The sequence below is a fragment of the Agarivorans sp. Alg241-V36 genome, from assembly GCF_900537085.1.
Classification (GTDB): Bacteria; Pseudomonadota; Gammaproteobacteria; order Enterobacterales; family Celerinatantimonadaceae; genus Agarivorans.
Genome location: NZ_UNRE01000004.1, coordinates 403,700 through 461,370, shown reverse-complemented (window position 1 = coordinate 461,370; position 57,671 = coordinate 403,700). Strand labels below are relative to the sequence as shown.

Below are 57,671 nucleotides of genomic sequence, written 5' to 3'. Positions count from 1 at the left end.
AATAAAAGCAACGGCTTGTTCGATTTTATCTGCTTCTTTGTACGACTTGATTAGTAAGTTAGCAGTTTGAGTACTAGGGTAAGCTTTATATAATTTGTTGAAAGTATCGGTAGCTGCTGGCCAGTTTTCTTGAACTAAATATATGTAACCCTGCTGTTGTAAAACTGCAGGTGTATTCATTTGATTAGCATCAAGGCTGTTTAGCGCATCTTGGCTAGCGGCTGCATCGCCAGCCTTAAGTTGCAATACTGAATGAACAAACAATAGGCGCTGGTTATTTTTATAAAGTTTTACTGCTCTATTACTTAGCGCTACTGCTTCTTTCAGTTGTCCGCTTGATTCTAGAACATTAATGTTTTTCACATATGCTGGCAGCGAAAGTGGAGAGTTTTCCAGCCAAGCTTGGTAACTTAAAATCGCTTTTTCTTGGTTGCCCGTTTCTAGGTATAAATCACCAATTAACTGCCATACTCTGTCTTCTCGGGTGAGTGGATCAATTTGCTCAAACGCCTCGATAGCTTTTGGAAATTCTCGAGTAAATAAGTAATAACGACCTAACTGCTCTTTTAGAAGTGAGGATTCAGGAGCCTCTGCAACTTGTTTATCTAATAGCGTTTTTACTTCTTGGGTTTTGTCAATCTGCGAGGCGTGACTCATTAAAAACTCATAAACACGTAGGTTTTCAGCTTGCTCTTCTTTAACCTTATAAGTTATTTCATAGGCTTTATCTACTTCGCCTTTTTGTACATAAACTGATGAGCTAAATAGCTTGGCAGCAAGGTCGTCGGGTTGTGCTTGCAGTATTGACTGGTAAGCCGCGAGAGCTTCGTCGTAGCGCTCTTGTTGTTCAAGAATAGCGCCTTTAAACAGTTTGACACTTTGATCCTCTGGGTGAGTTTCAATCCAACTATCCAGAGACTTCAGTACTTCTTCAGCTTTGCCCTGGCGGAAGTAATGGGTTTGTAAGCCTAAAAATGCCTGAGCATGATTTGGGTCTTCGGCTAGCACCTCTTCTAAAATGCCAATTCCGTCTAAATCATTTTGCTTAAGTTTAAGTAAACCCAGTTTGGCTTTTTCTGATAAGCCACCCGAGCTTGCTGCTTTCTCGGCGATTTGTACTGCTTCTTCGGTGCGGCCTAAGCGATTAAGCTGCATACTCACAGTGCTTAAAAAGTCGCTGTCTTGACCTTCCGCCACAGAAGCTTGGTTTAGCTGATTAAAGGCGTTATCTAATTGGCCAATTCTAAATTGCGTGGTCACGTATAAACGCTGTGCTAAGGCATTTTGCGGATCTTTAGTAATCACACGTTCTAGCTGAGTTAGAGCTTGTTCGTACTTTTGTAGTTTGTAAGCAGAAATACCAGCCACAATTTGGGTCGCAGTGTTATGAGAACCGCTCTGCAAAGCTTTAGTTGATAGAGAAAAGGCCTTTTCAAAGTCTTCATCTTGAAAACGTATATAAGCTTTAAGCTGATTGCTAAGCATGTGGTTTGGGGCAATTTTCAAAATACTGTCTAGATATTTTTCTGCTTCGCTAAATTGCTTATTTTTCACCAATGCTTGTGCTAAATAGAGGGTGAACTGTGCGGCATCAGGAGCTAATTCTACAGCTTTACTGTATGACTCAACGGCTACTTCAGTATCATTAGACATAGATGCAAGGTGGCCTTTTAGCAGCCATACATCGGTATTGTCTGGCACTTCTTGGCTTAACTGTTCCAGTGTTTCATTGGCAGCTCCAAACTGTTGGTCTGCTGCAGAAATACTCGCTTTAACCATACGCGAGTAAGTGCCTTCAAAACCAAGTTCTTGAGCTTGATTTAAGGTGGTTTTAGCCGGATCAAATTGACCATTTCTAAATAACGATAAGGCGTGAATTGCCAGTAATTCAGTTTCTAGCTCTGCCTCAAAGGGTCTATTTTGAGTAATTAAATCGCCTATTTTTTCAGGCTCATTTTGATTTAAATAGGTTCTCGCCAATAGGGGAATGAGTTGCTGTTTTTCAGCATTTAAGTCTAAGGCTCTTAGTAGCTCTTTTTCTGCAGCAGGATAGTTACCACGTTCGAGGTAGATTTCACCTAAATTTAAGCGTGCCTGCGCCAGTGAAGCATCTTTTTTGATGGCATTTTTTAGTTCGATGATCGCTGCGTTCTGATCATTTTTTGCTAGGTACTCGGTGGCCTTAGATAAATGCTGTTCTGCGGTGTCCCCACCACAGGCAGTTAATGCGATGGTTAAGGCACTCACTGCCAGAATATTCTTCATTCCAAACCTATGATTACTCATATTATTCCCTGTTTGTTGGATTGATAAATCACATTAAAATAATACAGCTTAATTACCGCTATGTCTTACTTTGTAGTGTGTTTTGTTTTTATGTGGATTTTGACCCTTACTTTCTGTTCCAATATGCGGTTTAATTAGCATTAGAAAACTGTTTTTAAATTTAAATGGATGTATACATGGACGTGAATATTGCCGTAATTGGTTTAGGTTATGTTGGCCTGCCATTGGCTGTAGAGTTTGCTAAAAAACGCAGTGTTGTTGGTTTTGATATTAATCAAGGTCGTGTGACCGAGCTTCAACAAGGTGAAGACCTGACCCAAGAGGTTAGCAACCAAGAGCTACAAGAAGTTGCTGGCAATATGTCTTACAGCTGTAACATTGAAGACTTGGCAAAATGTAACGTGTTTATTGTGACCGTTCCTACTCCAATTACTGAGCATAAACAGCCTGATCTAACGCCTTTGGTACGCGCCAGCGAAACAGTTGCCAAGGTACTTAAACCTAATGACATCGTTATTTACGAATCAACTGTTTATCCAGGCGCTACCGAAGAACAGTGTGTTCCGGTACTAGAGAAGAATTCAGGCCTTACTTTTAATAGCGATTTCTACGTTGGTTACAGCCCAGAGCGTATCAATCCGGGCGATAAGACTCACCGTGTTTCTACAATTAAAAAAATCACTTCTGGCTCAACCCCTGAAATAGCTACGATTGTTGATGATCTTTACGCTGAAATTGTGGTGGTGGGTACCCACAAAGCCAGCAGCATTAAAGTGGCCGAAGCCGCTAAGGTGATTGAGAATACTCAGCGTGATGTAAATATTGCACTTATCAATGAATTGGCGCTTATCTTTAATCGCCTAGATATTGATACTGAAGCCGTATTGGAAGCCGCTGGTACTAAGTGGAACTTTTTACCATTCCGTCCGGGCTTAGTAGGTGGTCACTGTATTGGTGTAGACCCTTATTACCTAACCCATAAAGCAGAGTCTATTGGTTACCGTCCAGAAGTGATTCTTGCAGGCCGAAGAATTAACGACAACATGGGGCGTTATGTTGTTTCCCAGTGCATTAAGTCAATGGTGAAACGTAATATCTCGGTTGTTGAAAGTAAGATTTTGATTTTAGGTTTAACTTTTAAAGAAAACTGTCCTGATATTCGAAATACCAAAGTTATCGATATTGTTCATGAATTTGCTGATTACGGTGTTCAAGTAGACACGTACGACCCTTGGGCAGACAAAGAAGAGTGTCATGAAGAGTACGGCATTGATTTAGTTGAAAGCCCGCAAGCTGGCAACTACGACGCAATTATATTGGCGGTTGCCCATCAGCAGTTTAAAGACATGTCGGTAGAGCAAATTCGCGCCTTTGGTAAAACAGACCATGTACTTTACGATCTTAAATATCTATTGCCGGTTGGCGCTAGCGATCTTCGTTTGTAATGGGGACTGATACCGTGCAGCGTTTTCAACAAGTTTGCGAACAACTAAAAGCCGAACCTAAAGTTTGGGCAATTACCGGTGTAGCTGGTTTTATTGGCTCTAACTTATTAGAAGCCTTACTAAAGCTAAACCAGAAGGTAGTAGGCCTAGATAACTTTGCCACAGGGCACCAGTACAATTTAGACGAAGTAAAAGGCTTAGTAAGCGAGCAACAATGGCAGCAATTTCGTTTTGTAGAAGGCGATATTCGTGATCAAGCAACTTGCCAAGAGTTTCTATCGGGCGCTGATTTTGTGTTGCACCAAGCCGCCCTAGGCTCGGTGCCTCGCTCGATAAATGACCCCATCACTACCAATGAAGTGAATATCTCTGGCTACTTGAACATGTTGCAAGCAGCTAAAGAGCAACAGGTCTCAGCCTTTGTTTATGCGGCGTCTAGTTCAACCTACGGTGACCATCCAGATCTACCAAAAATAGAAGATAAAATTGGCAATCCGTTATCGCCTTATGCGGTAACTAAGTATGTTAACGAGCTTTACAGCTCGGTGTTTCAACGTACTTATAATTTTCCGTCTATTGGTTTGCGTTACTTTAACGTATTTGGCCCGCGCCAAGACCCAAATGGTGCGTACGCAGCGGTTATTCCTAAGTGGACCGCAGCACTGATTGATGAAGAGCAAGTGTTCATTAATGGTGATGGTGAAACTAGCCGGGATTTTTGCTTTATTGACAACGTAGTGCAGATGAACATTTTAGCTGCAACTGCAGGTTTAGAAAGCAGCGAAGTATTCAATGTAGCCCTTAATGATCAAACCAGCTTAACTGAACTCTACGACCTGCTTTGCGACAACTTGTCTAAGCATGGTGTTGTGCGCTCTGCTAAGCCAGAGTATCGAGATTTTCGTGCCGGTGATGTGCGCCATTCGCGCGCTGACATTAGTAAGGCTGAGCAGCTGTTGGGCTATGCTCCCGCGTATACTATTGGCCAAGGTTTAGCTATCGCCATGCCTTGGTACATAGAGCAATCTACAGCGGATTAAAGCTTTAGATTGGCAGCGCCGAAGATCTTTTTAAGGAAGAAAAGATTAAGCTTTGGAAACCAGCAGTAATTTGTCTGCTGGTTTTCCTTATTTTGAGTGGTTTACTGGGATTGTTTAGCATATCCAAATGAGCAGTGATGAAGCTTTAGATTGGCAAGAAATTCGCTCATTAGAGCAACTTTTCGCTTTAGAAGAGCAATGGCGAGTGCTGAGCAAAACATGCCAAGCAGCATTGTTTAATTGCCCCAATTGGCTAGCTCTCTGGAGAGAGCAGTTTTGGGACAAGCATTGTGAGCTTTATTGCATGGCGGGTTTTGCCAATGGAAAGCTAGTGGTGTTAGCCCCTTTTTATACGCGAAGTAGCGTTAAACTTTTTGGGATAACCCAGCTGTTTTTACTTGGCCAAGGTGAGCCAGAGTGCGCAGAGCTCGCCTCTGAATATCCAGATATTTTAGTCAATATTGATTATTTGGATGAGGCGTCTAAGGTCTTAGCTGAGTGGCTAACCACACTTAAGTTTGATGTGTTTGCTGCCCGTGCTGTGATCCAGCAGAGTATGCTACATCGGCTAATTAAGCACTTGCCAGATGTTCAGCCAGTTCATGCTTGCCGCTATTCTTTACAGCCTGGCCAGTGGTCGATACAGCAGCTTAGTCGCAATGCTCGCTCACAGTGGCGAAGAGCCGAGAAAGCTTTAGCGGAACAAGGCGCCGAGTTTAAATGGTTAACTCAATCTGAAATTGAGCAGTATTGGCCAACAATGGCGGAGTTTCATCAGTCTCGCTGGAAAAGCAAAGGTAAGTTAGGCGCTTTTGCTGATCAACGTTTTATGCAGTTTCATCAGCAATTCCGCCAGCAGCATCCTGGCTCAGTTGCGATGAGTGGCGTATTTATTGGCCAGCAGCCTTTAGCTTTAAATTTCTATTTGTTAGAAGGGCAGCAGCTGCACTTTTATCAATCAGGTTGGGATGACAAACACTACTCCCAATGTTCGCCTGGGTTTGCGCTTCATGTATGGAGTATTTTGAACTGCAAAGACATGCTTTATGACTTTATGATGGGTGCTACCGCACAAAGCTATAAAGCAAAGTTTTCATGTGAAGAAACCAAGTTGGTTAATCTGTCGCTTATTAATTCCCCTTGGAGGATAAGACTATTCAAGCTCGTCGACAAAATCCTTTAGCGGCAGACGTAACGCCGTTAGGTAGAAGGCCATTACCGATTAAGGAAAAGAACGCGCCTCTGGCTTTCTTTTTCCTTTGCCTATATAGCATTGCCGTGTTGATTCGGCCGCATGAATTTTCGCTATCAACAGCCAACTTTATCGTCATTAAGGTATTTGCGATTCTTTCCTTCGGCTTTACCTTGATTACCTTAAGGCCGATAAAACTGCAGCCTCAACATTACTTGTTATTGGGTTTAGCGCCATTAATTATGGTTTCGGCTTTTCTTAATGGCTGGGGCACAGGAGGAATCTTCCAAGCGCAGCGTTTATTTGTCAGCTCTATTATTCCATTTTTCCTTTATAGCGCCTTAATTGCGGCACCGAGCAGACAGCGCTTGCTGATGTACATATGTATCGCTGCGGCATTGGTGATGGTTTACAACGGACACATACAACAAGCTTCGTTTAACGGAAAATACGGTATTGGCATTGGCGACAGTATTACCGTTGGTCGTGATGAGATGCGAATTACCTATCTTGGGTTCTTTAGTGACCCTAATGATTTAGGCATGTTCTTGGTAATGAATATGCCCTTTGTGGCTTATTTTTTTGGCCGAGGTGGCGCCGTTGTAAAAATAGTCATGCTGGCTATTTTTGTAGCCTTTGGCTACGGCGTATATATGACAGGCTCTAGAGGCACACTATTGGGCTCGGTGGCTGTCATTGGTTTGTATTTCCTCATTAGTAATGCAGGTGCAAGGCTCATTTTATTTGCCTGTTTAAGTGCGCCTATTGCTGCGACCTTACTGGCATCATTTGGTGGTTTGTCTTCCACAGAGTCCTCTGCCGCTGGGCGCTTAGATGCTTGGTACGACGGTATTCAAATGCTTATCCATAATCCAGTGTTTGGGGTAGGGATGGGCAACTTTATGGATCACCACGGCAAGGTTGCGCATAACTCTTATGTGCATGTAGCTGCGGAGCTAGGTGTGCCCGGTTATAGCCTGTGGGGCGGTGCGTTAATTCTTAATATGCTGGTGGGCTATGCGATCTTGAAGCGATTTAATCGTTACCCTAATGATGAAGATCCAAAAGATTTAGAAGTAAGCGAAGAGAAATCAGAACAGTACAAAGAAGAAGCTAGCCTGAACAAAGCGCTATTTTATTCGATGATAGGTTTTATGGTGACTGCGTTCTTCTTAAGCCGCCAGTTCACTCTATTGATGTTTATTTTTATGGGGATGCAGACCGCGAGTCATTTACGCTTGATGAAGTTGCGCCCAGATTTAGAAGAAATGTTTTCAGCCAAAATGGTTTGGCGATGTATGGGTTATAGCTGGGCAGTAATTGTTGCTGTTTACATGACTTTAAAGGTTGGTTTATAACCACCACAAATTGAATAACTCGGCTGAATATAGCCGATGGCAAAGGATTAACTAGGTTTAAGAATGGAATTATTTTACTACAAGGATGAAGTGGGCAATTTTGGTGATGACCTTAACCCATGGCTGTGGCCTAAGTTGCTTCCCGATTTTTTTAATGACGATTCATCAGAGTTGCTGGTGGGCATTGGTACCTTGTTAAACCACCGTCTACCTAGTGACAAAACCTTACACATTGTTGGCTCTGGCGTGGGCTATGGTCAACTTCCAACGGTTACCGAGAAATGGAAAGTTCACGCTGTGCGTGGCCCCTATAGCGCCAAAGCCTTAAATCTTGACCCTAGTACCGTTGTAACGGATTCAGCCTTATTGCTGCGCAATGTGATGGAACCGACTCATAAAGAAAACGGTGACATAGGATTTATGCCACATTACCTAAGTTGCCGTAGTGCCGATTGGGAGAATATTGCTGAAGCTTGTGGCTTTAGGTTTATTTCTCCAGAGTGGTCAGTAGACAAAGTGTTTGCTGAGATGGCGCAATGCCGTTTGATGCTTACAGAAGCGATGCATGGCGCCATTGTGGCTGATGCGCTGCGTTTACCTTGGAAGGCGGTTATCTTAGGTGATCATGTTAATCAAGTTAAGTGGCAAGATTGGCTATCAACGGTGGAAATGCAATATCAACCCGACAGTGTGTCTAACTACTTTTATAGTGCTGATACAAGCCCTGTTAACGCCATTAAAGATGAGGTGAAGCGCCAGCTGCAAAACGCAGGCTTTGGCAAAAATTGGTATAAACCCAAGCCGCGTAACTCTAGCGCTAAAGTGCGCTCAGAAGTTTGTTCTCAACTTAATGCTATTGCTAATAGTGCCCAAGGGGAGTTAAGTGGTGAGACTATTCAAAACCAATTAATCCTTAGGCTTAATCAAAGCTTAGACGCTTTACAGGCTTAGATAACCAGAAGGGTATACGCAATGACAGTTGCAGTCAGCATTATCATGCCCGCCTATAACTCGGCGGCTTTTATCGATAAAGCCATCGAGTCTATCTTGGCGCAAAGCTTTGATGATTATGAAATCATAGTCGTGGATGATGGTTCTAAAGACGATACCGTCGCAAGCCTGCAAAGATATGAGGCGAAGATCCAGCTAATAAGTCAGCAAAATGGCGGGGCGTCTAAGGCGAGAAATACCGGTATTAAGGCCGCAAAGGGTGAATTTGTTGCCTTTCTCGATTCTGATGACTTATGGCGTCCGCAAAAGTTGATGGATCAAGTTGAGGCCATGCGCGCTCAGCCTGATTGGGTGGCATGTTATACCGAAACATCCTACAAGGCCGAAGAAGAAACTCTTAAGCAACAGAGCGATCACGCGCCTGGGCTAGTCTCTAAGGACCTACAGCAAGTCTTTTTGCATCCTTATTTGGTGACTTCTTCATTTATGGTGCGCCGTGAGGTGCTTAGTAAAGTGGGCTTGTTTGATGAAAGCTTGAAAACTGCCGAAGATATTGACCTTTACCTGCGTATTGCGGAGCAAGGCCTAATTGGCCTATTGCAAAAAAGCTTAGTATGGAAAGCAGATATAGAAGGAAGCTTAGGTAGTTTGCTATCGTCTTACCAAGACAACCTTGACGTAGTCGATGCGTTTTTAGCCCGGCAAGCTAGCGAGAGCGCTAGTTGGGGGACGTTGGTAGATAAAGTAAAGGCGAAGATCTACTTAGATTGGGGTAAAGACTTGTTATGGAATGAGCAATGCCTTGCCGCCTTCAAAGCCTTGTCACAGTCTTTAAGTTTGAAGTTCTCTCGCGCTACCGTTTGGCTAATGCTCAAAGCGCTTATTAAAGCTGCTTTGAGCCCACTTAGGGGCTCAAAGTAATACTTAAAGTGCTTACTTGCTGCGCTTTAGCATGCTAAGCACTTCTTTAATTGAGGCTCTGTCTAATAGCATCATCAAGCCTAGATAGGTGATTCCGCCTAGGGTGATTTGCAGCAGCAGAGCTATTGCGATGTCTGCTTCAACGAATGTTTTAGCGCCATAAACCACCGCAAACATTGCTGCACCCGATAGCATTGGAGCCAGCAGTAATTTAACAAACTGACTGAATTGGGTGTTTAAGGTTTGGCTGTTTCGCCAAGCTACGATTAAGTAAGCAATCGGAAAACCACACAACCACGCCAAGGCTAGGCCAGTGGCACCGTAGCGAGCCGCTACCACAATGCTGATAAACATGATTACAACCATAAAGCATAAGTTCACCAGCATGTGGTTCACTTTCTTCAAGCTTTTCAGCGCGGGATTAAACAACTCTTCACTAAAGCGAAGCGGCATAATCATTAACATGATTGTGGTGGGAATTACCGCGCCTAACCATTTCTCGCCCAGTAGTAGAGGAATCACCAGGTCTGTTACCGACGCTAAACCCCAAAAAATGGGCAAGGTTAAGCTGATGCATAAACGTTGTGCCTTCAGTACATAGTTGGCGATGAGCTTTGGTTGATCTTGTATTTGAGAAAATGCCGGGAAGGCCACTTGTCTAAGTAAGGGCATAATCTTTTTCTGCGGCATTAACGCTACCTGCAAGCCAATGGCATATAGGCCCACCTCGGTGGGCGTCATTATCCTACCGGCAATTGCCACGTCCATATGCATGAATACGTAAAATAATACCGATTGAATAGACAACATACCGCCGAACTTAAGCATCGCGGTTATATCGTTTATCTTAAAGCTGGGCAGGAAGTTAATCGGCTTAGCTGCAAAGGTAAGCACCGCACGTAAGCTTATAAAAATGATTTCACCAATGACCAAGGACCAAAATCCATAGCCTAGATAAGCCATCACTAAGGTTGAAACGGCCGCTACGATGTTAGAGATAGCAGCAATAATAGAGACTCGCTTAAACTCCATATTTTTTGCCAGTAAGGCGGCTGGAATCACTTCCAAGGCGAGGATGATAAAGCACCAAGCATTCACCTTTAGAATTTGGCTAACTATGTCTGATTGGTAATAACTGCCGGCTAAATCAGCCAGCGAGTATTGCAGTGCAAAAAAGCCAATGTGGCTAAGAATAATGGCGCCAAATAACTGCTTTAAACTTTGCTTGGTTAGGTTCTTCTCTTGAATAATTGATGAGGCAAATAACGAGCCTAGCAATAAGTTAAGAAAACCAAACAGTACGTCTGACATAGCAACAAGGCCATAATCATCAGGACTTAATAAGCGAATGACCCAAAAGGTCATGGCCCAGCGCAGTATTTGGGTAACAATTTTCCCCATGGCTACCCATTTTAAAGAAGATAGAACTTGGTTTTTTAGCTTAGAATCTTTGGTCATGTTAAGGCTTTTGGCTCGCGTAGAACGTATTAGTGATATTGCTTGGGATGATATAAACCTAAGCTAGACAACAGTTTTTTCAGCTGATTTTTAAGCAGTAAAAAGACTTTGGCGGGTAAACGTTTGAGACACAACATACTGGCCGATAGGTAGTGATGAGCAGCAAAGTGATACCCTCGCTGTTTGGCCCAAACGACTATTTCTTTTAACAGTGGATCGTCGCTAATCAGAACTTCATTTATGAATGTTTGCTTGTGCTGCTGGTATACCTCGAAATCAAAGCTGTCTTTATAGAACTCAAGTTTACCGGCCAAATCTAAGGTTAATAAGGTGCGCAAGCACTTATCGCAGTGTGAGCAATTGCCGGCTCTATCGCCTTTAACACATACATCCAACACCTTGTAGGAATCTGAGTTGTTGCTAATGCGCAGGGTTTTCTCAACGCGTGTGTGCTCACTTCCCACAGAGTGGCATTGCAAGCTTTCGCTCGCCAACAGCGGCATGCTAAAAGCATCGCTATAGGCCATGTCGTAGCTCTCGCCAACAAACAAATCTTGGTAGCTGTAGGCTGATGAATATAAAAAGTGACCAATGAATTGTTGGAACAACATTGGGATTGCAGCATTTCGCAGTGTGTGAGTAAGTTGAAAATCTAAACTACGGCCGTAGAAATCGTTCATGTTGGAGTTAACGGTAATGAACGGGAGCTGCCAAATATCGGCAGTCTCTTTTAATTGTTGATAGCGCTCTTTAAACAAACGCTCTTTGCCCGGGCCGTGAGAACCCACATTATTATATAGAAGGTGAGTAATTTTTAGCGCTTTAGGCGTGCTGTCAGAAAAGTAGTCAGTAATGGTACAAAACGAATCGACACCCGCAGAAAAGCCAGTGATAACGCCCTTAGCTGCTGAGCTTTCAGTATTGCTGAGCTCGGCGCTAATGCTTACTCGCCGCAAATAAGGAATGGTTTGGCATAAAATGGTTTGGTAGGCGCCATTTAAACTAAATAGCAAACGTTCAGACACGCTGCCTTTTATATGAATGTTCTCATTGGCTAACATTGCGGGGAGCAATAAAGCAAGCAAGGCAGTATCGCTACTATTAGACAGCTCGTGTTGGGCTAAATTATCTACTTCAAACCAAAGTTGTTGATGGCTTCCTTTGAGGTCGAAATCAACTTGATAAACAAGCGCACTACCTTTCGCCACAATAGTCACTGGACCGATGTCCATATCGCGTTTTCCTTAACACTGCACCACCAAGCTCAATGCTGATTAGGCTAACGTATAAAACAACAAATTAGTAGTAATCTTGGCGTTTAAATTCACGCCTGTTTAGCGTTACTATAGAGCCTAAGTAAAAGGAATTGCTTGATTAATGAAGCCTTGTGCTAGCCCTGTAGTAGATGTTTGTTGTTTACTTAAATGTTAGGGTAAGCAGCAAAGGTGTTTCATTAAACAGAGTAAATAACAGCGCTTGAGAAAGCGAGCAAGCAACTTGTCTGTTCAATACGCAGAGCCTTACACACATTAGTTATCATACGGATATGGAAGTCAACGATGGCCATTTACCCATCTTTTTTACGAAGCTGCTTAATGCCCGCTTACGAGGCGATTAAAGGCAAAGACTTGTTAAAGCATTTAGGTGCTTACGAGCAGCGCCTTTCTTGGACTAAAGAGCAGTTGTTAGCTCATCAATGGCAAGAATTACAAAAGCTTTTGCAGCATGCCTATCAAAATACTCAGTACTATCCTCGAGTTTGGGCCGAGGCTGGCATTAAAGATCCGCGTGATATTACCAACATGAGTGACTTTGAGGCTTTACCGATAGTCACCAAAAACGATATTAAGCAGTACTATGCGGAGTTTGTTTCGAGCAAGCATCCCAACAACATTCGTAAGTCTACCGGTGGCTCTACCGGACAGCCGTTTCACTTTGAGCTAGACCTTAACAGTAATACTCGCCGAGAAGCAGTGATGTGGCGAGGTTATGGTTGGTTAGGCGCTGGATTAGGCCAAAAGACCTTGTACTTATGGGGAGCAGACTTAGGACAGCCATCGCGCTTTAAAACCATTAAAAATGCGCTTTACCACGGCTTTTATAATCGAAAAATGCTCAACTCCTTTGCAATGACTCAAGATAACAAACAAGAGTATGTTGATGACATTAATGCTTACAAACCAGCAGCCATGGTGTCTTATGTAAATCCTCTTTATGAGCTGGCTCGTTATATTAATGACAAGGGAATAAAAGTGTGGCGCCCCAGTACTATTTTAACCGGGGCTGAGCCTTTGCATGATTTTCAGCGAGAAGAAATAGAAAAAGCCTTCAACACCCCGGTGTATAACACTTTTGGTTGCCGAGAATTCATGTTGATGGCTGCAGACTGCCAAGAGCAGCGCAACCTGCATATGAACATCGACCATCTGGTCATTGAAACCATTGATAGCCAAGGTCAAGTGGTAACAGAAACCAGCGGCGACCTCTTAGTCACCGATCTTTACAATTACGGTATGCCCTTGATTCGTTATGTAAACGGCGACCAAGCAACCATTAACTTGCAGGCCTGTAGCTGTGGCAACCCACTGCCAATTATGTCGAGTATTGATGGACGTAAGTTAGACATTATTAAAACACCTTCGGGCGGCAGCATTCCTGGCGAGTTGTTCCCCCATCTATTTAAAGAGTTTGTCGGCATTTCGCGCTTTCAGGTAGTTCAACAGCAGATCGAGCAAGTCACCCTAAAAATAGTGGCCAACGAGCAATTTAGCGATGCGGATAAAGCTGCCATCAGTGATGAGATAAACAAGTACAGTAATGGCGAACTTAGGCTTAACTTTGAGCTGGTGGATGATATTCCGCTTACCGCCAGTGGTAAACATAGAGTAACTATTTGTGAAGTCTAAGCCAGCAATGGTGATTGTCACCAATTTATATCCTTTACCTTGGGAGCCTAATCGCGCCAAGTTTAATCATCAGCAATTTGAGTTGTTAAAAGATGAGTATCAATTGAGCCTGCTTATTCCGGTAGCTTTTCCTGAATGGTTTAAGCATCGCAAGCAAATTAAGCAATCACCAGAGCGGCGTTATGTGCCTTATTTTTACACGCCAAAAGTGGGACGACGTTTTTATAGTGTGATGATGTATTTGTCCTTGCTGTTGCATTCGGGCCTTTGGCTCAAGCGTAAACAGGCCAAGGTGCTTTTGGCTAGTTGGGCCTTTCCTGAAGCGGTTGCGACAAGCTGGTTAGCTAAGTTATTTAAAGCGCGCTTTTTCTTTAAGGTGCATGGTAGTGATATCAACCAGCTGGCGAAAGATCCGGCTCGCGCCAAGCAAATTAAACAAGCTAGTCAAAATGCTTTGGGCATACTTTCTGTATCACAGGCTTTAGCCAATGAAATGCAACTTCTAGGAATTGAGCCCTCGAAAGTGTCGGTCATTTACAATGGGGTAGACCATCAAAAGTTTGGTGGTGAAAGTAACAAACCTATCGCCCAAGATTACATCTTATATGTGGGCAACCTGAAACCAGATAAAGGCGTAGTAGAGCTCTATCAAGGCTTTGCTAGCATTGCAGCTGAACATCCCCAGCTAAAGCTTGTCTATGCGGGCACCGGGGTTAAGCGAGCAGCTATTGAGCAACAAGCGAAAGCCGATGGTTTGGCTGAGCGAGTGACATTCTTGGGCTCGGTAGCACACGCCGAGCTGCCCGCTTGGATTGGTAATGCAAAACTTCTCGCTTTGCCTAGCTACGCAGAGGGGGTGCCTAACGTTGTATTAGAAGCCATGGCTGCGGGCACACCGGTATTAGCCACAGAGGTGGGCGGCATTCCCGAGGTAATGGATACTAACTGTTGTGGTGTAATTATTCCGCCGCAGAGCTCATCGGCGGTGGCTGAAGGGCTAGAACTGATATTAGAAAAACAGTGGGACAAGCAAGCCATTAAGCAACATGCGAGCAAGTTTTCCTGGTCACTTAATCAACAGCAGTTTTTGTCGATGTTGAAAAATGGTGAAGTTTGAAAGATAAGTTAATTATTTGCTGGGGCTAAGCGGGTATTTTGTTACACTATCAAGCTTGCTTAAGCTCTTAGTATTGGCGCAAATGGATTTGTAGTTAATGTTGAATAAGATCAAATATCTTATACGTAGTAAAGTTCTGCCTGATAGTTGGTTTCTAATCAAAAGAAGCCCTCGAGAGGCTGCGCTTTATTTAACCTTTGATGATGGACCTTATCCAGAGTTCACTACTGCTTTATTGGCTTTACTGGCCAAGCATCAAGCTAAAGCCACGTTCTTTGTATTAGGCGCGCGAGCTGAGAAATTTCCAGAGTTAACCCGTCAAATTGCCGAGCAAGGTCATAGCCTAGCCAATCATTCTTATAATCACCCGCGTTTTGATCATATCAGTGCTGCTGAGCGCAAGTTGCAAATCGAGCAAACCAACAGCGCAATTCAAAGCCTTACTCAAAAGCCATGTCGTTTATTTCGCTCCCCGCAAGGGCGTTGGAGTAGTTCGTTACTGGCTTATTTAGTTCGTCGTGGGATGACCGCAGTGCATTGGAGCCGAGACTCCTTAGATTACAAAAAAGAGCCTAGCGTCACACTGATTAAGCGCTTTAACGAGCAGCCGGTAAGTGCTGGCGACATTATTCTATTTCATGATGACAACAACCTTTGCATTGACGCTTTAGCGGAATTAATTCCTCAGTGGCAAGCGCAAGGTTTTGAACTTAAAGCATTGGAGAGCTGAGTTAAATGAACATTTTGTTCCACCATCGAACACGTGGCCGAGGTGCCGAAGGTGTGCATATTCGTGGTGTGGTAAAAGGACTACGTGAACTTGGCCATAAAGTAAGCATTTTGTCCTTGCCTGGCGCGGATCCGGAAGAAGAGCTAGTTACATCGAAACCGCAACAGCAGCAAGCAGAGAAACCTGCCGCTAAGAAAAGCTTGTTTTCTCGCCTAGCTGAGTTAACTAAACATACGCCAGAGTTTGTGTTTGAGCTATTTGAGCTGGCCTTTAATGTGCTGGCTTGGTGGCGTTTACGTAAAGCGGTTAAAGAGCAACAAATAGAGTTTGTTTACGAGCGCTATTCATTGTTTATGTTTGCCAGTGTGTGGTGGGCGAAACGTCATAATATCCCAATTGTGTTGGAGATTAACGATTCATGTTTAGTACATCGAGTTCGCGAGTTATTTTTCCAGCGCTTTGCTCGTTCAATCGAAAAGTGGATATTTAGTAATGCCACTGGCTTAGTATTTATATCTAGCCGTTTTCAGCAAGTGGCCCAAGATGCTTACCCAAATATTGCCCCTTCTGTTATCTCGCCAAACGCTGCCGATTTAGACCAGTTTATTATTGATGATGCTGCTGCTTTAGCGCTACGCCAAAAGCTAGAGGTAGAAGACAAAGTTGTTGTTGGCTACGTTGGGGCTTTTGTACATTGGCATGGTATCGACTGGTTTGTTGATCTAATAGCAGAGCGTTTAAAAGATTACCCTAATATCGTTTTGTTATTGGTGGGTGATGGTGTGTGTTACCAAAGCATTAAGCAACGTATTGCTGATGCTGGCGCAGAGCAGCAAATTATTATGCCTGGCAGAGTTGCTCACGACCAAGTACCGACTTATTTATCGGCCATGGACTTTGGCATTTTGCCAGACTCAAATGACTACGGCTCACCAATGAAGTTGTTTGAATTTATGGCAATGGGCAAAGGTATGGTAGCCCCTGATTTTACCCCGATTGCCGAAGTGGTCGCCGACGGTGAAACCAGTTGGTTATTTAAAGCAAACGATCGTGAATCTTGTGTAGAAAAGGTACTTAGCCTCTCTTCTCAAGTGGAGCAACAGCAGCAGGTTGGTCAGCAGGCTAGAGCTTATATCGAGCGTGAAAGGCAGTGGCGTCATAATGCCGAGCAACTGTTAACTTTGGTGAAATAATGGAAAATATCAAAGCTGATTTTCGTCGTAAGCAAGAAATCTTCAGATTAGATGGAGCGTCTGTAAGCATGCTGAGGATTGTGATGGCTGACGGTTCTAGTGCCAATATTATCTATCGCTGGATGCGCTGGTGTGCCAATCATAACTTAGGTTTGTTGGCCTATTTTTTCCAGTGGTTGAATAAGTTTCTAAATGCTTGTGTGATTGGCTCGGGTGCAGAGTTTGGCCCAGGTTTTGTGATTATGCACCCAGTAGGCATTGTGATTAATTCTAAGGTAAAGGGCGGCAGTAACATTACTTTAGAAAGTGGCGTTGTAATTGGTGACGAGAAAGGTAAATCACCACGCTTAGGCTCAAATTTGTTTGTGGGCGCGGGCGCTAAAATTATTGGTGATTTAGAAGTGGCCGATCAAGTGAAAATTGGCGCTAATGCGGTGTTAACAAAATCTGCAGAAGAGGGCGCAACCATGTTGGGTATACCGGCAAAAGCCTATCGTCGTAAGCCAGCTGAGGTGGAGCAGTAAATGGAATTGTTATTTTGGATAGCGGTGGGCTTAATTGCTTACAGTTATGCTGTTTATCCCATCGTATTGTTAATGGTTAGCGGTATTAAGCAGGCCGTCCGCGATACTCGCTACCTTTGGCGTCGTCGTGAGCGTCGCTCGCTAGAGGCAAAAGAGTGGCCAACAGTATCGATTATTATCGCCGCTTATAATGAAGAACAATGCTTGCAGCAGCGGATAGACAACTTACTGCAGCTTAGCTACCCCAAAGATAAACTTACTATTCATATTGGCTCCGACGGCAGTACCGATAGTTCGGCGGAGATTTTACAGGCAGTAGAAGCCAGTAATTTTAAAGCCCATATTTTTGAGCAAAATCGCGGCAAAATTAACGTACTTAACGACCTGGTTGAGTTGGCCGAAGACCCTATTTTGGTGATGTCTGATGCTAATACTCATTTCGAAGTGGATGCCATTGAAAATTTAGTAAGGCACTTTGATAGCGATGATATTGGCGCGGTATGTGGTGAGTTGCATTTGGTTGACTCAGAGTCTGAAGATAACAAAGACGGTATTTACTGGCGCTACGAGCAAATGCTCAAGTTTCATGAATCTCGCTTAGGTGCGCTGCTTGGTGCTAATGGTGCCATTTACGCGATTGCAAAGCCGTTGTACCAAGCGTTACCAGCCAATACTATTGTTGATGACTTCATGATTGTTATGAACGTATCGAAGGCTGGTAAAAAAGTGCTGTATGAACCAAACGCAGTCGCCTTTGAAGAAGTTGCACCCTCGCTGCAAGATGAAGAAAAACGCCGAATACGGATAGGCACCGGCAACTACCAAGCTTTTACTCACTGCTTATGGGCGCTAAACCCATTACAAGGTGCGCGTTTTTTTGCTTACTTAAGCCACAAAGTTTTACGCTGGTTTACCCCGCATTTAATGCTTATCGCTTTAGCTTGTAACTTAGTGCTGGTGGCCAAGCCTTTATACGCAAGTTTGTTAGCTGTTCAACTAGCTGGTTACTTGGTGGCGGCATGGGGTAATAGTCGTAGTAAGCGTGGTAAAAGCGTGCCCGGCAGTATCGCTTTTCTAACCTTTTTTGTTTCAATGAACATGGCTTTGTTAAAAGGCTTCTACTCTTTCTTGTTTAAAAATGTGCAAGGCACATGGCAAAGGACATCACGGTGATAATCTTTTCGGCTTTATTGGTACCTATACTGCTTGGCGTAGCAGCGGTAACCCTAATCATTCGCAAGAAGCACATGCATCTTTGGTTACCTCATTACTTAAAACAGAAGTTTAGAGCGAAGGCTAAATTTGAGGGCCCAACCCACGTTTTGTTTTGCTTTGTTGACCACTATGAGCCGCAATGGGGTAAAAACATAAGCCTTGAGCAAGAACGAGCTCGAGTTGAGCGTTGGCATAGCGAATACCCAGACGTAGCAGGTAAACACCAAGATGCTGATGGCTGTCATCCTAAGCATTCGTTTTTTTATCCTGAAGAAGAATATCGCTATGAGCATTTGGCTAAAGTTGCCGATTTGTGTGCGCGCGGTTTTGGTGAAATTGAAGTTCACCTGCATCACGAAGACGATACCAGTGACAACTTACGTAAAACTCTAGAAGGCTTTACCGAGTTATTGCATGAAAAACACGGTGCTTTTGTACGCAGTGAAGAAACAGGGAAGTTGCAGTATGCCTTTATTCACGGCAACTGGACCTTAGACAACTCTCACCCAGAAGGTAAATTATGTGGCGTAAACGATGAGCTTATCGTGTTGCGTGAAACAGGCTGTTTTGTTGACTACACCTTTCCATCGGCGCCAAGTGTTACTCAGCCTGCTACCGTGAACGCGATCTATTACGCTAAAGATGACCCCAATGCTCCGAAGTCTCACAATACCGGCAAAATGGTAAAAGTAGGCGGGCAAACTTGGGGCGATTTAATGCTAATAAATGGCCCACTGGATCTAAATTGGAAAGCCCGCAAAAAAGGCATTTTCCCGCAAATCGAAAATTCCGACATTCGTACCAGCATGATGCCAACTAAAGATCGTGTTGATTTATGGGTTAACGCCAACATCCATGTTGAAGGTAGACCTGAGTGGCGCTTTATTAAAATACACACTCATGGCACCCAAGAAGCCGACATGCCTACTTTATTAGGTAAGCCTTTTGACGATATGTGTAGTTACTTGGAAAGTAAGTACAACGACGGTGAAAACTACGTATTGCACTATGTTTCAGCTCGAGAAATGTACAACATGGCCAAGGCTGCAGAAGCGGGCGAGTTGGGTGATCCAAATCAGTATCGTGATTATTTGGTTAAAGCGCCTAATTATAAAACCTTAGATGAGCATACGGATGCTGAGTAGAGCCAAAATTCGGCAATTTTTTTTCGGTAAGCGTAGCGTTTCTCAAAAGCGCTGGCAGCAGCGCTTACCCGGCATTTATGTATTTAATTATCATCGCATTGGTGACGCCCGCTTTAGCGAGTTTGATCCCAATGTGTTTAGTTGTACTGCTGAGCAATTTGAGCAGCACTTATTGTTTTATAAGAAAGAGTTTGAAGTATTAGATGAGGCCAGTTTAATTGCCTTGTTAGATTCAGGTGAAGCAATTGACAAACCCTATGCTCTAATCACCTTTGACGATGGTTACATTGATAGTTATCAGCATGCTTTCCCACTGCTTGTAAAACATAAGCTTAGTGCAGTGTTTTTTGTGGTAACCGAATATACCAATGGCGGTATTTTTGCTTGGTGGGATGAGGTGGCATGGCTGGTTAAGCATTGCCAGTCTAGTTCCTTAAAGCTAAATCACTGGTCTAGTGCCGTGGATTTAAGCGGAAAGAATCAAACGCAAAATATTCGCAAACTGCTTTATGCTTTTAAAGAAGACCATAGCTTTTCGATGGAAGAAAAGTTGGAGATGTTAAAAGCTGAATGTAAAGCGCCTCCAATGCCTAGCTCTCATAGCGTGTTTGCAAATTGGCCTCAGTTGAAAGAGATGGTTGACGGAGGCATGACCATTGGTTCGCATACTCGTAGTCATCCTATTTTAGCTCACCTATCTTTAGAGCAGCAGCGTGAAGAGTTAACTCAGTCACGCGATTTTATTGCGAGCAAACTAAATACATCGGTATCGATGCTGGCCTACCCAGTAGGGCGCACAGACAGCTTTACAGAGCAGACCCAAGCGCTTGCTAAGGAATGTGGTTATCGTTTGGCTTTCTCCTTTATGAATGGCATTAACGCCCAATTGGATGGACATAGCGCCTATCAGTTGAAGCGGATTTCGGTTGATGGCAATAAGTCGGTTGATTCACTTAAAGTGCAAGTTATGGAGCTAAATTCGAAGCATCGCGCTTAATTGGCCTTGCTCAAGCAATACAATTGCACTTAACTGAATAAGTTATTGAAAATACCTTTTCTAGTTGAGGATATGGAATATGCAAGGACTTGCTATTAACGCGTTTAGTTTAGTGCGATGGCTAAGAGCTGTTTGCTTACTGCTTGTTGCGAGTATGTTTAGTTATGCAGCAAATGCGAGTATTGAACTGGAACTTGAAATTAAAGCCCTTCCTAACGCCAGCAAATTTCACTATGTGGTTGTTCCTTTCCCAAATTTTACAGTTTCAAATAAGCAGGGTTTTTCACTTCAGCAGCAAGGCACTTCACTTAAATTCAGCGCTCATGCTCACCTGCTTTGGCCTCTGCGCCGTGGGGCATCTTTTTATCGAGGCGTGTTGTTTAAAATTGAGGGCTTAAAGCAAGGCAATGTGACACTCACTTGGGGCGAGAGTTTAGCAAAACCTAGCCAAGCTTTAGAGTTTGATGAAGCTTATCTAGCCGAAGTGCGTTACCCAGAGTCCTGGCTCAATAAAGCGCTGTATTCACCATTAACTTACAATGCCAATAATATTGATTGGGGCTGGCTGGATAATGCCTATTGGCGATATGCGTCTTATAGCGCCGATGAAGCGGTTATTGCTGAAGTGAGCAAACCTAAAGATCCCGCAAAAAAAACCACATTACCTAGTAATAGTGCCGCTCCATGGTTGTATGACAGACCATTTACGTTCTATCAATTATTTTACAAAACGGCCGATCCGCGCTGGCAAAAAACGGCTCACCAACAAGCGCAGTTTTTTATGAGTCAGCTTGACGATAATGGCGACTTTAAGCTGAAGGGCTCAGCGGATCTAAAATACATGTTGAGTAGTGGTTTGTTGATTGACTATTTGTTCTACCCTCATCGCTCAACCAAGTTAGCCATTGAGAAGATGGTAAAAAAAGGCTTAGCGTGGCCTGAGCGTTATTCTACCAAGTTGGGGTTTTGGACCGAGCGTCATTTATCCGTAGCGCTGGGTTTGGCTCTTACTCAGTGGGAGTTAAATAGTGATGAGCATTCGTTTATGCGCTTAGATGCCCTCATTGATGGGATCCGTGAGGACCTGTGGGTGAGTTCACCAGGTCAAGGCGGTTGCCTTAAACACCAATTAAAAGCGCATTCCAACAAAAAAAGCAAAGATATGGTGTGCTCACCGTGGATGTCGGCATTAGTGGCGGAGCAGCTTTGGCGTTACTTTTGGATAAGCGAAGACCTGCGAGCAGCAGATCTCATTATCGATTTTTCAGATATGCTGCTACACCACGGTGTATACACAGTGGAGAGCAAAGGAAAGACCTTGTACATACCCGACTATTTGATCTTTTTTAAAAAGTCTATTTTTCAAGATAGAAACTCTTGGACAGAGCGTCAGCATGCTTGCGATGTAGCGGGAATGGTTTATAAGGGCGTCTATTTAAAGCAGCAACGCTTAGAAGATGAGTTCTTGCTCGAGTTATTGGGACAAGAGCTACTGAATACCTGTGAAGGAACCATGGACAAGAAAGGAAAAACAGCCATGAGTAACCTTAACTGGCCGTTAAAACCTTTAAGAAAATTCAATTGGTGGTTTGCTACTAATGGCTCGCTAACCTGGCTGCTGAAACAGTAGCTGAGGGTCTTGGTATTTAAGCAATTGTTCCGAGAGAACCTGTTTAGCTTCGCGGCAGTCCTGCTCTACACACAGGGCTGATGCAACCACAATTGCACTCTGGCGTTGCCCTACGAGTATTTCGCTAAAGCGCTGAGCTCGAAGTGCTGAGCGCTTGGATACCATGCCTTTAGCACCAGCATAGCTATAAGCTAGTAATCCAGGACGGTTAGCTGCTGAACGGAAATAAACATAGTTAACTGCTTGCTCAGTTTCTGAGTTATCAATACGCAGGTTCTCTGGCACCACTTCGTTTAGGTAAAATGAAGCTTTGTTATCCAAGCCTAAGCCGCTAAACAAAAATACCCAATGATTGAGTTCTACTTGATTAAGGCTAAGGCTATGTTGATCCACAGATTGATACTGCGCAACTTGAAGAGCAGGGTGGTAGCTAGTGCTTGCTTTAGCTTCTTCAGCGTTTAGCTTATTGGCATCCCATACCGGCCAATCGATTAAGGTAGGTGAAAAGATTAATAAAGCCAAAACAACAAAAGCCAGACCTCTAACCGACGGGCCTTCTGTTTGCTCTACTTTAGCTTGAGCGACCAACTCGCTAGACAGCTTGCCACCTACATAAAATGCCAATAACAAATAAGGGATATAGAGATACCAACCTAAGTTGTTGTGGTCATAAATAATTTCACTTTGCATCTGGGTTTCATGGCCTATCAAAATGATAGTGATGATGCGAACCCAGTTCACGATTAACGCGCCAAGCATGCAAACAGCAAAAAATATCAAGGCATTTTTTACACTGCGAATATTGAAATAGATGTACAACAAACACAAAAACAAAGAGGTAATAAAGTAGCGCAGACCGCTGCAACCATTGGCAATTTCAAATTGTCCTGAAGGAATCGAGACTACATTCCCCTCAAAGTAGCTTGGTACATGGGTGTAAGCCATTACCATCTCTACCACAGTGGTCGATAAGCTTTGTAAAGGCGGCGACAAAATCCCCCAAATAGGTGTGGCGAATAGCAGGACTAAAGCATAGACATAAAGGCTTTTATGATGTTTAAAAACACTTAATAAGCTGAACAGTAAAACAAAGGGCAATAGCGCCCTAACCGGCAAGCTGATTTGGCTTAAGTAAAGCAGCAGCTCAATGGCTAAACTGGCAATTAACAATACCAACCACAAGCTTGCACCTTGGCGAAACTGCAGTTGTTGACGGCAATCGTAAAGTACATACAGAGCAACAATTGGGATTAAGAATGCATGTGAGTAGGTGCCATCATCAAAGCTGTAGCGCCATATATCTAGTACTACAGGCCAAAAGAGTAAAGCTACTAAAGCGGTAATACCAAGAACAACAGCGGCTTGTAATAAGCCGCTGTTGTCTGGTTTGTTAGTTGGTTCAGTCGCTACCAAGGATTAACGCCCTTTTCCGAACAATATAATCTCGGCGGTGCGCACTAGAATCAATAGATCGAGTAGGAAGCTTCTGTGTTTGATGTAGTAAAGATCAAATTTTAGCTTCTCAAGCGCATCCGCTTCGGTACTGCCATAAGGGTACTTAAGCTGTGCCCAACCGGTTAAGCCTGGTTTAACGTTGTGGCGCTGGTTGTAATAAGGAATCGATAATACCAATTCTTTTACAAACGCAGGTCGCTCTGGTCGAGGGCCAACAAAGCCCATATCACCCACTAATACGTTATAAATTTGTGGCAGTTCGTCGACGCGGTATTTACGAATAAAGTTACCCACTTTGGTTACGCGTGGGTCTTCTTTTTGGGCCCATTTGGCGCCATCTTTCTCAGCGTCGGTACGCATGCTGCGGAACTTGTAAATATTGAAAGGCTGACCATTTAAACCAATACGCTCTTGAGAGTAAAGCACTGGTGCTCTAATCCCTTCCTCTAACTTAATCATGATGACGGTAATCAACATCAATGGCCAAGTGAGGAACAATACAATCAGACCTAAGAAGGTATTACATACCCAATCTAAAGAGCTACGTAAGTAGTTAGTTGAATGGAAACCATTGCTGTAAATTACCCATGAAGGATAGATAAGGTTTACTGCAATTTGACCCGATTCACGTTCGATGAAGTCGATAATGTCGGTGATTTCAACGCCACGTAGTTTACATAGGAACAAACTATCCACCGGTAAGTTAGCGCGGCGCTCATCGGCTGCGATTACTATCTCTTCTACGCCGTTAGCAAGCACAAATGACTCTAAAGGTTGGTCAAGCTCAAGAATGGTTTCGCGTTTAATACCCTCTTCAGAGTCGCCAGGCATACGAATAAAGCCGGCCATTTCAAAGCTAACTCGATCAGATTTACGGCGCATACGTTTTTCAATGATACTGGCGCGTTCACCAGCGCCTAAAACCAAAATTCGTTTGCGACCCATGTGCTCATATTGCATTTTAAGCGCAAAGTAACGAATGGTGGTTAAGCCCATCATTACTGCTGCGTATAGCAACTCACGGAAATTACCAGGAAGAACATCTAGGGGGGTAAGTACGTAAATAACAGAAGATATGAAGTAACCCAAGGCAATACTTACCAACAAACGGCGTATTACCCCACGAAAGGTTTCGCGAATCTTTTGGTTATATAAACCAACTGACAATATTGACAGTTGAATTGGGAAAGTAAATGCCAAACAGTGTAGTAACAGTATTCCTTCACCGTAAGCAGGGATCCCTTCAAAGCCGCTTAGGCGGAGAAGTTCAACACCAATGACAAAAACCCCGATGAGCACCAAAAATTCGGCAAGAATTATCGCTCTACTACCGGGATCTAGATTATGAAATTTCGAACCAGCCACGCTTCTTCCTTGAAACAAGATATTAATAATAGTTTTAAGACTAATCAGTATACCGAGATTTAGACGCAGAGCCACAAAAAATCGGTGTAACTTGTGCTCAGCTAGTTAAACCTAAGTTTGTTACCTGCGCTTTACATTTCCAACAGCTTGAAGATAAATGTCGATATATTAAAACTATTTAGCTCAAGAGATTTACAACATGCGCGCTCGCACACTATCATGGAAAAAAGGACTACCTCAATCAATGTTATTTTGATGGACTCTCAGCGAAATGGACAGTGCTATGAAAAAACTCAACCAAGTAGTAATTAAATTGCTCTCGTTTATGGCGATAGGGCTTTTCCTAACCGCTTGTTCGAACAACCTACCTACTTTACCTGGCGCGTCGGTTCATCCGTCGCTTACTGCTAACCCAGCAGATTACAAATATTTGATAGGCCCAGGTGATGAACTCAACATCTTTGTATGGCGTAACCCTGAGATATCAGGCACTTTCATCGTGCGTCCAGACGGCATGGTGTCTACCTCGCTAGTTGAAGACCTAGAGGTATCGGGTAAAACGCCTACTGAATTAGCTCGTTTGATCGAGTCTGAGTTAGCAGAGTTTATTCGTGACCCAATTGTGACTGTTACCGTAGAAGGCTTTATTGGACCATTTAGCGAACAGGTTCGAGTAATTGGTGAAGCTTTCGAGCCACAAGCCATTAACTACCGTGAAGATATGACGCTGCTGGATGTGATGATTCAAGTAGGTGGTCTAACAGAATACGCTGATGGTGATAACGCTCGCTTGGTTCGAGTGGTTAGCGGTGAGCAGCGCTCGTATAAAGTACTAGTTGGTAAATTGATTCAAGACGGTGAGATTGAAGCCAATGTAGATGTTCTTCCTGGTGATATTATCATTATCCCAGAAGCATGGTTTTAGTCGGAGTAGTCGTATAAATGCAAGATTTAATTGAGGACTTTCTGCAATACCTGCGAGGGGTATGGTTAAAGCGCCGTTATATTTTAATCGCACTGTGGATTATTTGCCCGATTGGCTGGGTAGCTGTGACATTGATGCCAAATCAATACACCGCCGAGGCTAGGGTTTACGCAGATACTCGCTCATTATTGCAGCCTCTACTCAAAGGTTTAGCCATCCAAACTGACCCCAGTCAGGAGTTAGCGATGATGGTTAAAACGCTGCTAAGTCGCAGTAATTTGGAAAAGATTGCTCGAGCTAGTGATGCTGATGTAAGGGTGAATAACAGCACTGAATATGACGCCTTGTTAGATGGCCTAAAAGAAACCATCGAAATCGATAAAACTCGTCGTGAAAATCTCTATACCATTAGCTTTGAGGCAGACTCGCCACAGTATGTCCGTGATGTGGTGCAAGCTGCATTAGACGTATTTGTTGAGAACACCCTCGGTGAGAAACGCCAAGACACCGACACGGCTAACTCGTTTATTAATCAGCAGATTGAAGAATACGAGACGCGCCTGATTGAGGCAGAAAAACGATTGGCTTCTTTTAAGCAAGAGTACACAGCCTTCTTGCCTGGTAAAGAGTCTACTTACTACAGCAATCTCGAGAACGTTAAAAAGCAGCTAGAAGAAACTCGCCTGCAACTTAGTGAGGCCGAAACCAAACTGGTTTCAGCGAGAGCGCAATTGGCTAGTGAAGAGGTATTGGCCTCACAACAAACTGCGCGCGTTCGCACTGAGTTTGATGATCGTATTTTGGCAATGCAAACTCGCTTAGACGACTTGTTGTTGCGCTACACAGAACGCCATCCTGATGTGGTGGAAGTGCAGCGTCAATTAGCGTCTTTGCAAAAGCAAAAAGAAAATGCCTTAACTACGGCAAAAACGCCAGCTGCGCTCGCTTCAGAGTCGGTTATCTACCAAGATCTTAAGATTACCGTTAGCCAGATTGAAAACGATGTAGCTTCGCTTAGAGTTCGTGAGCAAAGGCACAAAGAGAAAGTCGATAATTTAGAAGAGCAACTGCGCCAAGTACCAGACGTAGAGGCAAAGCTTACTGGTCTTAACCGTAACTATGAAATTACCAAGTCTAAATACGAAGACTTACTATCGCGAAGAGAAAGCGCGCTTATTTCACAAAGTGCCGGTAAAACCACCGACGATATTAAATTTAGGGTGATTGACGCGCCAAGGGTTCCTATTGAACCTTCAGGCCCTAAACGTCCTTTACTCATTGCTGGTGTGTTGATTTTTGCCCTCGCGGTTGGTGTTGGTTTATCGCTGGCCTTTAGTCAAGTGAACCCGGTAGTTTCAAGTATTCAGCAGTTATACCAACAAACTGGTTATCCTGTTTTAGGGGTGGTATCGGCGACCGAAAGCTCCGGCTTATTGAAAGTAGAAAAGCGCAAAATGCGAGTGTTTGTATTGTCTAACGCTGTTTTACTATGTGGTTTTGTTGGCTTTATGGTGATCAACCTGTTGCCAAACTTACACAGTAGAATTATTACCGGTTTAGGTGGATTGCTATGAGTACCATAGAAAAAGCAATGGGCAAGCTTGCTAAACAAGCCCAAGCTAAGCAAGAAAATAGTGAACAGCATGAAACTGTAGAACAAAGCCAAGCTGCAGTTAGCAGCGAGGCCCCTGCAGAAAAGCGTGAAAAGCCGGTACTGCAAATAGATTCAGCAGTGTTAAAACGCTTAGGCATGCTATCGGATATTCGCTCTCGCGAAACTAGAATGCTCAGTGATGAGTACCGAAGCATTAAACGTAAGCTGATTAAAAATGCTTTTGAGCCGGGCTTAATACCGCAAAATAAAAGTAACTTGATTATGGTTACCAGTGCTAACCCAGGTGAAGGTAAAACATTTACTTCGATTAATTTAGCGCTGAGTTTAGCGCTGGAAAAGGATAAAACAGTACTACTGATTGATTCAGATGTATTAAAGCCTACCGTGAGCAAAACACTGGGCATTGGCCAGCACATGGGCTTAATGGAGTACCTACTGGGTGAAACCGATGACATTGCTGATGTTATCTATCACACCAATATTCCTAATCTAAGAATTATGCCTGCAGGCATGCCGCATCACCTGAGTAATGAGTTGTTGGCTAGCGATAAAATGCGTTCACTTACACAAGAGCTGAACAGCCGTTATTCCGACCGCGTTGTATTGTTTGATAGTCCTCCGGTGCTTGGGGTAAACGAAACGGTGGTGTTGTCTAACTTTATTGGACAAGCGGTGGTGGTAGTGGAACAAGATGGAACCAAGCTCGCTGCGATTAGATCCGCTGTATCGCAATTTAGCGATGAGCTGGCAATCGGATATGTATTGAATAAAGCAGTACACGGCAAAACAGGGACTTACGGATATGGCTACGGATATGGCTATGGATATGAGGAAGAACGCAGCGCCTAAAATAGTTGTTGCGCTGGCTATTGCTGTTGGAGTATCAAGTTCGGTTAATGCTGCTGAGGTAGAGTTTCGCCCAGAAATTGGTGCGGAGCTGGTTTACACCGATAATGCGGGTCTTACTGAAGAAGCGCCTGAGTCTGGTGAGATTGGTATTTTGTCTGCCGGTATTGTTTCAGAAGTTATAGGTAAAGATGGCGAACTCTCTCTTGATTACCGGGCGAGGCAAACCTACCACTCTTACGATTCCGAAAAAAATAAGCTTTATCACGAACTCGATTTTACTGGTGATAAAAAGCTAGGAAATTCTGGCTTTAGTGTCGATGCTGTGGCGTCTGTTGATATCCTACCAGCAGAAGTGAGTAGCAATGCTATTACTGATGTTATTTCTGGAGATTTGATTCAAGGCAGTGAGTTAGGCCTTGGATTAAATTACCAATCAAACCCACGTAAATGGGTGGATCTTAACGCTCGAGTTGCCAGTAGCTTATACCGTTACGAAGATGACCGCGGTAATAACAACGATTACGATGCGTCACTGCTGTTCAGAAATGGCCAAAAAGTAAACACTGCATTTTGGTTAATTGACTCCAGCTATATTCGCCGCGAAGCGCGCGGTAACTCTTCAGAAACTGAAAATATTAAATATAAAGGTGAGTTGGGCTTGCAGCAACGCTCCGGCTTCAGCCCCTTTATACGCTACTACGCAGAGAGTTACTTGCAAGGTGTTAGCTCATCGGAAAAGGTCGGAGAGTCAGAGAGTTGGGGGCCGGCGGTTCGTTACTTCCGCTCTCGCTTAAGCTACTTTGAATTGAGCTATAACTTTTCTTTAGATAAAGATAAAAACGAAGATTATGTAGGCGCTGCGGTTAACCTTGAACCAAACCGCCGTACCAAGCTGTTTTTTGAATATAGTAAGCGCTTTTATGGCGATGCCTACGAGTTCACCTTCTTCCACCAAAAGCGCCGTATTAGCACCGACATTAGCTACATAGAAGAGCCCACTAGTTTCGACCGCCGTTTCTTTGTTGAAGGTGACAGTGTTGAAGAGCAAAAGCTTGATAAAACCCTTAGGTGGAATACCGGCTTAGACCTACGCCGCTCTGGGCTTGATTTTGAGCTTCGCCACCAAACTCGCGAAGGTTTGCGCGACGTAACAGATTTTGTCAAAGATACCACTTATGGTGGCGGTATTAGCGTAGATCATAAGTTAAGCCGTAAGCTGATCATTGCCTTTGCATTTGACTACGACCACTACACATTTGACCGCCTCAATGGCATCGATCAAGTGGATAAGTACAGTCGCTACGATCTGTCTCTAAATCAAGACCTCATTGAAGGGTTCTTCCTCACTTACCGCTACCAGTTTACTCACCGTAGCTCCAATATAGTGGGCAGAACCTATGACGAAAACCGAGTATCGATTAACGCGACTAAGCAGTTTTAAGTATGTATGAATCATTTTTTGGCTTAAGTGATAAACCATTTAAGCTTAGCCCTGACCCTAAGTTTTTCTTTGCCAGCCCTCACCATGACCGCGCGGTGTCTTACCTGCGTTATGGCTTATCTCAAGGGGAAGGTTTTATTGTTGTAACGGGGCCAATTGGCACCGGAAAAACCACTATCGCACGGAGCTTATTAGCTTCGGTGGATGATTCCATTGTGGCGGCTCAAATTGCCACAACTAAACTTAATCCCGATGAATTAGTTCGTTTAGTTGCAGCCCAGTTCAGCATTGATGTTGAAGGCTTAAATAAAGCCGACATTCTAAAACGCTTTGAGCAATATTTACTGACCTTAAATAAGCAAGGTAAACGCGCCTTGTTGGTGGTCGATGAAGCGCAGAATTTGCCAGCAGAAACCGTTGAAGAACTGCGGATGCTGTCTAACTTTCAACTTAACGACAAACCTCTTTTTCAAAGTTTCTTACTTGGACAAGAGGAACTAAAACCAATTATTGAACTGCCGGAAATGGAGCAGTTTAGACAAAGGATTATTGCATCTTGTCACCTAAAACCTTTGGATGCAGAGCAAACCCAAGGTTACATATTACACCGCCTCAAACAGGTTGGTTGGAATGAAAACCCTAAACTCGATGAGGATATTTTTCAGCAAATAGCCGGCTTTACTAAGGGCATTCCACGAAAGATTAATATCTTTGCCGACCGACTATTTTTATATGCGTTTTTGGAAGACCTACACGCAATTAGCCAATCCGATGTAGCTGCTGTAATAGAGGAGATGGGCGGTGAGCTTTCTGGTTCTTTACAGGGTACGCCAGAACAGCAAGGTGTTTCGGATATTGATGCAGTATTAGGGCGCCAATATGAAGACGGTATCGACGCTAGCGCCAGTATTGGCAATGCCGCCATCGGTGATAGCCAATTAAAAGCAAAACTACTTGATGTGTCTAGCTACCTAGAAGAGGTGGTGTTGCGCAAAATAAAAATCATTCGCTATCTAGATAAAATGATTGAGAAGAAGCGAAAAGAAATCGTCGAGTTAAGCGAAAATAGCTAAGTCTTGTTTATTGTTTGCTGCTGCATAGCCTAGCGGGTAAATGGAAGGTCACCTTTGAGTATTATTGTTGGTTTATTAGGGTACAGCATTGCAGCGCTGGTGTACTTGCTATTCAGCTTATTGTTGCTCACAACTAAGCAAAGTGGCTTTCAACGCCAAGCCTTAAGCCTGGTGGTATTTTTTACGCTGCTGTGGGCATCCTCTGGGGTTGCTCAGATGTGGATTGCGCTTTCCCTTGGCTATTTGTTTGGTATCGAAACACTACGTAACGCTCTGTGGTTCTTATTGCTTTACGCCACCATCGCCCCACGCTTCGAGCTTAGCAATTTTATTCGTGGCCCTTGGCGTAAAAAGGGCTTGTTGCTGGGCATGATGTTTATCGCATGTCTACAAATAACGACTACTTTGGCAGGCCTTCAGTTAAACCAGTTTTGGCTAGTCACACAGCTATCACAAACCGTTATTGGTTTGTGGTTAATAGAGCAGTTATATCGGCGCATTGATGTGAGTGCTCGCCCCACCATTAAACCTATGTGCCTTGGTTTGGGCGGCATGTTTGCCTTCGATTTCGCTTTATATGCCAATGCCTTAATTACCTCTGGGATCTCCTTTGATTTTTGGAGCTTGCGTGGCTTTGTCGCCATACTTGCTGCGCCGCTGGTCTTGTTAAGTGCCCGCAGGATCAAGCGCTGGTCGACTAAAATCTATGTCTCACGTGATGTGATTTATCACAGTACTTTATTGTTAGTAGCCGGTGGTTACTTACTGGTCATGGCTTTAGTCGGTTACTACATTCGTTATGCGGGTGGTGACTGGGGCAGCATGGCTCAGAATGGCTTTTTTGCCTTGAGCGCGTTAATTCTAGTGAGCTTGTTTTTATCTGAACGCTTACGCAAACGTTTAAAGGTGCAAATTACCAAACACTTCTTTGCGAATAAATATGAATACCGCGAAGAGTGGATGAAGTTTGCAGCTGTGCTTGAAGAAGATGGCGTCTCGCCCTATAGCATCGCGCTTAAGGCGATTAACCAGCCTTTCGATTGCCAATATGCTGGTTTAGCTATTGTAGAAAACGGCCGCTATGTGGTTAAAGCTACTTACAACATTCGAGACGATGATTCGCAGGCTCAATTGTGTTTAGAGCATTTGGCTGGACAAGCCATTGAGCATCAATGGATTGTTGATATCGAGGAGCTAAAAGAAGATACCAGCGTGGTGCCGTTTCAAGTTTCCAGTAACAAGTTACAGCAAATTACCAAGTTTTGTTACGTGATCCCAATGAGCACTAGTGCAGGCTTTAAAGGTGTAATTTTGCTGTCTTCGCCCTCAGCTATTCATAGTGTGAACTGGGAAGACCGTGATTTAATGCGAGCGATTAGTCGCCAGCTGGCGGTATTTCTTAACTTGCACCGTTCTAACCTAGCATTGGCCGAAAGCCAGCAGTTTGATACCTTTAACCGCATGTCTGCTTATCTGGTGCATGACCTAAAGAATGTACTAGCGCAATTGCAGCTGATGTCGAAAAATGCAGTAAAACATAAACATAACCCAGAATTTATTGATGATGCGTTTGAAACCGTAGACTCAGCGGCCAATCGTTTAGCCAAGGTTGTTGCGCACTTAAGTAAGAAGCAACGGGTAGATACAGTGGTTGCTCCATTTGAGCTAAAAGCCGCACTTGAGCAGGTTGTTCAATCTCGTTCAATCAGTAAGCCGGTTCCGCAGTTGGAGTTCACCTTAAATGAGGCCTTTGAGCTAGTGGGTGACCAAGAGCGATTCGTAAACGTGGTTTCGCACCTAGTGCAAAATGCTCAAGATGCTACCTTAGAAGACGGAACGATTTGCATTCGTGCAGGCAAGCAAGCCAATGAATGCTTAATAGAAATACAAGACAACGGCGAGGGAATGAGCGTAGAATTTATAGATACACGCTTATTCAAGCCTTTTGATACCACCAAAGGTAATGCTGGCATGGGTGTAGGCGCCTATGACGCGAAACGCTTTGTAGAAGATCTTGGTGGACATATACAAGTTACGAGTAATGTTGGCGAGGGTAGCTTATTTAAGTTGTACTTGCCCATTCATAAAATTTAGCTGGCTTAATGTGCTAGCAAAGCTGATGGAAAAAATAACATGGAAACGTTATTGGTTGTTGAAGACGACCCAGGTATTCAAAAACAGTTAAAGTGGAGCTTTAGCGACTACGAAGTCATTATTGCTGGTGATAGGAAGGAAGCCATCACTGCTCTGCGTCGTTATGAGCCTAAAGTGGTGACTTTAGATTTGGGTTTACCGCCAGATGAGGCCAATGCCAGTGAAGGTTTAGCGACGCTAAAAGAGATGCTGGAATTAAATCCAAAGCTCAAAGTGATTGTTATAACTGGCAACGAAGATAAAGAAAACGCCCTAAGTGCTATCGCTATGGGAGCGCATGATTTTTATCAAAAGCCGATTGACGACGACACCATGTCGGTGATCATCGCTAGAGCATTTTGGGTTGCCAATATAGAGCTCGAAAATGAAACCCTAAAGGGGGCTTCATTAGATAACAACGGCTTTTTAGGTAACTCCCCGCAGGTACAGAAAGTCTGCCGCATGGTGGAGCGTATCGCACCTACCGAGGTAACCACGTTATTGCTAGGTGAAAGTGGTACCGGTAAAGAAGTATTAGCTCGTGCTATTCATCAACAAAGCCCGCGCAAAGACCAACCTTTTATTGCGATTAACTGTGCTTCTATCCCTGAAAACTTGCTAGAAAGCGAGCTATTTGGTTTTGAAAAAGGCGCATTTACTGGGGCGCATAAAACCACCGAAGGTAAAATTGAGTGCGCTAATGGCGGTACTTTATTTTTAGATGAAATTGGCGATATGCCATATTCGCTTCAAGCAAAAATTCTTCGCTTCTTGCAAGAAAAAGTGGTTGAGCGAGTAGGCGGACGCAAAGAAATTGCGGTGGATGTGAAAATTGTTTGTGCGACCCACCAACACTTGCAAAACATGGTTGAGCAAAAAGAGTTCCGTGAAGATTTGTTTTACCGAATCAGTGAGATCACCATTAATATCCCGCCGCTTCGCGACCGTGGTGAAGATGTAGTGTTGTTAGCCCGCGCTTTCTTGCAAAACTATAATAAGCAAATGCAGCGCAATATTAATAACTTTAGCGATGACGCGATTACCGCTTTAACTAATCACCGCTGGCCCGGCAATATTCGCGAGCTGCAAAATAAGGTGAAGTCGGCAGTTATCATGGCTGACAATAAGCAGATTACTGCAGATGATTTGGCTTTGCCGATTGGCGATGAAGAACAAGTTAAACTGGCGCTAAACCTTCGCCATGTGCGTGAAGCCGCAGAGAAGCAAGCGATTAATAAAGCCTTAGCGTTAAGCAACGGTAATATTTCTAATACTGCTGGTTTGCTTGGTGTTACTCGCCCAACCTTGTATTCTTTGCTGGATAAATATGGTTTAAAAACTGACTAAGGTTAGTTTGTTTGTAAAGCGGCGCGAGCCGCTTGTTGTAACTACTCAATTAGGCCCCTCATGGACAAGTCACAAACAGAAATGAATATATTGGTCACCCCAGAGATGGCCAATTTCTCCGGTAAGATGCATGGTGGAGCCATGTTGAAAAAGTTGGATGAAGTGGCTTACACCACGGCTATTCAATATTGTGGGAATTACGCGGTAACGTTATCGGTAGATCAAGTATTATTTAAGAACCCGGTGGAGATTGGTGAATTTGTTACTTTTCTTGCCTCGGTAAATTACACCGGTCGCACCTCTATGGAAATTGGGATTAAAGTGGTTGCCAAGAATCTTAAAGAGCAAACGGTTCGCCATACTCACTCTTGTTTCTTCACGATGGTTGCAGTTGATGAACAAGGCAATTCTGCTGAAGTTCCGCCGTTACAGCCAAGCACCGAAGTCGCTAAAAGGCGATTTAACGATGCGTTGCGACGCCGCCAGCGTAGAATGGAAAAAGCATAAACGATAAAAGGCCTGCTAAAGTTAGCAGGCCTTTTTTTTTGTGGGGGGAAGATTAATAGCCGTTAAGGTGGTCGATGTACTCCGGCAAAAACAGCGATATTTGCGGAATATAAGTAATCAGGATCAGGAAGAACAACAATAGGCTTAGCCAAGGCAAGCACGCTTTAATAACCCATCCCATACTTTTTCCAGTTATTCCGGCGGTCACAAATAGATTTAACCCAACCGGTGGGGTGAGCATGCCAATCTCCATATTCACCACCATAATAATTCCAAGGTGAATCGGGTCGATACCCAGTTGCGTAGCAATAGGGAACAAAATCGGTGCCATGATCAGCAAGATGGCTGAGGGCTCCATAAAGTTACCGGCAATCAGCAATAAGATATTTACCACCACCAAAAATGCCCAAGGTTGCAGGCCATAAGCAACTATCGACTCCGCAATCATGTGTGGGATCCGCTCGGTGGTGAGCACGTGAGCAAATAACATTGCATTGGCGATAATAAACAGCAGCATAATGCTCACTTTGGCAGCATCTTTTAATACTTGACGTACTTCAGGATCGCTTACCGATTTGATAATGCTAATGGGGAATAACAATAAGTTTCGGCCTATAGCAGCGCCAAGGTTTTCGCCGTCATTTTTCCACGCTTGGTTTTTAATTGGCCCAATATCTCGATATCCATACACTGAGACTAAAAATGCATAAATTGCAGCAACCGATGCCGCTTCGGTAGGGCTGGCTACACCTCCATAAATTGAACCAAGAACAATCACAATCAGCATTAATCCACCAGTGGCCTTTAGTGCTGAAATTGCCCACTTCCTACAACCTGGGTAGGCTTGAGCGGGCAAGTTTTTAATCCGCGCAACAATGTAGATGGCAATCATCAAGATGGTGCCCATCATGATGCCAGGGATAAAGCCGGCCATAAACATCCGAGAGGCTGAAACTTCGGTGGCAGCAGCGTACACCAGCATTACAATCGAAGGCGGGATGAGAATGCCCAAGGTTCCTGCATTGGCAATCACCCCCGCAGCAAGTGATTCTGGGTAGCCTGAGCGCACCATGCCGGCAATCACAATCGAGCCAATGGCTGCCACAGTTGCTGGGCTTGAGCCAGATACGGCAGCAAACAGCATGCAGGCCAATACCGAGGCCATGGCTAAACCACCGCGAATATGTCCCACGCTGTCCATGGCGAAGTTAATCAACCTGCGAGCCACTCCGCCAGTAGAAAGAAAGGCGGATGACAGAATGAAGAAGGGAATTGCTAACAAAGTGTAGTGTTCAGAGGTGGCTTCAAATAGCTTTAATGCTACCGATGCCAAGGAGTCGTTTGAAAATAAAAGGATGGTTGTCATGCTGGCAAACCCAAGCGCAATGGCGATGGGCATACCAATAATCATGCAAACAAACAGTAGGATAAACAGAGTAAAAGTTGTCATGGTCAGTTCCTTTGCCGCAAGCGCTTATTGTTTTTTTAGTTCGTCGGCGAGTTGCATGCTTTCCTTGGCTTCGTCTGCCAGATGAAAACCATCTTGCTGGTTGGTGAATACTTTCCAGCCCACTTCCAAAAACCGAATTACCAGCAATACAAAACCAATGAACAGTACGCTCATGGTTTTCCATTTTTCGATGGGAAGGTCTTCCATTTCAATGCCGATGCGGGCCAGCTTGCTCAGGTATACCCAAGATCCATACATAAATAGGCCGCAGTAAAACAAGCACAGTGCCAAGGCCGCTAAGGTAATCCACTTACGTTGAGTGGGAGGAAGTACTTTAACAAAGGCGTCTACGCCAATGTGGGCGCCTTCTCGCACGCCCCAGCTGGCACCCAGCAGCACTAACCAAGCCGAGCAGTACAAGGTGACTTCTTGCACCCAATGGATGCCAGAGTTGAATACAAAGCGCATGATCACTTCTACAAAAACCAGTAGCGTCATGGCGACCAGCAAAAATGCGATGAAATTTTCTTCAAAACGGCGAAACCAAGTAACAAAGGTCATGTGATGTCCTTATCGATGAACCAAAACCAAGAGAAGCTGGCGCAAGACGAGGGGAACTTGCGCCAACTCAGTTATTGGTTGGCTGCTACTGCAGCATCAATAATGTTTTTGCCAATTTCATCTTCGAACTGCTGCCAAACGGGCTTCATCGCTTCTACCCATTGTTGACGTTGCTCGTCGGTGAGGGAGATGATTTCTGAGCGATTTGAAGCCATGATATTGGCTTTATCTTTATCGGCTTTTTCTGCGGCAATCTGGTTGCCGTGAGCAACGGCTTCATCTAAGGCGGTTTTTAGTTCGCTACGAATGTCGTCGGGTAGCTCAAGCCAAAATTCTGCAGAGGTTACAATTAAGTAGTCGAGCACGCCGTGGTTAGACTCGGTAATGCTGGCTTGAACCTCAAAGAACTTTTTCGAGTAAATGTTCGACCAGGTATTCTCTTGTCCATCAATGGCACGAGTTTGCAGCAGGGTGAACACTTCTGAAAAGGGCTTTTTAAGCGGCACTGCATCAACAGCTTCAAATTGCGCGGCTAGTACGTCGGAAGACATAATGCGGAATTTCTTACCTTTAGCATCAGCCGGCGTGTAAAGCGGCTCGTTAGCCGATAGCTGCTTCATGCCGTTGTGCAGGTAGCCTAAACCCACTAAGCCTTTACTCTCTAGTGAAGACAACAATTCTTGGCCTGCGGGACTGGCTTGAAAGCGCTCGACTGCTGCCATGTCTTGGAATAGGAAAGGTAGGTCGAAGACCTGTAGCTTTTTAGTGTATTTTTTGAATTTAGATAGAGAAGGCGATATCAACTCAACATCGCCTAAAAGCAGGGCTTCTAGCTCTTTACCGTCACCGTATAGCTGAGAGTTAGGGTAAACCTTCACTTCTACTTTGCCTGGTAAACGTTGGTCGACGAGTTCTTTAAACTTTAAGGCCATTTGGCCTTTAGGGGTGTTTTCTGCAACAACATGTGAAAATTTTAGCTCGATAGGCGCAGCACTTAGGGTACTGGCAAATGCAAAACTTAAAGCGGCGAGCGTGCTTGCTAATAGCTTCATTATATTCGTCCTTGTGTAGGGTTAGTTGTTTACAACGCTAGACCCTAGAGCAAGCAGCACGCCAAGTTTTGATAATATTGGTAAGTGTTTGAATAGCTTTGCTTAGTTGTGTTTTTCTACAGCGGGAGGTTTATTTTCTTGGTGAGGAATGGGGGGATCTCCCCCCGTGTGCTTTGGCTTAATGGGTCGGTTTCGACCCATTAAAAAGTATCGTTATCTTTGTAATCACCCTTGTCTAATTGATACTTCTTCATTTTCTCGTATAAGGTTTTACGGCCTATTTGCAGTTCTTCTTGTACCGCTTTTAGTTGGCCATTATGACGTTGTAAGGCATCTTGCAATAGGGTGCGTTCAAAACGGTAAAGTTGCTCGGCCAGGTTGAGTGATTGCTGGTGGTTGTTACTCTCATTAAACGCGGCTTCTTCGCCCATCAGTACCCAACGTTCTGCTAGGTTTCTCAACTCACGCACATTGCCAGGCCAATCATGGTTCATTAACTCCGCAAGACGGCCGGGTGATACCTCTGGGCTATTAAGTTGATAGCGAGCAGCGGCTACGCGTAGGAAGTTTTCCAGCAAGAGCGGGATATCTTCACTGCGCTCTCTCAAGGCGGGGATATGTACCTCAACCACGTTTAAGCGATAATACAAATCGCTACGAAACTCGCCTTGCTCACCTAGTTCTTGTAAATCACTCTTGGTGGCGGCGATGACCCTAATGTTAAGAGAAGTGGCTTGATTACTGCCCAAGGGTTCCACGCTGCGCTCTTCCAGCACTCGCAGTAACTTTATTTGCAGTGCCATTGGCATGCTTTCAATTTCATCTAGAAATAAGGTGCCATGGTTAGCAAAGGCGATCTTACCAATGCGTTTTTTTTGGGCGCCGGTAAATGCGCCAGCCTCATGACCAAACAGCTCGCTTTCAATCATGGTCTCTGGCACCGCGCCGCAGTTAATCGCCACAAAGGGGTGCTTAGCGCGAATGCTATGGTCATGCAAAAAGCGCGCAACTAACTCTTTTCCGGTGCCGGTTTCACCGTGAATTAATACATCGGCGGGGGCATCTTTAATGTGGCTTAAAATTTTGCGCATACGGCTAATGGCTGGGGTTGAGCCTAATATACGCGGGCCCGGTCCGCTTTGGGCATCTAGTTCGGCTTTTAGCTCGCGGTTTTCTAAGGTAAGCCGGCGCTTTTCTAACGCTCGCTGCAATACATCCAACAAATGGCTGGTGGAGAAGGGCTTTTCTAAAAAGTCATAAGCGCCGTCGCGAATCGCTTTAATTGCCATGGAAATATCACCGTGGCCGGTCAGTAAAATAATCGGTAAATCCGCATCAATTTGATGGGCGCGTTGCATCATTTCTAGGCCACTTAAACCGGGCATGTTGATGTCGGAGATAATAACGCCCGGCCAAGTGGGTTTTATTTGACGTAAGGCTTGTTCGGCATTTTCGAAGCGCAAGCATTCGTAGTCTTCTAGCTCTAGGGTTTGACCAAGAGAGCGCAGAATATCTGGATCATCATCAATAATTATCACGGGTGTATACACGGCTACCTCTTAAACTTGCTTGGCTGGTGGAGTGTGGGTACGCAGGCGAATAACAAACTCTGGGCCAATATCTATCAGATTGCTGACACTCAGCTCTCCTTCAAAGGATTCTATTAAACGTTTCGATATTGCCATGCCTAAACCCAAGCCTTGTTTTTTAGTGGTAAAGAAGGGCTCAAAAATACGTTGTAGTTGTTCCTCGCTAAGCATTGGGCCATTGTCCAAAATGGCGATACATTGCCATTCGCCCTGCTGATATTGGCGTATGCCTAAGCAGGCATTTTGCGTGCCTTCTAAGGCATCTATGGCGTTATTGATCAGGTTAATGAGGACTTGTTCCAGCTGTATCGGTTCGGCTTTAACCCAGTGTTCATCTTGGCCACTAAACTCAATTTTAATCCCATTCGATACGATGCGATTAGCCAGGATTGATAGCGCAGCGTTAATTGAAACAGCGCTAGATACCGCACTGGTTTGCCCACTGGATTTACGCGAGAAGATTTTAAACTTGGCAATCATTTTACTCATCATGGAGGTGAGTTTGATGATGTCTTGTAGGTTGTGGGTGACTTGCTGATGATTTTGCTTTTGTTGAAAACGCAGGGCGTTCTCTGCATAACTTTGCATGGCCGTGAGAGGCTGGTTTAGTTCATGATTAATGCCAGCGGATAGCTCGCCAAGCGTGGCTAGTTTGGCTGCTTGCACCAGTTCATCTTCGGTTTTCTTTAAGGTGTTGGCGGTACGTCGATAGTCATCAATGGCTTGCTGTAATTGCTGGTTGCTTTGGGTAAGTTCGGCGGTGCGCTGCTGCACACTTACCTCTAACTGTTGATTAGCTTGAGCTTGCATTAAACGGCTTAATTGAAGCTGGCGCCAATACAAATAAAGCAATACCCCACCTAGGTAAAACAGTGAACTTAAAAACAGCGCCTCGGCGATCTCGCTTTTATAACCACTGTCTTTGGACAAGGCATATAGCCGCCAGCCCGCTGTGGGGAGCACGCGGTTGGTACTAATATAATCAACCCGTTGCCCGCCATAATTGGGCAGGTTAATACTATTAGGGCGTAGGTCTTGTGCCATATTTGTTAGCTGATGCGGGCCATATTGGCGAGAGTTGATCAGCTGTTGGCGTAAAGATTCCGGTAAGGCTTTAATACTGCGATAAAGCCAATGCGCTTTTGAGGCGTAAAATACCACTCCGTGTTTGTCGGTAAGTAGGTATTCAAAGTTAGGATCACGCCAGCTTTTATCTATGATGTTAAGTGCAACTTTTACCACCAATACCCCTATAACTCGCTGTTGCAGCTTTACGGGTGCCGAAAAATAATAACCGCGAATGCCCGAACGAGAGCCTAAAGCAAAATACTGCCCATACTTACCTAAGATAGCGGTTTGAAAATAAGGCCGATAACTGTAGTTGCTGCCAACAAAGGAACGGGCACTTTGCCAGTTGCTGGAAGCTAAGGTCAGGCCGCTGGGGTCTAGCAAGTAAGTCACGTCGCTACCTTGCAGCTCATTAATATGCTGTAGATAGCGATTTAGGGCGTGACGGCGCTGACTGGTGACATTTAAGCTTAAAGGCTCAATTAATTGCTGCTGAATCGCCAGCACTTTTGGGAAATTACGAAATCTATCCAACTCATGCTGAATACTGCGTTGTAAGCGTTGGCTCTCTTCAAGTAATTGGCTTTGCTGTTGTTGTTTTGCTTGGTATTGCGCGGTAACGCCAGCCAGTAACAAAAGTAGTAACCAACCCAGTACCAGCAGCAGCTTCTGCTTTAATGACATTTGGTTTTTTGAACGCTGTTCCATCGCGAACCAATTAAACAAGAGAATAAAATAAGCTTATATAACATTTGCAGATATTGCTGGTTGTTCAGTCACATAGTGCAAATTGTGAGCGGTTTGACCATTCTTAAGTGACCATATATTACCTACGGTTATAAAAAATCCCCTTTTATTCTTTATTGTCTTAGGGCGTGCTTGAGTAGACTAGCTGCAATTGTGAATCTAGGGTGCGATAAAATGCTGTTAAAGGAACTTTCGTCATTGGCTAGCCCATTGTCTGAGCAACAGGTTAGTCTGCTGCAACAGGCAACGGCTGAGCTGTCGGTAACTCAACTGGCTTGGGTAAGTGGTTACCTAGCGGGCGTAGGACAAAACGCGGGGCAGTTAGCGCCGCTTGCGCAAGCACAGCCTGCGGGCAAACTAACTATTCTTTATGCTTCTCAAACTGGTAACGCTAAAGGGGTTGCCGAAGAGCTACATGCTGCTGCTCAAGCGCAAGATATTAACGCTGAAGTTGTTAATGTGGCTGATTACAAAGCAAAAAGTTTGAAGAACGAAACTCATTTGCTGATTGTTGCCAGTACTAACGGAGAAGGCGAGCCACCCGATGACGCTATAGAGTTCCACGAATTTTTGGCCTCTAAGAAAGCACCAAAGCTGGATAACCTTAAATACAGCGTATTGGCCTTAGGCGATTCAAGCTACGAGTTTTTCTGCCAAACCGGTAAAGATTTTGATGAGCGTTTAGCTGCTCTAGGTGCCGAGCGTGTTTGTGAGCGCGTTGATTGTGATGTTGACTACGATAAAGACGCTGCCAACTGGACTGAACAAGCATTGACTGAGCTTAAGCAAACCTTAAGCGCAGAGACAAGCGGTTCTGTAGTTAGCTTGCCGGTAAGTGCCCCGGCGGCCAGCCAATACAATAAAAAGAACCCTTATGCTGCTGAGCTAAGCTTAAGCCAAAAAATTACTGGTCGCGATTCTGCTAAAGATGTTCGCCACGTAGAAATTGATTTGGCTGATTCTGGCCTGCAATACCAAGCGGGTGACGCTTTGGGTGTTTGGTTTGAAAACGACCGTGAGTTAGTGGCTAAAATCATTGCTCGCCTAGGCTTGAAAGCCGACGACTTAGTTAGCATTGATGAGCAAGAATATAGCTTAGCTGATGCACTAGCTGAGAAACTAGAGATTACTCAAACTAGCGGTGCCTTTGTTGAAGCTTGGGCTGCTTGGTCTGCCAGTAAGAAACTGCAAACCGTAGTAGCGGATAAAGATAAGCTTCGTGAGTATGCGGCTAATCATCAGGTGATTGATGTACTGCTTGAGAAAAAAGCCAAGGTAGCGGCGCAAGATTTTGTTGATGCTTTGCGTAAGATTACTCCGCGACTTTATTCAATTGCTTCTGCGCAAGCGGAAGTTGAAGAAGAAGTTCACCTAACGGTTGGCGTAGTTAGCTACCAACAAGGTGATGAGCAACGCTTAGGTGGCGCTTCTGGCTTTTTAGGTGCGCGCGCTGAAGAAGGTGCTCAGGTTAAAGTTTTTGTAGAGCACAATGATAACTTCCGTTTACCAAGCAACCCTGATACTCCAGTTATTATGGTCGGCCCTGGCACTGGCATCGCTCCGTTCCGTGCGTTTATGCAACAGCGTGATGCTAGCGATGCAGAAGGTAAAAACTGGTTGTTCTTTGGTGACCAAACCTTTACCCAAGATTTCTTATATCAAACCGAATGGCAGGGCTATTTGAAATCTGGTTTGCTAAGCAAATTAGACGTAGCCTTTTCGCGCGATCAAGCTGACAAGATTTATGTGCAAGATCGCCTAAGAGAGAACGCCGAAGAAGTTTTCCAATGGTTAGAAGAAGGCGCTCATTTATACATTTGTGGTGATGCAAACCGCATGGCTAAAGATGTTCACCAAGCCCTTATCGATATTATTGCTGAGCAGGGTAAACAAAGCCCTGAGCAAGCAGAAGAGTATTTAAAACAGTTACGTAGTGCTAAGCGTTACCAGAAGGATGTTTACTAATGAGTTCGGATCTAATTGTTGAAGGCAAGTTGTCAGATAATGAGCGCCTAAAGCGAGAGAGCAACTTCCTGCGTGGCACTATTGAAGCAGACCTAGGTGACCGTATCACTGGTGGGTTTACTGCTGATAACTTTCAGCTTATTCGTTTCCACGGTATGTACCAGCAGGACGACCGTGATATACGCGCCGAGCGTACCAAGCAAAAGCTCGAGCCTTTGCACAATGTTATGTTGCGTGCACGTATGCCAGGCGGAATCATCCAGCCTAAACAGTGGTTAGCTATTGATAAGTTCGCTAGCGACCACACCATGTACGGCAGTATTCGCTTAACGACGCGTCAAACTTTCCAGTTTCACGGCGTATTAAAGCCCAACATTAAATTGATGCACCAAACGCTTAACAGCATTGGCATCGATTCTATCGCTACTGCTGGCGACGTTAACCGAAACGTATTATGTACTAGTAACCCAGTTGAGTCTGAGCTGCACCAAGAAGCCTATGAGTGGGCTACTAAAATCAGTGAACATTTATTACCTAAAACTCGCGCCTACGCTGAGATTTGGTTAGATGGTGAAAAGGTCGAAGGTGGTGAAGAAGAGCCGATTTTAGGTTCAAACTACTTACCACGTAAGTTTAAAACCACGGTAGTAATTCCGCCGCATAATGACATCGACGTACACGCCAATGACCTTAACTTTGTTGCTATTGCTGACAATGGAAAACTAGTTGGTTTTAACGTGCTGGTGGGCGGTGGCCTTGCGATGACCCATGGTGACAAATCTACCTATCCACGTAGAGCTGACGATTTTGGTTTTGTTCCATTAGAAAAAACCTTAGATGTAGCAGCAGCGGTTGTTACTACCCAGCGAGATTGGGGTAACCGAGTTAATCGCAAAAACGCGAAAACCAAGTACACCCTTGACCGCGTAGGTAGCGATACCTTCAAGCAAGAAGTTGAAAAACGCGCAGGCATTAGCTTTGAACAAAGCCGTCCTTACGAGTTTACTTCTCGTGGTGACCGTATTGGTTGGGTAGAAGGTATTGATGGCAAGCACCATTTAACGGTATTTATCGAAAACGGCCGTTTATTAGATTACCCAGAAAAAGCACTGAAGACCGGTGTGGCTAAAATTGCTGAGATCCATAAAGGGGATTTCCGCATGACCGCCAACCAAAACCTAGTGATTGCTGGTGTACCTGCGAAAGATAAAGCAAAAATTGAAAAGCTTGCACGTGAACATGGCTTAATTAATGATAGCCACAGTGCGCAACGTGTAAACTCGATGGCCTGTGTAGCATTTCCAACTTGCCCACTAGCAATGGCAGAAGCAGAGCGTTACTTGCCTGGCTTAGTGGACGATGTTGAGCAGCTATTGGCTAAACATGCCATGAGCGAAGAGCACATTATTTTGCGCGTAACCGGTTGTCCCAATGGTTGTGGACGAGCAATGCTTGCAGAAGCAGGTTTAGTGGGCAAAGGCCCGGGTAAGTACAATTTGTATCTCGGTGGTAACCAAAGCGGAACACGTATTCCTAAACTCTATTTAGAGGGCATTGGTGAGCAAGAAATCTTGTCTGAACTAGACGGTTTAATTGCTCGTTGGGCTAAAGAACGTGAGCAAGATGAAGCTTTTGGTGACTTTGTAATTCGTGCTGGAATTGTCGCTGAAGTAAAAGTAAGCGTTAGGGATTTTCATGACTAACTTAGATTTAGAGCAACTGTCTGCGCTACCTGTAGAAGCGCGTTTTGCTGAGTTATCTGAAGTAAACAAAGAGCTCGAAGGCATGAGCGCACAACAACGTGCTGCTTGGGCCATAGAGAACTTGCCCCAGCAAGTGGTGCTAACCTCTAGCTTTGGTATTCAAGCTGCGGTTAGCTTGCATCTTTTAACGCAAATTAAGCCAGATATTCCGGTAATACTTACCGATACAGGCTACTTATTTCCTGAAACATATCGCTTTATTGACGAGCTAACTGAGCGCTTAAACCTGAATTTGCAGGTATACAAATCGACACAGTCTAATGCTTGGCAAGAAGCGCGTTTTGGTAAACTTTGGGAGCAAGGCGTAGAAGGCTTAAAGCAATACAACACCTTGAACAAAGTAGAGCCTATGCAGCGTGCTTTTAAAGAGCTAGAAGTGAAGAGCTGGTTCTCGGGTTTGCGTCGTAGCCAGTCGTCTTCTCGTTCAGATTTACCGGTACTGCAAATACAAAATGGTGCCTTTAAAATATTACCCATTATCGATTGGACTAATAAAGATGTGCACTACTACTTAAAAGAGCATAACTTGCCTTATCACCCTTTGTGGGAGCAAGGTTACGTATCGGTAGGAGACGTGCAAACATCACAGCCCCTGCAAGCAGGGATGAGTGAAGAAGATACTCGCTTCTTTGGTTTGAAACGTGAATGTGGTTTACACGAAGAAGTGGCTGGCAGCGGTATTTAGGTTTGTCAGAGTTAAACAAAAACGCGGCCTTGGCCGCGTTTTTTTGATCTTGGCTTAATGCAGCTCAAAGTAGTTATGTAATAGCTGCTCTAAATGCTCTTGATAAGACACAAGAGGCTGAGTTGTTATAAGTTTAGCTAGCTCATCGCCAATGGGCGTGAAACGGTGGTAAAGCAGCCGTGAGCCCTTGTAGCGAGGTTTTAAGGCATAATGGGCTTGCCCATGGCTTAGTGATGTTTCATGAAGTGCTGAGGGGCGAATTTCAAGCTCTCTATCAAACAGTAAACCTAAATCCGTGAGTTGCAGAATGTGATGGTAAGGCATACGGTGCTGGCCAAGTGCAATTTTGTCGATCTTCGCTCTAACTAGGCCTAAATTACTGGCTGGTCTTGCCACACCGGTGAGTATTTTGTTGTTGCTTTCACCACCAAGCACAGAGCTTAACTCGCAAGCCGTTTGAAACCATAATGCTTCGCGCTGAGTCATCAGTTTAAGAGTGCGTAAGGCTTTCACTGAAAAGCTGCCTGGAGTCGCAAGCTCTTGGCTAAGAATGTCTGCCCACAACATTTGCATTGATTTAACTTGGGTGTTGCTCGCTAACTGCAAAAATTCCGTCATCCAATCGGCGTCGGGTTCACTGCCTACATCTTGTTCGCTAGTTTTTTGTGCTGCAAAGTAAAAGATACTTTCTAGATTTTTTTGCTGAGTAGCTAGCTCAACAGTCACTCTAGCTTGGCCCCGCTGCGACCACGTAGAGGCTGCTTTCTCTTTATGTAACAAAGCATCTAAACCACGCTGCTTGGCTATTTTGGCCAGCTGCAGCTTGCTGTTCTCAACGTGGCTGTTTTTGTTTTCGGTGATTGACTTGTCAGACATGAAATACTCCTCGCTGCCTCATTTTTACTGAGGATTCATTGATAAAGCAAGTTTGCATTCATTGTTAAAAGTGTTAAATTTAGGTTAACTAGCGAAAAGGGAGGTAGTTGTGTTAAAAAACCTTACCGTATGGACTAAACGACATAAAGTACTAACGGTGTTAATGAGCGCTTATGTGCTTAGCTTGTTGGTGCTAATGAGCATGTTTGAATAGGCGTAAATAGCTTTACGCCTATTCTACTTTATCGCTAACTTAATTAGATGTTTGCCTTGATTAAGCCAATTACCTGCTCAATTTCTTGTTGATTCAACTCTCCGTCCTTAGCGAATAAAACAGTTCCACCAGCATCTAGCAAAATGATTGCTGAAGACTTGGCTTTTATTTTCCAAAGTTCAAATAGCTCACCTTCTTTATCCAAAACAAAGCTGGCTTGTGGAAAAGTTTTTTTGTTCTTCTTGAGTTTATTTTTAACAAAGCCTGAGGTACCAAAAACAGCGTCATCTAAGTTTACGATAGTCACTGTTTGATATACGTCGTCACTAATCTTGGCTTGTTTTACCGCTTCGATCATTGGCGCGTTAAGCTCTTTGGCGCTGGTTCGGCCAGCCATTGCTTGAATCAGCCTTACTTTGCCATCTAATTGCTGAGTGCTCCAAGCGCTGTAACTAATGTCATCACCAGCGAGCTGCAATTCGCCAGCGTTGTTAATGTCGATGCTTGGTAGATTACCGCCAGTGTTTATGTTTAGCGCCATAGCCCATGCTGGTAGCAGGCTTAAAAGTAGTAATAGATGTTTCACGTGGTGATCCCTTATATTTGACTAAGTTTGTCAGGTCAGACCTGTGTAAAACATTTATAACAAAAAACTAACAATCTTTAATAGAGAGCATCGCTGATCAATTGTACTTCTGCGAGCAGCATCTCTTTTATTAGTTCTGAAGAACCAGAAACAAGGGTGTGTGCACTGTCGCCAATAATTACGGTTGGCCCTTCAATGCCACTGCTGGCGTCTATAGTTAACCAAGCGGGCGAGGCGCTTCCAACGCTGTCGGCGGGATACACCATGTACAGTGGATAGTTAGGAGCCAGTTCACTTAATACTAGCGCGAGTAACAAAGCACGTTCATCGCTATCGGCTCGATTGTCTTTTAATACATCCACCGGAGAAGTAAAGCTGTAATTATTCTCCTGCTTGCTGGGGATGGTAAGTAACCAGGCTTGAGCCTCGGCGAGTGATCTATTCAAATCTCCCTGCCGGGTGAAGTGGTCGATTATTGGGCTCACACGGTCACGGTTTTGATAGAACAATTGTGAATAGTTAGGCCGAACGCAGGGGTATTGAGCGCCTTGTGGATGCAAGCAAGGCAGTAGGCCTAGGTGGCGAAAAGCATCGTGAGTGTACTGCTCATAGGCATCCCACAGCATTTTAGAAGAAGGACTGTCGCTGTCACTGCGCAGTGCTTGCAGAATGTCATCTAAGCGGGTTTCTGGGTCGTCTACATACTGATTAATCATTGCCACAGCATGCTCCAAGCGCGGGCTTAAATAGGCACTAATGGCTTGAGAGGGGTAGGTTAGGCTATAGCTTAGTCGAAAAGTTTCCACTTCAGACTGCTCAACTAAATCTTCAGAAAATTGCAGTTTAAGCTGCTGATACTGGCCTTGGGTGTCAGACCACTGCCATTCGCCATAAAACGAATTGTCATTGATCTGCTGATTGGCCGTAATGCTAAGAGACTGATTACTATAAAGTAAGGTGCTTAATAAAAGCATGCCTAGTGCAACAGTTCGACTCATAATCGCCTCTCAGTGCTAATTAGCTATACCTTAAGTAAATAGCACTGATTGGCGAGTTTGCTAAATTTTGTTAACAGTTTGTTACTCTGGACAGGCGCCTTTTTGGTAAGTGCTTAACTCAGGATCACCACAGGCCGAGCAAGCATTGCCATATTCTTTCAATTCACCGTTTACTTCACCACATACTGGGTCGTACTCCATGGTACAGATTTGCGGGCGCGGTTCTTCACAGCTTCCATCTACTTTGAGTACAGACTCTGGGGCTTGGCTACAGGCCATTAAAATTAATGAAAAAAATGCGATAACAACGTGCTTAATCATGAGCAATCACCTAAACTTTTAAAGGCTTTAGATTGTAGATGATCAACTTATGAAACGTCGACTAAATTACGCTTTTATTGCTATGTTTCTACTGGCTTTTTCGGCAGTTGGTGGGCCGATTATTGTTCAAAAAAGCTCAGACCCAAATAAAGTTGATGCCTTTGAGCTCAAAAAAGAGCTACTGGAGCAGCATTTGTGGCAAGAACAAATGCGAAGTGAAGCTCAGCTTCAATGGTTAAGAGAGTTGCCTGTAGGCTGTGTGTTTACCGCGGTAGGCGACTATCAATGCGGTTTAAACTGGTATCGACCGTATCGTTATCAACAACAACAGCTGTATATTCAAATTCCAGACCCTGAAACCTCCCGTAGAAATTCACATTAGCTTCAATAATTTGTGGCGTTAAGTGCTATTCTAAACGCTGGTTTTTGCTTTCAAACTGTTTTATTTATGCATATTCATATTTTAGGTATTTGTGGCACCTTTATGGGTGGATTGGCAATGCTCGCGCGTGAGTCGGGCATGCGTGTAACGGGTAGCGATTTAAATGTATACCCACCAATGAGCACCCAGTTAGAGTCTTTAGGGATTGAGCTGATTAAAGGCTATGACCCATCACAATTAGAGCCCGCGCCTGACTTAGTGGTGATAGGCAATGCCATGAGTCGAGGCAACCCCTGCGTAGAATATGTACTCGATAAAGGCCTTAAATACTGCTCTGGACCTGAGTGGCTTAAACACTATATTTTGCCCGAGAAATGGGTATTGGCAGTGGCGGGCACGCACGGAAAAACCACTACAGCAAGCATGCTTGCCTGGATCTTGGAAGACAACGACATGTCTCCTGGCTATCTTATTGGCGGTGTTCCACGTAACTTTTCCGGCTCAGCTCGTTTAGGTGATACGCCGTTTTTTGTGGTTGAAGCTGACGAGTATGACAGTGCCTTTTTCGATAAACGTTCTAAGTTTGTTCACTACCAACCACGAACTTTAGTCCTGAACAATTTAGAGTTTGATCATGCAGACATTTTTGATGATTTAGCAGCGATTCAAAAACAGTTTCACCATCTAATGCGTATTGTACCCAGCTCTGGAAGAGTGATTGCGCCTAAAAATAACACGCCTATTCAGCAGGTTATTGAGCAAGGCTGTTGGTCTGAGTTAGAGCAAACTGGAGAGGGCGAAGCGTGGCAATGGCAAGCAAATAAAGCGGATTGTAGTGAATTAAGCATAAAGCTAAATGGTGAACTGCAAGGCGTTCTAAGCTGGGATTTAATTGGCCAGCATAATGCGGAAAACGCATTAATGGCCATTGCCGCCGCAAGGCATGTAGGGGTATTACCTAGTCTTGCCATTGACAGTTTACAGAAATTCCTACCGCCAAAACGAAGGCTAGAGCTACTCGCCGAGAAAAATGGTACGCGTCTATTTGACGACTTTGCCCACCACCCCAGTGCGATTAGTAGTACCCTCGATGGCTTACGCGCTCAAGTTGGTGAGCAGCGGATTATTGCGATTCTAGAGGCGCGTTCTAACACCATGAAAATGGGCGTACATCAAGAGCGTTTGGCTGAAAGCTTACAAGTGGCTGATATGGTCTTTTTGTATCAGCCGGACGCAAGCAACCAATATATTGCCAATACCGCTGCACAGCTTAAGCATGCGCGAGTAGCAACGAGTGTTAATGAGATTGTTGAGCAGGTGGCTGAAGAATTAACTAAAGGCGATCAAGTGCTGGTAATGAGTAACGGTGGTTTTGAAGGGATACACGCTAAGCTTAGCGAGTTAATCAAGCATTAAAAAAGGGCCCTTAGGGCCCTTGTTATCTACTTACCCGGTGGGCGTAGTAGTGACAATACAAAGTCATTCAAGAAATCTACAACTTCTTGGCGCTCTGGGCTGTCAGGTCGATTAATCATTTGTACAGCTAGGTACAATCCTGCGTTAATCGCTTGAGCAGCTTGTAAGGCATTTAGCGCGCTACTGATTTCTTTGCTATCGAAGCCAGATTGAATGCTTTCACCAATTTGTTGGTTGATCTTAGCCATTACAGCGCTAAAACGTGGCCATACCTCTTCACGTACTGAAGAGCTCCACTCTAGCCAAATGTGAGTAACATCTGAGTTGCTGTAAGCCAGTTCTACCAATGCTGACAAGTGATGCTGAATCGCAGCGATCGCATTTTCGTCAGTAGGGTAGGTTTGCTCAACTAAACCTAACATGGTTTGTTCTACTTCTGATAGAACAGCATCAACTAGGTCTTCGCGGGTATTAAAGTAGTTAAATACAGTTGCTACTGATACGTTTGCTAGTTCAGCGATTTCGGCGTGACCCGCACGACCAATACCGCGACGGGCAAAAATTTCAACAGCGCATTGCATGAGTTGCTTACGGCGTACTTCCGGCGACAGCCGGGTACGGCGTCTTAAGGTGCTAGTTTGCATAGTTTGTTCTCGCGTTTGTTATTTAAATTATTATTTTTTATGAGGCATTTCTTGTTTACCATTTCGGATAAAAATCATCTAAAATGTGTCGTTCAGTTAAGAAGAACTGACGACATGCGAATGCCTTTCAATTAAATCATAGTGTATTTACAAGCTAATTAATAGTTATTGATATAAACAACTAATAATTTCTTTGTTAATTTATTGATAATTCGTATATTTGTTTTTCTTTTCTCAACTCATGCTAAATAAGTTTTTGCTGATATATTCAGCCAATTGATAGGTCGACATTATGAAACATCGCGTAGAAGAAATGATCAGCGAGCAGGAAATTGCTCAACGAGTAGCAGAAATAGGTAAAGAGATTGAACAAAAGTTCTCATCTGACCGTAAATTGGTACTGGTTGGCTTGTTGCGCGGCTCGTGCATTTTTCTGTCTGATTTGGCGCGTAAAATTGATCGTAGCTTAACGCTCGATTTCATGACGGTATCCAGCTACGGCAGCAGCATGGTAAGTACGCGAGATGTTCGGGTACTAAAAGATTTAGATGATGATATTAAAGACTGTGACGTGATCATTGTTGAAGACATCATCGATACTGGTAATACCCTGAGCAAAGTAAGAGAAATGCTATCGCTGCGCGAACCGCATAGCGTATCTATTTGTACTTTGTTGGATAAGCCTTCACGTCGAGAAGTTGAAGTGCCGGTTGATTGGGCGGGATTTAGTATTCCTGACGAATTTGTAATTGGTTATGGCCTTGATTTTGACCAGTACTACCGCAATCTACCCTATGTAGGCAAAGTGATACCGCTAGACTAAGCGGTTAATCATTGGGCCCTAAGGGCCCATTTTTTTACATTAATTTAAGTTGTGATTATGCAGGCGTTAGCGATTCAAGGTTTGAAGAAAACCTACCCCGGTGGGGTGCAAGCGGTTAAAGGCTTCGATTTGGTGGTTGAGCAAGGTGATTTCTTCGCATTGTTAGGCCCAAATGGAGCAGGTAAGTCCACATCCATTGGGGTGATTACTTCATTGGTGAATAAGTCTGCCGGTTCAGTAAAGATCTTTGGTCATGATATTGATACTGATTTAGAAGCGGCTAAGTCTTATGTTGGCCTAGTGCCGCAAGAGTTTAACTTCAACCAATTTGAAACTGTGTTGCAAATTGTGGTGAACCAAGCCGGTTACTATGGCGTGCCGCGCCCTTTGGCCATGCAGCGAGCTGAAAAGTATTTGGCGCAATTAGATTTATGGGAAAAGCGTAATGCGCGAGCTCGTGAGTTATCGGGTGGCATGAAGCGCCGATTAATGATTGCACGTGCCTTGATGCATGAACCTAAATTGCTAATTTTAGACGAGCCTACTGCGGGTGTAGACATTGAGCTGCGCCGCTCTATGTGGGACTTCTTAAAGCAGCTTAATAGCGAAGGTATTACTATTATTTTAACCACTCACTATTTAGAAGAAGCCGAGATGCTGTGCCGCAACATTGGCATCATTGATAAAGGTGAATTGGTGGAAAATACTTCAATGAAGCAGCTTCTTTCAAAGTTAAACTTAGAAACCTTTATTTTTGATATTGAAAGCCGCCAGCAAGCGGTGGAGTTAGCGGGTTTTGAGTCACGCTTAGTGGATGACCATACTTTGGAAGTAGATGTTGAAAAAAGCCAAGGGCTAAATGCAGTGTTTCGCTTACTTGATGAAACGGGGGTGGTGGTACATAGCATGCGCAATAAAGCCAACCGTTTAGAGGAATTGTTTGTGACCTTAGTAGCTCAAGGGAGACAAGCATGAAGCTAGCATTGTACGGCACCGCTTTAAAAAGCATTTTAAGCAAAGAGATCATTCGTTTTGGGCGCATTTGGGTGCAAACCTTAGTGCCACCGGCCATTACCATGAGCTTGTATTTTGTTATTTTTGGTAACTTGATTGGTTCGCGAATTGGCCAAATGGGTGGCTACAGCTACATGGAATTTATTGTTCCTGGCTTGATTATGATGTCAGTGATTACCAATTCATATTCTAATGTTGCGTCCTCGTTTTTTAGCTGTAAATTTCAGCGAAATATTGAAGAGTTGCTGGTGGCTCCGGTGCCAAACTACATTATCATCTTCGGCTTTGTAGGCGGCGGCGTAGCTCGTGGTTTGTGTGTTGGTTTCATCGTTACCATGGTGTCGCTGTTCTTTGTACCACTGCAGTTGCACAGTGTTGCAGCAATTATGCTAACGGTGTTGTTAACCTCAATACTGTTTGCTTTGGGTGGGCTTATTAATGCGATCTATGCCAATACTTTTGATGACATTAGCATTATCCCTACCTTTATCTTAACTCCGCTTACTTACTTGGGGGGCGTTTTCTACTCGATTAGTTTGCTGCCTGAGTTTTGGCAAGGGGTGTCGCAAATCAACCCGATTGTTTACATGGTGAACGCCTTCCGTTTCGGCTTTTTAGGCATAACTGATGTATCCCTGTATTTATCATTTAGCATGATTTTAGGTTTTATCGCTATTTTGTATTCTTGGGCGTATATCTTAATCAAACGTGGTTACGGGTTGAGAGCGTAATGGAAGGTAATTCACGCAGTGTTAGCTCTAATCAACAGGGCATTCACGAAAACTTAAACAAGGTGGTACAACGCCACCTTGAGGAAGAATTCCAAAAGCCTTATCGCCAGCATACTCTAGAAGCATTTATGCAGTTAGAGAAGCAGGTAGAAGCCGCCGCAAGACCTTTGGTGTTTGATTCTTGCTGTGGTACTGGTGTTAGCACGGCTGCTTTGGCTGAGTTACACCCAGAGGCGCTAGTCATTGGGATGGACAAGTCAGCCCATCGATTAACTAAGCATCAAGCGCACTTTGACCAAGCTGGGCAGAACTACTTGTTACTACAAGTTGATTTGAACGACCTTTGGCGCTTGGCTTTTGAAGCGGGCTGGCAACTTAGCCACCACTATATTCTTTATCCCAACCCTTGGCCTAAATCGCGCCATTTACAGCGTCGTTGGCACGGTAGTGCGGTGTTCCCTTATTTGCTAAAGCTAGGTGGGCAACTTGAACTACGCAGTAACTGGCAAACCTACTTGGAAGAGTTTCAAGTGGCGTTAAAATTAGCTGGCCATACTAGCCAGCTAAACAGTTTTAAAACTGATTCGCCAATTACTGCCTTTGAGCGTAAATATCAAAATAGTGGCCAGCAACTTTGGCAGCTGCGTAGCCACTTAGTCTAGCTAATGCTTAGCGTGCTGCTGGTCTTCTAAATGGGCTATTCCAGCATCAAATAGTTGGTATAGCCCTTCCAGCACTTTACTCGCCTGTTGAAAGTACTCATTAACCGAAATCGTCGGCTGAGGCTTGTTGATCAACTCTACCTCTATGGTATCTAAGAGTTGCTCTAACAAAGGCTGGTAAGCCGGATCGTTTGGAATAAAGCTGTGAGCAAAGTGGTTAAGTGATTGCGAATCAATTTGCGCAATTTTATTGTGTAAAAAAGCCAAACGGATCCGCTCAACGCTGCTACTTTGCTTAGCGGCTGCTAAACCACTGCCTAGCGCTCTCACTTGGCCAATTGATTCTGCCGTTTCCAGCAACTCAAACCACAAAAAGTCGATGTTTTTATGTTGTTTGCTCAAGCTGGATAAACAGTAGAAACCGGCTAGATCTTGCGACAAAAACAGCAGGTTTTTAATCATTAAACTGTGTTGAGCAATATTGTTCTCTAGATTATTGCTCTGCCAGTTTTGTTGTAATCTTGGCCAATGCTGGTTAAAACTATCCCAACGAGCTTGGCCTGATACAAAGCTATCTTCACTTAAGCTTAAGTGGGCACTAACAATTTGTTTTTGTTGAGCTAGCAGTGCTGCATTTTGCTGTTGGTCGCCATTGAGAATGGCACAGCTTAAACCGCGATGTTTTTGCAACGATACGACTAAGTTTTTTAGTAGCTTTAAGGCTGCTAGGCCAGCGTATTGCTGCTGGGTGCGACGCTTAGCCAATAACCAAGAAATGCTGATTGATATTAGCAATAGGCTAATAATGCTAGTGGCAATAATAACGCTAGTATTCATATTAAGCTCCCTGCTGGCTTAACACGCTAAGGTGTTTGGCTATGTCTGCACTTTGCTCGGCGCTGGAGGTATTCTCTCGGGCGGAGTCAGCCACTTGGTTGATGTGGGCAGAAAGTTCGATAGTGGCTGCGTGTTGCTGTTCGCTATTGCTGGCTATCATTTCTGTTTGTGCCTGAAGCTCTTGGTTTTTGGTGTAAATAAGCTTAAGTTGCTGGCGTGAGTTATCCACGGTGTCTTGAATCTCTTGAGCTTGGCTGGTTAGCTGAGTGATGTGCTCGAGCACCTCATTAATATTGCCTTGCACTTCTCGCATACTGTCGCTGATTTCGTTGGCTGATTGATGGCTGCGATTGGCAAGGTTTCTTACCTCGTTGGCGACAATGGCAAAGCCGCGACCATGCTCACCTGCGCGAGCAGCTTCGATGGAGGCGTTCAGTGCTAATAGGTTAGTTTGCTCAGCTATCTCTTCAATGGTTTTTGAGATGCTGCTTACGGTATTCGATTTTTGGTGTAGCTGGGTCACTTTCTCTAGGCTAACTTCACCTTTAGCTACCATTTTCTCGGTACCTTGCTGAGCGATTAAGGCCGCCTCTTGGCCTAATTCAGAGAAACGTTTGGCTTCAAAGCTGGCTTCTGCCACTCGCTTTACTTGCTCGGCAACATCTTTAATGCTTTCACTCATTTCTACCACTGCGCTGGCAGAGGCTTGGCTAGCATCCGCTTGTTGCACAGCGCCAGACGCTACCGATTGAGCCTGCAAAGACAATTCTTTTGAGCAGTGGCTTATTTCGTCTAAGGCATCTTGTTGCTCTAGCACTCGGCGCTGTTGTTCTCTTAGTAGCTCTAATTGCTGGTGGCGGGTGTCTTGAAACAAGTAACTGGCTAGGCCTTTGCTGTGTACTTTGTCGGGCTGCTCTATTTGTTGCATTAATAGTTTAAGCACACTTAAGGTAAGCCCACTCAAACACAGGCTTAAACACACCAAGGCGAGGTTAGCGATGCTTTGCTGCTGTTGTAGGTCAATAATACTCAATCCTATAAGCACTAAAAAACCTAACAGAAAGCTATAAAAAATAGTGGCTGCACTACGCATTTAAACTCCTTTATACGTATCCGCATATTTACTTATAAGGAGTCAAAGCAAAGACTGTTCCCTTTTGAGTGTTTTGTTTAAAAGAGTCGCAAGTGGCCTGCTGAATGAGTTGCAGTATTTGCTGATGATGGTGACGAAGTTGGCTTAGATTTTGGCAGTGAGCGAGCGCTTGCCAATGCAAGATGATTTGTTCAACCTTGGCGCAGTAGCGGTAGTTGTTTTGGGCTTGTAGCAACACCATGATTTCTTCAATCTGTTCTTTAGTGCTATCTAGCTCAGCAGGTGAAAACAGTGGGTCAGAGAGCTTTTGAGCCTGCATTCGCCAATGTCTTCTTGTCATATGATTGAGCGATTGTAGCAATTGGGTATGTTCAAGCTGTTGCTGGTTATCAGTGCGACGATGGCTTGAGACTATTGATGGAATTGGTATTAATGCTAAGGAAAATAACACCAGCAATACCAGATAAATACTTAGCACGACCGCTCCCTATGCTACAAACTTTAATGCTTGGCTTTTTACAGCAAAAACCAAACCAAAGCTTTCGTAAGTCCTTAATAAGGCGAACTTATCGCTAGTTTTGATTTTATTGTTGGAGAGATATTTTGATGATGTTACAGCAGGGTTAAATGTAAGGGTTTATTTGCTGTTTTATGACAAAAGGTACAAAAATGGCGCACGTAGATGGTGCGCCATTTTTAAGCCTGCACAACTTTGGTGCTAGGCCAGTTGAACCGGAATATCTTTACTGGTTCTAACTATATCGTTGTTCTCGTTTAGGTAAACCAAAGAAGGCTTGTGTGACTTGGCTTCTTCGTTGCTCATACCCACGTAAGCGCAAATAATAACTCGGTCGCCCACTGCTGCGCGACGTGCCGCAGCTCCATTCACCGAGATGATTTTTGAGCCGCGCTCACCAGAGATTGCATAGGTAGAAAAACGCTCACCATTTTCAATGTTATAGATGTCGATTTTCTCGTACTCAAGAATACCGGCTTGGTCTAGAACATCTTGGTCGATAGCACAAGAGCCTTCATAGTTGAGCTCTGCATGGGTTACGCGTGCTTGGTGAAGTTTGCCTTTTAGCATAGTGGTTTGCATTGACGTTCTCTCTTTTAATCGACGAAATTAGTGTAGTTCAATCACGCAGTTATCTATAAGCCTTACTTCTCCGAGGAAGGCGGCCATAAGAATAACAGCAGAGCGAGATTGAGGGGTTAGGGGGCTTAGGTTTTCGGCATCTACGATATCAATACCGTCGCATTTAAAACCCATTTTTTCTAGCGCTTGTTTGGCTGATTGGCTTAATTCAGCCTGATTATTGCGGCTTAACTTTGCCGCTATTTGTCGCATTTCTTTAGCCAATAATGGGGCTGTT

Annotated in this window: 52 protein-coding genes (2 of these 52 running past the window's edge); 32 read left to right on the top strand and 20 right to left on the bottom strand. The window is 44.2% G+C overall.

What is annotated here, in order from left to right; translation table 11 throughout:
- Nucleotides 1-2,286 carry the 5' portion of an XrtA/PEP-CTERM system TPR-repeat protein PrsT gene (prsT, locus tag G6R11_RS11950; RefSeq protein ID WP_163133292.1) on the bottom strand. The gene continues 474 nt to the left of window position 1, outside the view, so 2,286 of the gene's 2,760 nt are visible here — the first part of the coding sequence; its start codon is at nucleotides 2,284-2,286; its stop codon lies beyond the left edge, outside the window.
- 176 nt (nucleotides 2,287-2,462) lie between these two features.
- On the opposite strand from prsT, the gene tviB reads away from it, so the two are divergent.
- The 6 genes from tviB to G6R11_RS11920 all read left to right on the top strand — a co-directional run bounded on the left by tviB (nucleotide 2,463) and on the right by G6R11_RS11920 (nucleotide 9,193).
- A complete protein-coding gene (gene tviB, locus G6R11_RS11945; protein ID WP_240352456.1) occupies nucleotides 2,463-3,731 on the top strand; it encodes a Vi polysaccharide biosynthesis UDP-N-acetylglucosamine C-6 dehydrogenase TviB in 1,269 nt (422 codons plus the stop codon).
- 14 nt (nucleotides 3,732-3,745) lie between these two features.
- Nucleotides 3,746-4,771 carry an SDR family oxidoreductase gene (locus G6R11_RS11940; protein WP_163133290.1) on the top strand — a complete coding sequence of 342 codons (1,026 nt, stop codon included), beginning with the start codon at nucleotides 3,746-3,748 and terminating at the stop codon, nucleotides 4,769-4,771.
- Between the two features lie 127 nt (nucleotides 4,772-4,898).
- Nucleotides 4,899-5,954: a GNAT family N-acetyltransferase gene (locus G6R11_RS11935; protein WP_163133289.1), complete on the top strand. Its 1,056-nt coding sequence runs from the start codon at nucleotides 4,899-4,901 to the stop codon at nucleotides 5,952-5,954.
- Nucleotides 5,955-6,049: 95 nt separating this feature from the next.
- Nucleotides 6,050-7,321, top strand: coding sequence for an O-antigen ligase (locus tag G6R11_RS11930; RefSeq protein WP_240352455.1), 1,272 nt, complete (start codon nucleotides 6,050-6,052; stop codon nucleotides 7,319-7,321).
- Between the two features lie 63 nt (nucleotides 7,322-7,384).
- Nucleotides 7,385-8,272, top strand: coding sequence for a polysaccharide pyruvyl transferase family protein (locus G6R11_RS11925; protein ID WP_163133288.1), 888 nt, complete (start codon nucleotides 7,385-7,387; stop codon nucleotides 8,270-8,272).
- A gap of 21 nt (nucleotides 8,273-8,293) precedes the next feature.
- Nucleotides 8,294-9,193 (top strand): glycosyltransferase family A protein, encoded by a 900-nt coding sequence (locus G6R11_RS11920; protein WP_163133287.1) that lies wholly within the window; start codon nucleotides 8,294-8,296, stop codon nucleotides 9,191-9,193.
- Between the two features lie 12 nt (nucleotides 9,194-9,205).
- On the opposite strand, the gene G6R11_RS11915 is transcribed toward G6R11_RS11920, so the two are convergent.
- Together G6R11_RS11915 and G6R11_RS11910 are read right to left on the bottom strand one after the other, a co-directional pair.
- Nucleotides 9,206-10,651, bottom strand: a complete 1,446-nt coding sequence (locus G6R11_RS11915; protein WP_163133286.1) for a lipopolysaccharide biosynthesis protein — start codon at nucleotides 10,649-10,651, stop codon at nucleotides 9,206-9,208.
- Between the two features lie 29 nt (nucleotides 10,652-10,680).
- Nucleotides 10,681-11,883, bottom strand: a complete 1,203-nt coding sequence (locus tag G6R11_RS11910; RefSeq protein WP_163133285.1) for a hypothetical protein — start codon at nucleotides 11,881-11,883, stop codon at nucleotides 10,681-10,683.
- A gap of 327 nt (nucleotides 11,884-12,210) precedes the next feature.
- Between G6R11_RS11910 and G6R11_RS11905 the strand changes: the two genes are divergently transcribed.
- The 9 genes from G6R11_RS11905 (at nucleotide 12,211) to G6R11_RS11865 (ending at nucleotide 22,108) form a co-directional block, all read left to right on the top strand.
- Nucleotides 12,211-13,557: a phenylacetate--CoA ligase family protein gene (locus G6R11_RS11905; RefSeq protein WP_163133284.1), complete on the top strand. Its 1,347-nt coding sequence runs from the start codon at nucleotides 12,211-12,213 to the stop codon at nucleotides 13,555-13,557.
- Entirely contained in the window at nucleotides 13,547-14,674 is a 1,128-nt protein-coding gene (locus G6R11_RS11900; protein ID WP_163133283.1) for a glycosyltransferase, read from the top strand. The genes G6R11_RS11905 and G6R11_RS11900 overlap by 11 nt, the downstream gene beginning before the upstream one ends.
- 97 nt (nucleotides 14,675-14,771) lie before the next feature.
- Nucleotides 14,772-15,404, top strand: coding sequence for a polysaccharide deacetylase family protein (locus G6R11_RS11895; protein ID WP_163133282.1), 633 nt, complete (start codon nucleotides 14,772-14,774; stop codon nucleotides 15,402-15,404).
- Nucleotides 15,405-15,409: 5 nt separating this feature from the next.
- Nucleotides 15,410-16,597: a glycosyltransferase family 4 protein gene (locus G6R11_RS11890; RefSeq protein WP_163133281.1), complete on the top strand. Its 1,188-nt coding sequence runs from the start codon at nucleotides 15,410-15,412 to the stop codon at nucleotides 16,595-16,597.
- Nucleotides 16,597-17,121 carry a serine O-acetyltransferase gene (locus G6R11_RS11885; protein WP_240352454.1) on the top strand — a complete coding sequence of 175 codons (525 nt, stop codon included), beginning with the start codon at nucleotides 16,597-16,599 and terminating at the stop codon, nucleotides 17,119-17,121. The genes G6R11_RS11890 and G6R11_RS11885 overlap by 1 nt, the downstream gene beginning before the upstream one ends.
- The gene (locus G6R11_RS11880) at nucleotides 17,122-18,294 is read left to right on the top strand and encodes a glycosyltransferase family 2 protein (protein WP_163133280.1); all 1,173 of its coding nucleotides are present in this window, start codon (nucleotides 17,122-17,124) and stop codon (nucleotides 18,292-18,294) included. It abuts the gene before it with no gap.
- Nucleotides 18,273-19,481, top strand: coding sequence for a hypothetical protein (locus G6R11_RS11875; RefSeq protein WP_240352453.1), 1,209 nt, complete (start codon nucleotides 18,273-18,275; stop codon nucleotides 19,479-19,481). Before G6R11_RS11880 ends, G6R11_RS11875 begins: the two co-directional genes overlap by 22 nt.
- A complete protein-coding gene (locus G6R11_RS11870) occupies nucleotides 19,471-20,478 on the top strand; it encodes a polysaccharide deacetylase family protein (protein ID WP_163133279.1) in 1,008 nt (335 codons plus the stop codon). Before G6R11_RS11875 ends, G6R11_RS11870 begins: the two co-directional genes overlap by 11 nt.
- A gap of 79 nt (nucleotides 20,479-20,557) precedes the next feature.
- Nucleotides 20,558-22,108 (top strand): hypothetical protein, encoded by a 1,551-nt coding sequence (locus G6R11_RS11865; protein WP_163133278.1) that lies wholly within the window; start codon nucleotides 20,558-20,560, stop codon nucleotides 22,106-22,108.
- Here G6R11_RS11865 and xrt read toward each other — a convergent pair.
- Both xrt and G6R11_RS11855 read right to left on the bottom strand, forming a co-directional pair.
- The gene (gene xrt, locus G6R11_RS11860; RefSeq protein WP_163133277.1) at nucleotides 22,085-23,521 is read right to left on the bottom strand and encodes an exosortase; all 1,437 of its coding nucleotides are present in this window, start codon (nucleotides 23,519-23,521) and stop codon (nucleotides 22,085-22,087) included. The genes G6R11_RS11865 and xrt overlap by 24 nt on opposite strands.
- A 3-nt stretch (nucleotides 23,522-23,524) precedes the next feature.
- Entirely contained in the window at nucleotides 23,525-24,928 is a 1,404-nt protein-coding gene (locus G6R11_RS11855; RefSeq protein WP_163133276.1) for a TIGR03013 family XrtA/PEP-CTERM system glycosyltransferase, read from the bottom strand.
- Between the two features lie 283 nt (nucleotides 24,929-25,211).
- Here G6R11_RS11855 and G6R11_RS11850 point away from each other — a divergent pair, with 283 nt between their 5' ends.
- Genes G6R11_RS11850 through G6R11_RS11815 form a run of 8 tightly spaced genes read left to right on the top strand, consistent with a single transcriptional unit; the run spans nucleotide 25,212 to nucleotide 34,818 of the window.
- A complete protein-coding gene (locus G6R11_RS11850; protein WP_194164229.1) occupies nucleotides 25,212-25,853 on the top strand; it encodes an XrtA/PEP-CTERM system exopolysaccharide export protein in 642 nt (213 codons plus the stop codon).
- Between the two features lie 17 nt (nucleotides 25,854-25,870).
- Nucleotides 25,871-27,427: an XrtA system polysaccharide chain length determinant gene (locus G6R11_RS11845; protein WP_163133275.1), complete on the top strand. Its 1,557-nt coding sequence runs from the start codon at nucleotides 25,871-25,873 to the stop codon at nucleotides 27,425-27,427.
- Nucleotides 27,424-28,317: an XrtA-associated tyrosine autokinase gene (locus G6R11_RS11840; protein WP_163133274.1), complete on the top strand. Its 894-nt coding sequence runs from the start codon at nucleotides 27,424-27,426 to the stop codon at nucleotides 28,315-28,317. Before G6R11_RS11845 ends, G6R11_RS11840 begins: the two co-directional genes overlap by 4 nt.
- Nucleotides 28,271-29,758, top strand: a complete 1,488-nt coding sequence (locus G6R11_RS11835) for a TIGR03016 family PEP-CTERM system-associated outer membrane protein (RefSeq protein ID WP_163133273.1) — start codon at nucleotides 28,271-28,273, stop codon at nucleotides 29,756-29,758. The genes G6R11_RS11840 and G6R11_RS11835 overlap by 47 nt, the downstream gene beginning before the upstream one ends.
- A 2-nt stretch (nucleotides 29,759-29,760) precedes the next feature.
- Nucleotides 29,761-30,831, top strand: coding sequence for an XrtA/PEP-CTERM system-associated ATPase (locus G6R11_RS11830; RefSeq protein WP_163133272.1), 1,071 nt, complete (start codon nucleotides 29,761-29,763; stop codon nucleotides 30,829-30,831).
- A gap of 54 nt (nucleotides 30,832-30,885) precedes the next feature.
- The gene (gene prsK, locus G6R11_RS11825) at nucleotides 30,886-32,925 is read left to right on the top strand and encodes an XrtA/PEP-CTERM system histidine kinase PrsK (RefSeq protein ID WP_163133271.1); all 2,040 of its coding nucleotides are present in this window, start codon (nucleotides 30,886-30,888) and stop codon (nucleotides 32,923-32,925) included.
- A 39-nt stretch (nucleotides 32,926-32,964) separates the two neighbouring features.
- Nucleotides 32,965-34,311, top strand: a complete 1,347-nt coding sequence (gene prsR, locus G6R11_RS11820) for a PEP-CTERM-box response regulator transcription factor (protein ID WP_163133270.1) — start codon at nucleotides 32,965-32,967, stop codon at nucleotides 34,309-34,311.
- Between the two features lie 60 nt (nucleotides 34,312-34,371).
- Complete coding sequence (locus G6R11_RS11815) at nucleotides 34,372-34,818, top strand: acyl-CoA thioesterase (RefSeq protein ID WP_163133269.1); 447 nt, start codon at nucleotides 34,372-34,374, stop codon at nucleotides 34,816-34,818.
- 52 nt (nucleotides 34,819-34,870) lie between these two features.
- Here the strand turns inward: G6R11_RS11815 and G6R11_RS11810 are convergent, their stop codons facing one another.
- From G6R11_RS11810 to G6R11_RS11790, 5 genes are all read right to left on the bottom strand, one after another.
- A complete protein-coding gene (locus tag G6R11_RS11810; protein ID WP_163133268.1) occupies nucleotides 34,871-36,268 on the bottom strand; it encodes a TRAP transporter large permease in 1,398 nt (465 codons plus the stop codon).
- A 24-nt stretch (nucleotides 36,269-36,292) separates the two neighbouring features.
- Nucleotides 36,293-36,829 (bottom strand): TRAP transporter small permease, encoded by a 537-nt coding sequence (locus tag G6R11_RS11805; protein WP_163133267.1) that lies wholly within the window; start codon nucleotides 36,827-36,829, stop codon nucleotides 36,293-36,295.
- A 71-nt stretch (nucleotides 36,830-36,900) separates the two neighbouring features.
- Nucleotides 36,901-37,881 carry a TRAP transporter substrate-binding protein gene (locus G6R11_RS11800; protein ID WP_163133266.1) on the bottom strand — a complete coding sequence of 327 codons (981 nt, stop codon included), beginning with the start codon at nucleotides 37,879-37,881 and terminating at the stop codon, nucleotides 36,901-36,903.
- A gap of 200 nt (nucleotides 37,882-38,081) precedes the next feature.
- Complete coding sequence (locus G6R11_RS11795; protein WP_163133265.1) at nucleotides 38,082-39,431, bottom strand: sigma-54 dependent transcriptional regulator; 1,350 nt, start codon at nucleotides 39,429-39,431, stop codon at nucleotides 38,082-38,084.
- Nucleotides 39,432-39,440: 9 nt separating this feature from the next.
- Nucleotides 39,441-41,246 (bottom strand): ATP-binding protein, encoded by a 1,806-nt coding sequence (locus G6R11_RS11790; protein ID WP_163133264.1) that lies wholly within the window; start codon nucleotides 41,244-41,246, stop codon nucleotides 39,441-39,443.
- 213 nt (nucleotides 41,247-41,459) lie between these two features.
- On the opposite strand from G6R11_RS11790, the gene G6R11_RS11785 reads away from it, so the two are divergent.
- The 3 genes from G6R11_RS11785 to G6R11_RS11775 are packed head-to-tail and all read left to right on the top strand — an operon-like array spanning nucleotide 41,460 to nucleotide 45,698.
- On the top strand, nucleotides 41,460-43,250 hold the full coding sequence (locus tag G6R11_RS11785) for an assimilatory sulfite reductase (NADPH) flavoprotein subunit (RefSeq protein WP_163133263.1): 1,791 nt from the start codon (nucleotides 41,460-41,462) through the stop codon (nucleotides 43,248-43,250).
- Entirely contained in the window at nucleotides 43,250-44,953 is a 1,704-nt protein-coding gene (gene cysI / locus G6R11_RS11780; protein ID WP_163133262.1) for an assimilatory sulfite reductase (NADPH) hemoprotein subunit, read from the top strand. Before G6R11_RS11785 ends, cysI begins: the two co-directional genes overlap by 1 nt.
- Nucleotides 44,946-45,698: a phosphoadenylyl-sulfate reductase gene (locus G6R11_RS11775; RefSeq protein ID WP_163133261.1), complete on the top strand. Its 753-nt coding sequence runs from the start codon at nucleotides 44,946-44,948 to the stop codon at nucleotides 45,696-45,698. Before cysI ends, G6R11_RS11775 begins: the two co-directional genes overlap by 8 nt.
- Before the next feature lie 54 nt (nucleotides 45,699-45,752).
- Here G6R11_RS11775 and G6R11_RS11770 read toward each other — a convergent pair whose 3' ends face one another.
- The 4 genes from G6R11_RS11770 to G6R11_RS11755 all read right to left on the bottom strand — a co-directional run bounded on the left by G6R11_RS11770 (nucleotide 45,753) and on the right by G6R11_RS11755 (nucleotide 48,693).
- Complete coding sequence (locus G6R11_RS11770; RefSeq protein WP_163133260.1) at nucleotides 45,753-46,574, bottom strand: TIGR03899 family protein; 822 nt, start codon at nucleotides 46,572-46,574, stop codon at nucleotides 45,753-45,755.
- 257 nt (nucleotides 46,575-46,831) lie between these two features.
- Complete coding sequence (locus tag G6R11_RS11765) at nucleotides 46,832-47,374, bottom strand: YtfJ family protein (RefSeq protein ID WP_163133259.1); 543 nt, start codon at nucleotides 47,372-47,374, stop codon at nucleotides 46,832-46,834.
- Nucleotides 47,375-47,451: 77 nt separating this feature from the next.
- Entirely contained in the window at nucleotides 47,452-48,372 is a 921-nt protein-coding gene (locus tag G6R11_RS11760; protein ID WP_163133258.1) for a hypothetical protein, read from the bottom strand.
- An 81-nt stretch (nucleotides 48,373-48,453) separates the two neighbouring features.
- Nucleotides 48,454-48,693: a hypothetical protein gene (locus tag G6R11_RS11755; protein WP_163133257.1), complete on the bottom strand. Its 240-nt coding sequence runs from the start codon at nucleotides 48,691-48,693 to the stop codon at nucleotides 48,454-48,456.
- A gap of 49 nt (nucleotides 48,694-48,742) precedes the next feature.
- Between G6R11_RS11755 and G6R11_RS11750 the strand changes: the two genes are divergently transcribed.
- Nucleotides 48,743-49,075, top strand: coding sequence for a hypothetical protein (locus G6R11_RS11750; protein ID WP_163133256.1), 333 nt, complete (start codon nucleotides 48,743-48,745; stop codon nucleotides 49,073-49,075).
- A 66-nt stretch (nucleotides 49,076-49,141) separates the two neighbouring features.
- Nucleotides 49,142-50,491, top strand: a complete 1,350-nt coding sequence (gene mpl / locus G6R11_RS11745; RefSeq protein WP_163133255.1) for a UDP-N-acetylmuramate:L-alanyl-gamma-D-glutamyl-meso-diaminopimelate ligase — start codon at nucleotides 49,142-49,144, stop codon at nucleotides 50,489-50,491.
- A 26-nt stretch (nucleotides 50,492-50,517) separates the two neighbouring features.
- Here the strand turns inward: mpl and G6R11_RS11740 are convergent, their stop codons facing one another.
- Nucleotides 50,518-51,135, bottom strand: a complete 618-nt coding sequence (locus G6R11_RS11740; RefSeq protein ID WP_163133254.1) for a TetR/AcrR family transcriptional regulator — start codon at nucleotides 51,133-51,135, stop codon at nucleotides 50,518-50,520.
- A 292-nt stretch (nucleotides 51,136-51,427) separates the two neighbouring features.
- Between G6R11_RS11740 and hpt the strand changes: the two genes are divergently transcribed.
- The 4 genes from hpt to G6R11_RS11720 are packed head-to-tail and all read left to right on the top strand — an operon-like array spanning nucleotide 51,428 to nucleotide 54,365.
- Nucleotides 51,428-51,958, top strand: coding sequence for a hypoxanthine phosphoribosyltransferase (gene hpt / locus G6R11_RS11735; RefSeq protein ID WP_163133253.1), 531 nt, complete (start codon nucleotides 51,428-51,430; stop codon nucleotides 51,956-51,958).
- A 57-nt stretch (nucleotides 51,959-52,015) separates the two neighbouring features.
- Nucleotides 52,016-52,933, top strand: a complete 918-nt coding sequence (locus G6R11_RS11730) for an ABC transporter ATP-binding protein (RefSeq protein WP_205472772.1) — start codon at nucleotides 52,016-52,018, stop codon at nucleotides 52,931-52,933.
- A complete protein-coding gene (locus G6R11_RS11725) occupies nucleotides 52,930-53,703 on the top strand; it encodes an ABC transporter permease (RefSeq protein ID WP_163133252.1) in 774 nt (257 codons plus the stop codon). The genes G6R11_RS11730 and G6R11_RS11725 overlap by 4 nt, the downstream gene beginning before the upstream one ends.
- Nucleotides 53,703-54,365, top strand: a complete 663-nt coding sequence (locus tag G6R11_RS11720) for a tRNA (guanosine(46)-N(7))-methyltransferase TrmB (RefSeq protein ID WP_163133251.1) — start codon at nucleotides 53,703-53,705, stop codon at nucleotides 54,363-54,365. The genes G6R11_RS11725 and G6R11_RS11720 overlap by 1 nt, the downstream gene beginning before the upstream one ends.
- Here the strand turns inward: G6R11_RS11720 and G6R11_RS11715 are convergent, their stop codons facing one another.
- From G6R11_RS11715 to panC, 5 genes are all read right to left on the bottom strand, one after another.
- Complete coding sequence (locus tag G6R11_RS11715; protein ID WP_163133250.1) at nucleotides 54,366-55,202, bottom strand: nitrate- and nitrite sensing domain-containing protein; 837 nt, start codon at nucleotides 55,200-55,202, stop codon at nucleotides 54,366-54,368.
- Between the two features lies 1 nt (nucleotide 55,203).
- Nucleotides 55,204-56,295: a methyl-accepting chemotaxis protein gene (locus G6R11_RS11710; protein WP_163133249.1), complete on the bottom strand. Its 1,092-nt coding sequence runs from the start codon at nucleotides 56,293-56,295 to the stop codon at nucleotides 55,204-55,206.
- A 28-nt stretch (nucleotides 56,296-56,323) separates the two neighbouring features.
- Nucleotides 56,324-56,773 (bottom strand): hypothetical protein, encoded by a 450-nt coding sequence (locus tag G6R11_RS11705; protein ID WP_163133248.1) that lies wholly within the window; start codon nucleotides 56,771-56,773, stop codon nucleotides 56,324-56,326.
- 240 nt (nucleotides 56,774-57,013) lie between these two features.
- Nucleotides 57,014-57,394 carry an aspartate 1-decarboxylase gene (gene panD, locus G6R11_RS11700; protein ID WP_016403581.1) on the bottom strand — a complete coding sequence of 127 codons (381 nt, stop codon included), beginning with the start codon at nucleotides 57,392-57,394 and terminating at the stop codon, nucleotides 57,014-57,016.
- 27 nt (nucleotides 57,395-57,421) lie between these two features.
- Nucleotides 57,422-57,671, bottom strand: the final stretch of a protein-coding gene (panC, locus tag G6R11_RS11695; protein ID WP_240352459.1) for a pantoate--beta-alanine ligase. The gene runs 596 nt beyond the window's last position; the window shows 250 of its 846 coding nt (coding positions 597-846); its start codon lies off the right edge, out of view; its stop codon occupies nucleotides 57,422-57,424.

What these genes read in the sequence shown, in the direction of transcription:
- G6R11_RS11715 (WP_163133250.1), bottom strand. Translation starts at nt 55,202, where the DNA reads ATGAATACTAGCGTTATTATTGCCACTAGCATTATTAGCCTATTGCTA.
- G6R11_RS11925 (WP_163133288.1), top strand. Translation starts at nt 7,385, where the DNA reads ATGGAATTATTTTACTACAAGGATGAAGTGGGCAATTTTGGTGATGAC.
- G6R11_RS11750 (WP_163133256.1), top strand. Translation starts at nt 48,743, where the DNA reads ATGAAACGTCGACTAAATTACGCTTTTATTGCTATGTTTCTACTGGCT.
- G6R11_RS11800 (WP_163133266.1), bottom strand. Translation starts at nt 37,881, where the DNA reads ATGAAGCTATTAGCAAGCACGCTCGCCGCTTTAAGTTTTGCATTTGCC.
- G6R11_RS11840 (WP_163133274.1), top strand. Translation starts at nt 27,424, where the DNA reads ATGAGTACCATAGAAAAAGCAATGGGCAAGCTTGCTAAACAAGCCCAA.
- G6R11_RS11895 (WP_163133282.1), top strand. Translation starts at nt 14,772, where the DNA reads ATGTTGAATAAGATCAAATATCTTATACGTAGTAAAGTTCTGCCTGAT.
- G6R11_RS11875 (WP_240352453.1), top strand. Translation starts at nt 18,273, where the DNA reads ATGGCAAAGGACATCACGGTGATAATCTTTTCGGCTTTATTGGTACCT.
- G6R11_RS11885 (WP_240352454.1), top strand. Translation starts at nt 16,597, where the DNA reads ATGGAAAATATCAAAGCTGATTTTCGTCGTAAGCAAGAAATCTTCAGA.
- cysI (WP_163133262.1), top strand. Translation starts at nt 43,250, where the DNA reads ATGAGTTCGGATCTAATTGTTGAAGGCAAGTTGTCAGATAATGAGCGC.
- tviB (WP_240352456.1), top strand. Translation starts at nt 2,463, where the DNA reads ATGGACGTGAATATTGCCGTAATTGGTTTAGGTTATGTTGGCCTGCCA.
- G6R11_RS11910 (WP_163133285.1), bottom strand. Translation starts at nt 11,883, where the DNA reads ATGGACATCGGTCCAGTGACTATTGTGGCGAAAGGTAGTGCGCTTGTT.
- G6R11_RS11720 (WP_163133251.1), top strand. Translation starts at nt 53,703, where the DNA reads ATGGAAGGTAATTCACGCAGTGTTAGCTCTAATCAACAGGGCATTCAC.
- G6R11_RS11865 (WP_163133278.1), top strand. Translation starts at nt 20,558, where the DNA reads ATGCAAGGACTTGCTATTAACGCGTTTAGTTTAGTGCGATGGCTAAGA.
- G6R11_RS11835 (WP_163133273.1), top strand. Translation starts at nt 28,271, where the DNA reads ATGGCTACGGATATGGCTATGGATATGAGGAAGAACGCAGCGCCTAAA.
- G6R11_RS11870 (WP_163133279.1), top strand. Translation starts at nt 19,471, where the DNA reads ATGCTGAGTAGAGCCAAAATTCGGCAATTTTTTTTCGGTAAGCGTAGC.
- G6R11_RS11770 (WP_163133260.1), bottom strand. Translation starts at nt 46,574, where the DNA reads ATGTCTGACAAGTCAATCACCGAAAACAAAAACAGCCACGTTGAGAAC.
- hpt (WP_163133253.1), top strand. Translation starts at nt 51,428, where the DNA reads ATGAAACATCGCGTAGAAGAAATGATCAGCGAGCAGGAAATTGCTCAA.
- G6R11_RS11920 (WP_163133287.1), top strand. Translation starts at nt 8,294, where the DNA reads ATGACAGTTGCAGTCAGCATTATCATGCCCGCCTATAACTCGGCGGCT.
- G6R11_RS11710 (WP_163133249.1), bottom strand. Translation starts at nt 56,295, where the DNA reads ATGCGTAGTGCAGCCACTATTTTTTATAGCTTTCTGTTAGGTTTTTTA.
- panD (WP_016403581.1), bottom strand. Translation starts at nt 57,394, where the DNA reads ATGCAAACCACTATGCTAAAAGGCAAACTTCACCAAGCACGCGTAACC.
- G6R11_RS11830 (WP_163133272.1), top strand. Translation starts at nt 29,761, where the DNA reads ATGTATGAATCATTTTTTGGCTTAAGTGATAAACCATTTAAGCTTAGC.
- G6R11_RS11740 (WP_163133254.1), bottom strand. Translation starts at nt 51,135, where the DNA reads ATGCAAACTAGCACCTTAAGACGCCGTACCCGGCTGTCGCCGGAAGTA.
- G6R11_RS11815 (WP_163133269.1), top strand. Translation starts at nt 34,372, where the DNA reads ATGGACAAGTCACAAACAGAAATGAATATATTGGTCACCCCAGAGATG.
- G6R11_RS11915 (WP_163133286.1), bottom strand. Translation starts at nt 10,651, where the DNA reads ATGACCAAAGATTCTAAGCTAAAAAACCAAGTTCTATCTTCTTTAAAA.
- G6R11_RS11805 (WP_163133267.1), bottom strand. Translation starts at nt 36,829, where the DNA reads ATGACCTTTGTTACTTGGTTTCGCCGTTTTGAAGAAAATTTCATCGCA.
- G6R11_RS11810 (WP_163133268.1), bottom strand. Translation starts at nt 36,268, where the DNA reads ATGACAACTTTTACTCTGTTTATCCTACTGTTTGTTTGCATGATTATT.
- prsR (WP_163133270.1), top strand. Translation starts at nt 32,965, where the DNA reads ATGGAAACGTTATTGGTTGTTGAAGACGACCCAGGTATTCAAAAACAG.
- G6R11_RS11730 (WP_205472772.1), top strand. Translation starts at nt 52,016, where the DNA reads ATGCAGGCGTTAGCGATTCAAGGTTTGAAGAAAACCTACCCCGGTGGG.
- G6R11_RS11905 (WP_163133284.1), top strand. Translation starts at nt 12,211, where the DNA reads ATGGCCATTTACCCATCTTTTTTACGAAGCTGCTTAATGCCCGCTTAC.
- G6R11_RS11935 (WP_163133289.1), top strand. Translation starts at nt 4,899, where the DNA reads ATGAGCAGTGATGAAGCTTTAGATTGGCAAGAAATTCGCTCATTAGAG.
- G6R11_RS11880 (WP_163133280.1), top strand. Translation starts at nt 17,122, where the DNA reads ATGGAATTGTTATTTTGGATAGCGGTGGGCTTAATTGCTTACAGTTAT.
- G6R11_RS11760 (WP_163133258.1), bottom strand. Translation starts at nt 48,372, where the DNA reads ATGAGTCGAACTGTTGCACTAGGCATGCTTTTATTAAGCACCTTACTT.
- G6R11_RS11890 (WP_163133281.1), top strand. Translation starts at nt 15,410, where the DNA reads ATGAACATTTTGTTCCACCATCGAACACGTGGCCGAGGTGCCGAAGGT.
- G6R11_RS11790 (WP_163133264.1), bottom strand. Translation starts at nt 41,246, where the DNA reads ATGGAACAGCGTTCAAAAAACCAAATGTCATTAAAGCAGAAGCTGCTG.
- mpl (WP_163133255.1), top strand. Translation starts at nt 49,142, where the DNA reads ATGCATATTCATATTTTAGGTATTTGTGGCACCTTTATGGGTGGATTG.
- G6R11_RS11785 (WP_163133263.1), top strand. Translation starts at nt 41,460, where the DNA reads ATGCTGTTAAAGGAACTTTCGTCATTGGCTAGCCCATTGTCTGAGCAA.
- G6R11_RS11845 (WP_163133275.1), top strand. Translation starts at nt 25,871, where the DNA reads ATGCAAGATTTAATTGAGGACTTTCTGCAATACCTGCGAGGGGTATGG.
- G6R11_RS11775 (WP_163133261.1), top strand. Translation starts at nt 44,946, where the DNA reads ATGACTAACTTAGATTTAGAGCAACTGTCTGCGCTACCTGTAGAAGCG.
- G6R11_RS11755 (WP_163133257.1), bottom strand. Translation starts at nt 48,693, where the DNA reads ATGATTAAGCACGTTGTTATCGCATTTTTTTCATTAATTTTAATGGCC.
- G6R11_RS11725 (WP_163133252.1), top strand. Translation starts at nt 52,930, where the DNA reads ATGAAGCTAGCATTGTACGGCACCGCTTTAAAAAGCATTTTAAGCAAA.
- G6R11_RS11850 (WP_194164229.1), top strand. Translation starts at nt 25,212, where the DNA reads ATGAAAAAACTCAACCAAGTAGTAATTAAATTGCTCTCGTTTATGGCG.